This is a genomic window from Pantoea sp. CFCC18177, assembly GCF_059412425.1.
Map to the genome: position 1 here is coordinate 1 of NZ_JBNBPL010000025.1, position 57,671 is coordinate 57,671.

A 57,671-nucleotide genomic window follows, 5' to 3' on the forward strand; every position below is an offset into this window, starting at 1 on the left:
GTCTCAGTCCAGGGCATAGTGAGTCTCCTCTGCTATACCAATTTATAACTGTTACCCATGTGCCCGGTCTAAAGTGTTACCTATGTGCCCGGTTTGCACCTCAATGCGCACCCTACGATAAATTAAGCGTATTTCACCGTGATGGACGCGCTTGCCAGTGCATGGAAGTGCACATTAAAGCCCACCATGGCACCACTCGCGCCGGCATCTACGTCAATCTTATCGGTATCCATCGCGTGTACGGTAAAGATATAGCGATGTGACTCACCCTGCGGAGGCGCTGCGCCGCCGTAACCGGTTTGACCAAAATCGGTGCGCGTCTGAATCGCGCTTGCTGGCAAGGTGGCGACCCCTGAACCGGCACCTTGCGGCAGTTCCGTCACATCAGCTGGCAGGTTCGCAACCACCCAGTGCCACCAACCTGAACCCGTAGGTGCATCAGGATCGTAACAGGTCACCACAAAACTCTTAGTCCCCTCAGGGGCATCTTCCCAAGCCAGATGAGGTGACAGATTATCCCCTGTGTATCCCATCCCGTTGAAAACGTGTCGCTCTGGCATCTTATCGCCATCATTAAAATCCTGGCTAAATACGCGCATGACCTCTCCTTTTTTCCATTGTGCAGTGCCGTCCATCATGGTGGAAAATCTGCTGCACTTCCAGTCTCCTCACCCTTGGAAATGCGCCTCAACATCCAGCGCCGCACGTACTGCCTGGGTTAGTTGTGAGAGTTCAGCGGCAGAAATCAGATAAGGTGGCATCAGGTAGATCAACTTGCCAAACGGCCGGATCCACACGCCACGTTCAACAAAGAACTGCTGCAGTGCCGCCATATTCACCGGCGCGTGGGTTTCAATGACGCCAATCGCACCCAGCACGCGGGCATCGGCCACGGCGTGATGCTGGCTGAGTGGCAGCAGTTCGCGCTGCAACTGCTGTTCAATTGCCGCTACTTGCGCAGGCCAGTGCCCCTCATTGATCATCGTCAGGCTCTCTACCGCCACCGCACACGCCAGTGGATTGCCCATAAAGGTGGGGCCATGCATAAAGCAGCCTGCGGCACTGTGGCTGATGGTGTCGGCCACTTCGCGGGTAGTGAGTGTGGCGGAAAGCGTCATGGTGCCGCCGGTCAATGCCTTACCCAGGCAGAGAATATCGGGTGCGATCCCGGCATGCTCGCAGGCAAACAGTTTACCGCTGCGACCAAATCCGGTGGCGATCTCATCGGCAATCAGCAGGATGCCGTAGCGATCGCACAGCTCGCGCACCTGCTGCAAATAGCGCGGATGGTAGAAGCGCATCCCGCCAGCACCCTGCACGATGGGTTCAAGGATCACCGCCGCAATCTCGCGATGATGCTTCTCCGCTAACTGAGCGAAATCGGCAAAGTCAGAGGCATCCCACTCCGCATCGAAGCCGCACTGCGGCGCAGCGGCGAACAGGTGTTCCGGCAGATAACCCCGCCACAAGCTGTGCATGGAGTTTTCTGGATCGCACACCGACATCGCGGCAAAAGTGTCGCCGTGATAGCCACGCTTCAACGTGAGGAATTTTTGCCGTGTTTCACCGCGTCCCAGCCAGTACTGCAACGCCATTTTCATCGAGACTTCGACGGCGATCGACCCGGAATCGGCGAGGAACACGCACTCCAGCGCTTCAGGTGTCATGGCGATCAGCTGGCGGCTCAGTTCCACGGCGGCCGGATGGGTAATACCGCCAAACATCACATGCGACATCTGCGCCATCTGCTGCTGTAAAGCCTGATTGAGGCGCGGATGGTTATAGCCATGAATCGCTGCCCACCAGGACGACATCCCGTCGACCAGTTCTCGTCCATTAGCCAGCTGTAGCTGGCAACCGTGCGCGGCGACTACCGGGTAACAGGGCAGCGGATCGCGCATCGAGGTGTACGGATGCCAGATATGCTGGCGGTCAAACTTGAGGTCGTCCTGAGTGAACATCTGTCTTGTAAACCATTTTGAAAAGATTTAGTTTACGAGTATAACCACGTTAATCGTCGGGATGAACCCCTTTTTTCTGGAGTAAGCAATGGCAAACCGCTGGACACTGACACAAGCTCAGGCACTGTTCGATAAACCTTTCCTTGAGCTGATGTTCGAAGCGCAGCAAGTTCACCGTCAGCATTTTGATCCGCGCCAGGTGCAGGTCAGTACACTGCTGTCGATCAAAACCGGTGCCTGTCCGGAAGACTGTAAATACTGCCCGCAGAGTGCACGCTATAAAACCGGGCTGGAGTCCGAGCGTCTGATGGAAGTGGAAGCGGTGCTGGAATCGGCGCGTAAAGCCAAAGCGGCGGGATCAAGCCGTTTCTGTATGGGCGCTGCATGGAAAAACCCTCACGAGCGCGACATGCCGTACCTGGAGCAGATGGTGCAGGGCGTAAAAGCTATGGGTATGGAAACCTGCATGACACTGGGCACGCTGGACAACACCCAGGCTGAGCGCCTGGCCAGTGCGGGTCTCGATTTCTACAACCACAACCTCGACACTTCGCCAGAGTTTTACGGCAGCATCATCACCACGCGCAGCTATCAGGAGCGTCTGGATACGCTGGATAAAGTGCGCGGCGCAGGCATTAAAGTGTGCTCGGGCGGCATTGTCGGCCTGGGTGAAACGGTGAAAGACCGTGCGGGCTTGCTGGTGCAGTTGGCGAATCTACCGACGCCACCAGAGAGTGTGCCGATCAACATGCTGGTCAAGGTCAAAGGCACGCCGCTGGCGGATAACGATGACGTTGAACCTTTTGATTTTATCCGCACCATTGCGGTGGCACGTATCATGATGCCATCGTCGCACGTCCGTCTTTCCGCCGGCCGTGAGCAGATGAGCGAGCAAACTCAGGCGATGTGCTTTATGGCCGGTGCAAACTCCATCTTCTACGGTTGCAAATTGCTGACTACGCCGAACCCGGAAGAAGATAAAGATCTGATCCTGTTCCGCAAACTCGGCCTCAATCCCGAACACACCGCCACCACCGCAGGTGACAATGAGCAGCAATATCAACTGAGTGAACAGTTGGTGCACGCGGATACCGAACAGTTCTACAACGCGGCAGTGTAATGAGCTGGTCAGATCGCATTGAACAGGCGTTGACCGCACGACGTGAAACCGATGGCTGGCGCGTGCGGCGGCGTGTTCAACACAACAGTGTCCGTGAGATCACGCTCGAGGGGCAGCGCTATTGCCACTTCTCCAGCAACGATTATCTGGGCCTGAGCCAGCATCCAGCGGTGATTGCGGCCTGGCAGAAGGGTGCGGCGCAAGCGGGGGCTGGCGCGGGCGCTTCCGGCCACGTCACGGGCTATAGCCAATACCATGCGCAGCTGGAAGAGCAGCTGGCGGAGTGGTTGGGTTACAAACGTGCCTTGCTGTTTATCTCCGGCTTTGCCGCCAATCAGGCGGTGATCCATCTGCTGGCAGAAAAGCAAGATCGCATTCTCGCCGATAAGCTGGCACACGCATCGCTGCTGGATGCGGCCAGCCACAGCCCGGCTACCCTCAGACGTTTTGCCCATAATCAGCCTGAGAGCCTGGCTAAACTGCTGGCAACGCCGTCGGACGGCGGCACGCTGGTGGTGACCGAAGGCATTTTCAGCATGGATGGCGATAGCGCACCGCTAGCCGCTATCGCGCAGGAGACGCAGCGTGGCAACGGCTGGTTGCTGGTGGATGATGCACACGGTATTGGGCTGTGCGGTGAGCAGGGGCGAGGAAGTTGCTGGCAGCAGGGCGTAAAACCCGAGCTGTTAATTGTCACCTTTGGCAAAGGCTTTGGCGTCAGCGGAGCCGCACTGTTATGCGATGAAGCCACGGCGGATTACGTCGAGCAGTTTTCACGCCATTTGATCTACTCCACCGCGATGCCACCGGCACAATGTTGTGCGCTGTTGGCCGCGTTGCAGCAGATCCAACAGGGCGATGCCCTCCGTGAACAGCTAAACAGCCATATTGCTCGCTTCCGTCGCGGTGCGGCCGATCTTCCGTGGCAGCTGATGCCGTCAAACAGTGCGATTCAGCCACTGATTGTGGGCGAAAACAGTGCGGCGTTGGCGTTGTCACAGCGTTTGGCTGCTGCCGGATGCTGGGTGAGCGCGATTCGACCGCCCACGGTGCCGCCGGGCACGGCGCGTTTACGCATCACCCTCACGGCGGCACACCACACTGAAGACATCGATCGTCTACTGGAGGCACTGTATGACGCTGCAGGTTAACAAGCAGGCGGTGGCGCAGGCCTTTGGACGCGCGGCACAGCATTATGAACAACATGCCGAGTTGCAGCGGCAGAGTGGGGATGCCCTGTTGGCGCTGGCACCGGCGGGTTTTGGCCCGCATTTGCTGGACGCGGGGTGTGGCACTGGTTGGTACAGTCGCTACTGGCGCGATCGTGGGCGCACACTCACCGCGCTCGATCTCTCTGCCAGTATGCTGGATGCTGCGCGCACCCAGCACTCTGCACAGCATTATGTGCAAGGGGATATCGATGAATTGCCGCTACCGGATAACAGCGTTGATGGGGTGTGGAGCAATCTGGCGGTGCAGTGGAGCAGCGATCTGCGCCTTGCGCTACAGCAATTCCTGCGCGTCACACGTCCCGGCGGCGCGGTGCTGTTTTCGACCCTGCTTGATGGCTCGCTGCATGAAGTGCATCAGGCGTGGGCACAACTTGATGGCCGTATCCACGCCAATCGCTTTCTCAGCGAAGCGCAATTAACCTCAGCCTGCGCAGGTTTGCCGCTGCACGCTCAGCAGCAGATGATCACGCTGCACTTCCCCACAGCGCTGAGCGCGATGCGCTCGTTGAAAGGTATTGGTGCCACCCATTTGCATGAAGGGCGCGGCACAGGTGTGCTCACGCGTAAGCAGCTGACACAGCTTGAGCAGTGCTGGCCGCAAGATGAGCGCGGCTATCGCCTCAGTTATCACTTGATGTATGGAGTTTTAAGTAAATGACACGCTGGTTTATTACCGGAACGGACACTGAAGTCGGCAAAACGGTGGCCAGTGGCGCACTGTTGCAGGCGGCGAGTGCTGCGGGTTTACGTACCGCAGGCTACAAGCCAGTGGCATCAGGGTGTGACATCACGCCAGCGGGGATCCGCAACAGTGATGCCCTGGCGCTCCAGCGCTACAGCAGCCTGGCACTCAGCTACGAGCAGGTGAACCCGATGGCATTTGTGGAACCGACTTCACCGCACATTGTCAGTGCGGAAGAGGGCAGGCCGATTGAGTTTGCTGCGTTGTCCGCAGGGCTGCGTGCGCTGGAGCAGCAGGCTGAATGGGTGCTGGTGGAGGGGGCCGGCGGTTGGTTTACACCGTTATCGGCAACGCAAACCTATGCCGATTGGGTTGAGGCGGAGCAACTCCCGGTCATCCTGGTGGTGGGGGTGAAACTGGGCTGTATTAACCATGCGATGCTGACAGCAGAAGCGATTAAGGCACGCGGGCTGCGTCTGGCGGGATGGATTGCCAACGATATTCAGCCGCCGGGTAAACGTCATGCGGAGTACATCGCCACACTGCGTCAGCGTATTGATGCGCCGTTCCTGGGCGAGATTCCGTATCTGGACAACGAAACGCAGCAGGCCGAGTGCGGGCAGTATTTGACCCTGCCACTGTAAAAATATCCTTTCCAGGTGCGCATAAATGCGCACCCTACAACGATTTATCATTCACCCGTAGGGTCGCGATTAATGGCGACCACACCAATCGGCGGCCGCTACGTCGACGTTAACCACTTGCTAACAGTGATATCGTCCAGTTGTGCCACGCGGCCCTGTGCCACATTACGACCTCGATGCAGCAGCAGGAAATAGTCCGCTACCCGGCGAATAAACGACACGTGCTGCTCCAGCAGTAATACCGTTAAACCGTATTCGCGATTGAGGCGGCGGATCAGGTTGCCCATCTCCTCTTCCAGCCAAGGCGACATACCTTCAGTGGGTTCATCCAGAATCAGCAGCTTTGGCTGCAACACAAGTGCACGTGCCAGCGCAAGGTGCTGCTGCTGGTCCATCGGTAATTCGCCGCTGCGCTGATGGCGTAATGAATAGAGTGCAGGAAACAGATCGAACACCATTTCTGGAATAGCACGGCTGCGGTCGTCCTGCGCGGCCATCAACGCAATCATCAGGTTATCTTCCACACTCATCTGCGAGAAAATATGGCGCCCCTGCGGCACATAGCCAATGCCCATTCGCGCGCGCTGTTCCGCAGGTTGCAGCAGCAAGTCCTCTGGCGGCGAACCATCTTCCTGCCAGGTCATCGAGCCGCTATTAATCGGTAAGCGCCCCATGATGCAGTTCACTAGCGTGGTTTTGCCCATTCCGGGACTGCCCAGCACACCGGTACAGGTGCCGGGGGGCAGATCGAGATCGACATCCCACAGAATATGGTTGTGACCGTAAAACTGATTCACCGAACGTAAACTCAGCATCTGACATACTCCTTCCAGATTATTTGCCTGAATGCTCCCGCTCTGTGTCGTCTGGCATACAGTCGTGCACGATTGATAGTGGACACTGCTGTTACAGGCCTGCGCAGCAGACCTTATGGACTCGTCACTCCATAGTCAGGTACCTGCAATTCCCAGGCCAGATTAGTGCGACGGGGGCATCTTCATCAGAATCGAGGCAAAACAGCCCTTAAAAGATGAGAGATGCTTAATAATTCCACTCAGTAATAACCTGGCTGCACTTTGAGAGTGCTGAACGCTTAACGTTTCTGGTGCATCTGTTCGTTCATAAGGCAATGACTGAAGAAATAAATGGTCTTAACGCACGGTTTTTACGACAAGAAGGCTTGCTTAAGCTGCAAAAAGAATAGTTAAAGCGGTCTGAGGTGGGGGGAAAATAATCGCAAAAAAAAATATTTCGCACGCCTGGACAAGCCTGGGGAAAATTATACACAGCCGATGGGTTCAGGGCTGGATTCAGTTATCCACCATTCCTGTGGATAACCTTGTGCATTAGCGACTGAAAACCGGGCGCAAGCGAGGAAATACGCGGCCTGCATACATTATGCTGCGAAACTGGACTTTGAGGTCATTGTGAATAAAATCAGCAGGTTATTTAAAAGCAAGCCTGAGATTTTTCTGCCTTGTCATCCGACTGCAATTTAATGGCGCTCTCTTGACAAATGTTAAAAGCGTTACGGCTCTGGGGATAACCTTGCGCAACAATATTTTGCTTTCTGCCGCTTTAATTGCACTGAAGCGAAACAACCCGTTTCCCCGTTATCGTGCAAGATATCTGTAAATATATCCAGTATTTTTTTCTGGCAAATTCGCCATAGCAGAGTAGAATTAGCAGCCTGCCCGCCGACTTCTTCCGCAGGAACCGCAAAACCATGAGTAAAGCCTTTAAACTCAACTCTGCTTTCAAACCTTCAGGTGATCAGCCTGAGGCGATTCGTCGTCTTGAGGAGGGGCTGGAAGATGGGCTCGCGCATCAAACGCTGCTGGGTGTTACGGGGTCGGGTAAAACCTTTACCATTGCCAATGTCATCGCCGATCTCAATCGCCCCACGATGGTGATGGCGCCCAACAAGACACTGGCTGCCCAGTTGTACGGTGAGATGAAAGAGTTCTTCCCGGATAACGCGGTGGAGTTTTTTGTCTCTTACTACGACTACTACCAACCTGAAGCCTATGTGCCAAGCTCCGACACCTTCATTGAGAAGGATGCGGCGGTCAATGAACACATAGAGCAGATGCGTCTTTCCGCCACCAAAGCCATGCTGGAGCGTCGTGACGTGATCGTGGTGGCGTCGGTATCGGCCATCTACGGCTTGGGCGATCCCGATCTCTACCTGAAGATGATGCTGCACTTAACGCGCGGAATGATCATCGATCAGCGCAGCATTTTGCGTCGTCTGGCAGAGCTGCAATATACCCGTAACGATCAGGTCTTCCAGCGCGGTACGTTCCGGGTGCGTGGGGAAGTCATCGACATCTTCCCGGCGGAATCCGACGACATTGGTTTGCGTGTGGAACTGTTTGATGAAGAGGTTGAGCGCTTATCGTTGTTCGATCCGCTCACGGGGCAAGTGGACTCGGTGATCCCGCGCTTTACTATCTACCCTAAAACGCACTACGTCACGCCGCGCGAGCGTATCCTGCAAGCGATGGAAGAGATCAAAGACGAGCTGGTGGTGCGGCGTAAAGTGCTGCTGGAAAACAATAAGCTGCTGGAAGAGCAACGCATTAGCCAGCGCACCCAGTTCGATCTGGAGATGATGAACGAACTGGGGTACTGCTCTGGCATTGAGAACTACTCGCGCTACCTCTCGGGTCGTGGCCCCGGCGAACCGCCTCCGACCTTGTTTGATTATCTTCCGGCCGATGGTTTGCTGGTGGTCGATGAATCGCACGTCACCATCCCGCAGATTGGCGGCATGTATCGTGGCGACCGTGCACGTAAAGAGACGCTGGTGGAGTATGGTTTCCGTCTGCCGTCAGCGCTGGATAACCGTCCCTTACGCTTTGAAGAGTTTGAAGCGCTGGCGCCGCAAACCATCTATGTTTCGGCGACGCCAGGCAACTATGAACTGGAAAAATCGGGCAGTGAAGTGATCGATCAGGTAGTTCGCCCTACCGGGTTGTTGGATCCGATTCTGGAAGTGCGTCCTGTCGCGACCCAAGTGGATGATTTGCTGTCAGAGATCCGCCAGCGCGTGGCGATTAACGAGCGTGTGCTGGTGACGACCCTGACCAAACGCATGGCGGAAGACCTCACGGAATACCTGGTGGAGCACGGTGAGAAGGTGCGCTACCTGCACTCCGATATCGACACCGTAGAGCGTATGGAGATCATTCGTGATTTGCGCTTGGGTGAGTTTGATGTGCTGGTCGGCATCAACTTACTGCGTGAGGGGTTGGATATGCCGGAGGTGTCGCTGGTGGCGATCCTCGATGCGGATAAAGAGGGCTTCCTGCGTTCTGAGCGCTCACTGATTCAGACCATTGGTCGTGCGGCACGTAACATTAACGGTAAGGCGATTCTTTACGCCGATAAGATTACGCCATCGATGGAGCGTGCGATGGGGGAAACCGAACGCCGTCGCGAGAAGCAGCAGCGCTACAACGAAGAGCATGGCATTGTGCCGCAAGGTCTCAACAAGAAAATCACCGATATTCTTGAGTTGGGCAAAAACGTGGTGAAAACGCGTGGCAAAGGTAAGACGGCTTCACGCGTGGCTGCAGAAGAAGAGGCGAACTATCTGGCACTGACACCGCAGGCGATGCAGAAGAAAATTCACGAGCTGGAGGTGCAGATGCAACAGCATGCGCAGAATCTGGAATTCGAAGAGGCTGCCAGCGTGCGCGACCAGTTACACCAGTTACGCGAATTGTTTATCGCGGCGTCCTGATTTCAGCAAGAATCGTTGCGGTCGCCATTAATGGCGACCCTACGCGAAACGCCGTAGTGTGCGCATTCATGCGCACCGAAATCGCCTGAATCGCCTGATTCAGCGCAATGCGCAGTAACTGGCGATTCATGTGCACCTAAAACGCCTGAATCGCCTGCTCCAGCGCAATGCGCAGTAACTGGCGGTCGTGACGGTACTTGATGTCAGCGGCCTCCAGCGGTTCGCGCACAATCAGACGATCCTCTACACCACGAATGTCGGCGGCCGGACTGACCACTACCGCATCAATCACGCGCTTTCCAATCGCCTTCTCCATGATGGCCAGCTTATCGGCCACGGTCAGGCTGGCGGCTGCAGGGCTTAATTCGCGGCCAAGATTGCCAATAAACACCATGGTGGCAGGGGTACGGCGTAATGCGCGAGTCATCTCTTCCATCAACAGAATCGGCATCAGGCTGGTGTAAAAGCTGCCGGGGCCAATCAAAATTAAATCGGCTTCAGCAATCGCATCCAGCGCCTCTTTAGTGGGGATCACGTTCGGGTGCAGCATCAGCTCTTGCGGCGGTTGCTTCATCTCATCGATGGCGGTCTCACCGTACACCATGTTGCCTTCGCAATCCTGCGCCACCAGATCAACCGGCTGCTCCGACATCGGGATCAAGAAGGCATCCACCTTGAGCAGATTACGAATGATGTTGATGGCTTCCAGCGGACGTACGCTGAGGTGATCGAGTGCTTTGAGTATCAGATTGCCAAGATTATGGCCCGCCAACTCGCCATTGCCTGCGAAGCGATACTCGAACATCGCCGATGCCACACTAGGCTCGGTGATCAGTTGATTGATGCAATTACGCATATCACCCCAGGCAATGCCGCCTTCCGAACGACGAATGCGTCCGGTGGATCCGCCATTATCGGTGGTCGTCACGATACCGGTCAGGCGCGAGCCAAGCGGTGCCAGTGCGGACATCACACGGCCAAGGCCATGTCCGCCGCCAAGCGCCACTACGCGATCTAAATCTGCCAGGGTACGATTCATGCTATTCCTTAAAAGCTTGCAACTGCCTGGTGAGGCGCAGTTGAAGTGATGTGTATCAATATCTACCGCGCATTTTAACGTATCCTGCTGCGAAAATGCGGTGAAAAATCGTTATGTATCAATATATATAGCGAAATTCACTCATGGATGCGAGAGGCAAATCGCGCTACCATCCGTATTAACCGTGTTGTCGATAACGACAGCAGACTCCCAAGCCTTGCATGCCTAAGTCGAAAGATAGGGCTGCCTGGCCGTAGCGTAAGCTGCCAGGGTGCAGAAAGAAATGACTGCATCTCCCGTATTTGGAAAGGTGTTCAGGTGCCACAATTTACAGATGCCTATGCGCGCAGCTTTTACTATCTGCGCCTGTCGGTCACGGATGTGTGTAACTTCCGTTGTACCTACTGCTTACCCGACGGCTACAAGCCGAACGGTACGCACAACAAAAGCTTTCTCTCGCTGGACGAGATCCGTCGCGTGACGCGTGCCTTTGCGGCTGCGGGCACCGAAAAAGTGCGCCTGACCGGTGGCGAACCCTCTATGCGTCGCGACTTCACCGATATCATCGCTGCGGTGCGGGAAAATCAGGCGATCCGTCAGATTGCTGTGACCACTAACGGTTATCGCCTCGCGCGGGATGTGCAGGCGTGGCGTAATGCGGGACTCACCCACATTAACGTCAGCGTCGATAGCCTTGATGCGCGCCAGTTCCACGCGATTACCGGCCAGGACAAGTTCGCTGAAGTGATGGCCGGTATCGATGCTGCCTTTGCGGCGGGATTCGAGAAGGTCAAAGTTAACAGCGTGCTGATGCGTGACCTGAACAGCCACAGCCTGGAGACTTTCCTGCACTGGATCCGCACGCGCCCGATCCAACTGCGCTTTATCGAGTTGATGGAGACCGGCGAGGGCGGCGATCTGTTTCGCCGTCACCACATCTCCGGTGAAGTGATCCGCGATCAACTCATCATGCAAGGTTGGCAACGCCAGACGCGCGGGCGCAGTGATGGCCCGGCACAGGTGTTCCGCCATCCTGACTATCAGGGTGAAGTCGGCCTGATCATGCCCTACGAAAAAGATTTCTGTGCCAGCTGTAACCGCTTGCGCGTCTCGGCCATCGGCAACCTGCATTTATGCTTGTTTGGCGATAGCGGCGTGCCCCTGCGTGATCTGCTGGCCTCCGATGCCCAACAAGATGAACTGCAGGCGCGTATCGCGCATAGCCTTGGGCAGAAAAAGCAGACGCACTTCCTGCATCAGGGCAACACGGGCATCACGCAAAATCTCTCCTTCATTGGTGGCTAAACACAGGAGTTACAGCCATGGGTAAACCGACCGGCGAATTTGTCGCCTTGAATGTGGCGCTGATGACCGTCTCAGATAGCCGTGACGCCAGCAACGACACCTCGGGTGATTACCTGCGTGAGGCGTTGACGGAAGCTGGACATCAGGTGGTGGATCGCGCCATCGTGCCGGATAACCGCTATCGCATTCGTGCAACGGTATCGCGCTGGATTGCCAGTGAAGATGTGCAGGTGGTGATCGTCAATGGCGGCACCGGCTTTAACAGCAAAAACAGCACACCAGAAGCACTGTTGCCGCTGTTTGATCGTGAAATCGATGGATTTGGCGAGCTGTTCCGCATGTTCTCCTACGAAGACATTGGCAGTTCCACGCTGCAATCGCGCGCGGTGGCTGGCCTCGCGAACCAGACATTGATTTTCGCCGTACCGGGTTCCACCAACGCGTGTCGCTGCGCATGGGAACGCATCATTGAAGAGCAGTTGGATGCGCGTACGCGTCCCTGTAATTTTGTCTCTCATTTGAAGAAGTTGTAAGCATGTCATTAACGCATATCAATGCCGCAGGCGAAGCCCACATGGTGGATGTCTCAGGCAAAACCGAAACGGTTCGTGAAGCCCAGGCTGAAGCGCTGGTGCTGATGCGTGCCGAAACGCTGCAAATGATCATCGACGGCAGCCACCACAAGGGCGACGTGTTCGCCACGGCGCGTATCGCCGGGATTCAGGCGGCGAAACGCACCTGGGAGCTGATTCCGCTTTGCCATCCGCTGATGTTGAGCAAGGTGGAAGTGACCCTGGTGGCGGAACCCGAACACAGCCGCGTACGTGTGACCTCACGCTGCCGCCTGACCGGGAAAACCGGCGTCGAGATGGAGGCGCTGACGGCCGCCTCGGTTGCCGCCTTGACCATTTACGATATGTGCAAAGCCGTGCAGAAAGATATCGTCATCGACCAACTGCGCTTACTGAGTAAAAGCGGCGGCAAATCCGGCGATTTTCAGGCGGTGGCGCATGATTAAAGTGCTGTTTTTCGCGCAGGTGCGCGAGCTGACCGGAACCAGTACGTTAGAACTGGCACCGGAGTATCAGGACGTGGCTTCGCTGCGTGCGGCGCTGGCCGGAAAAAGCGACCGCTGGGCGCTGGCGCTGGAGTCCGGCAAGTTGCTGGCGGCGGTGAATCAAACTCTGGTGCCGATGAGCCATCCGCTGCGTGCCGGAGATGAAGTGGCCTTCTTCCCGCCGGTGACGGGGGGATGAGCATGGAAACCCGCATTCGCGTTGGCGTCGAACCTTTTGATGTCGGGCAGGAGTATGCACAACTCGCCGCCCATGACAGCGATGGTGCCGTGGTGACCTTCACCGGCAAAGTGCGTAATCACAATCTCGGTGACAGCGTGGCGGCATTAACGCTGGAACACTATCCCGGCATGACAGAAAAAGCGCTGGCGGAAATTGTCGAAGAGGCACGCCAACGCTGGGCATTGCAGCAGGTGACGGTGATCCATCGCGTGGGGGAACTGTTTCCCGGTGATGAAATCGTGTTTGTTGGTGTCAGTAGCGCGCATCGCAGTAGCGCCTTCGCGGCGACAGAATTCATCATGGATTACCTGAAAACCCGCGCCCCCTTCTGGAAGCGGGAAGCCACGCAACAGGGCGAACGCTGGGTCGATGCGCGCGACAGTGACCATCAAGCCGCCGAACGCTGGAAGTAGGGCGTAAAATCCGCCTGCGCCGATAGCCGCAGCCCACTGAAAACGTTAAGGTACGGTTTTTGTTGGCTATCAGGGAACAGGATGAACACCACTAAAATGCTGAAAGGCGCAGCGCTGCTTACCGCGCTGGTGTTGGCGGGATGTAGTAGCAAAAAAGAGCCGCAGGCACCAGCACGTCAGCCTGCCGACGTTAAAAGCCAAATCCAACAGTTGCTGCCCAGTGACGTGAAGCAAAAAAGCGCCTGGGCGGATGACATTTACACTGCCTTTCGTGTGCAGCAGATCGATCCCAGCGTCAGCAATGTCTGTGCGGTGATCGCCGTCGCCGATCAGGAATCCAATTTTAATGCCGATGCGCCAGTGCCGGGTTTGCCGAAAATCGCCTGGGGTGAGATCGATCGCCGTGCCGCGAAAGTGCATGTTCCCGCCTTTTTAGTGCGTACCGCCTTACTGATCAAATCCCCCACCGGCGAAAGCTACGCAGCACGCCTGGACAAAGTGCGCAGTGAGAAAGAGCTGAGTGCCATTTTTGATGATTTCATCGATATGGTGCCGATGGGACAGAAGCTGTTCGGCAATCTGAATCCGATTCATACCGGTGGGCCGATGCAGGTCAGCATTGAATTTGCCGAAGCGCACGCCAAGGGCTATCCGTATCCGATTGACGGCTCCATCCGTCGTGAAGTGTTTACCCGCCGTGGCGGTATCTATTTTGGCACCTTACATCTGCTGGGGTATCCGGCAGATTACAGCCAGCCGCTGTATCGCTTTGCCGATTTCAATGCCGGATGGTATGCCAGCCGCAATGCCGCCTTCCAGGCCGCCGTGGCGCGTGCCAGTGGGATAAAGCTGGCGCTGGATGGCGATTTGATTATGTATGGCAGCGAGCAAGCCGGTTCGACCGAATTAGCGGTGCGCACGCTGAGTAAACAGCTGGATATGAGCAACCGCGAAATCCGCCGCGATCTGGAGAAGGGCGACACCGAAAGCTTCAGCAGCAGCACTTTGTGGAAGCAGACGTTTATTCTGGCTGACAAAATGGCGGGCAAACGTCTGCCGCGCGAGATGCTGCCGGGCATAAAACTGGAGAGCCCAAAAATTACCCGCAACCTGACCACCGCGTGGTTTGCACAGCGCGTCGATGGCCGATATCAACAGTGCTTGACGCGCCGTTGACGCAATGCGGTGTAGACTCCACACTTAGAGCGTTTGTCCAACTTAATGAGGTGCATCATGGACCGATATCCACGTAATGATTCAATCGTGCAGCAGGCATCAACCGGGCTGCAAACCTATATGGCGCAGGTCTATGGCTGGATGACCTGCGGCTTACTGCTGACGGCCTTTGTGTCATGGTTTGCTGCGCGTACGCCTGCCGTTATGGAGCTGGTGTTTGCTAACCGTATCACCTTCTTTGGGCTGATTATTGTGCAGTTGGCAGTGGTGTTTGTGCTGTCAGGCATGGTGCATCGCCTGAGCAGTACGCTCGCGACCGGGCTGTTTATGCTCTATTCCGCGCTGACCGGATTGACGCTGGCGAGTATCTTCCTCGTCTATACCTATTCTTCCATTGCCAGCACTTTCTTTGTGACGGCAGGGATGTTCGGCGCAATGAGCTTCTACGGTTACACCACCAAGCGTGACCTGAGCCGTTTCGGCAGCTTGCTGTTTATGGCGCTGATCGGGATTGTGCTGGCGTCACTGGTGAACTTCTGGCTGAAAAGTCCGGCGCTGATGTGGGCGATTACCTATATCGGTGTGGTGGTGTTTGTCGGTCTGACCGCGTATGACACGCAGAAGCTGAAATCGATTGGCGAGAGCATTAACGTCAATGATAAAGAGAACCTGCGCCGCTACTCGATTATGGGTGCGCTGACGCTGTATCTCGACTTCATCAACCTGTTCCTGATGCTGCTGCGCATTTTCGGTAACCGTCGGTAAATCATTCTCGGTAATTGTCGGTAAATCATCTTCGTAGCGGCGCGATTCATCGCGCGTCTCAGCAGCGATACCCCTGCTAAATGACGCGCAATAAATTGCGCCGCTACAGTTTAATGAAGTTGTTAACATCTCACCTCAATGAGTCCAGTCTCGTAGCAGCCCGACAAGGTCCTTAACCCATTATCGTGAAGCCATTTTGCGCTCATTCTTCTGCCGCAATTGCTTCGCTCGGCTCTCCAGCAGCAAATACAACACCAACGCCAGCAACAGAGGCAAAATAAAGTACAGCACGCGATAAGCCAGTAGCGCGGCGATAATCGTGCCGTGCGAAACCTGTTCCCCTGCCAGCAGCGCAAGAAACACCGCTTCCAGCACGCCAATCCCAGCGGGAATATGAATGATCACCCCAGCGATACTACTGATCAGCAACACGCCCAGCACTTGCGGATAATCCACCTGACGTGCCAGCAAGAGCCAGATGATCGCCCCCATCACCAGCCAGTTGGCGCTGGAGACCGCAAACTGCAACAACGCCATGCGCAGTGACGGCAGTTGCAGATGCTGACCTTTCACCGTCCACTGGCGCTTTTTCGCAAAGGTACAGGCCCATAAATAAATAGCGACCAGCACTAACAGCGCTGCACCAATAATGCGCAGCGTGTTTTCGCCGATAAACCAACGCGGCGGAATCGGCACCATCCCCGCCACAAACACCACCCCAGCCAGTAAGATATAGCCCAGCCAGTTAGTCGCAATGCTCATGGAAAAGATGCGGGTGATGGTGCCGCCGGGCAGCCCCAGGCGCGAATAAAGCCGATAGCGCATCGCCACGCCACCCACCCAGGTGCTCAGCGTCAGGTTAAAGGCGTAACAGATAAACGACACCAGCATCACCTGACGCTTGGCCAGTTTGTGCCCGCAGTAGGCGCGCCCAATCAAATCATAGACGCCATAGGTGAGATAGCTGATCACCACCAGCGCGGCAGCACCCGCTACTACGTAGCGGTTATAACCCACAATCACCTGATAGACGTCTTGCCAGTTCACTTTGCGCGCGTAAATCACCAGCAGCACAATCACGGCGATAAAAAACAGCCAGGTGAGGATTTTCTTGGCCCATTGCCAGCGCGAATGTTTCTTGCTCATCAGGGTTTCGCTCCTTGATTGTCGGTTTCGACCCGATCCTGGGTTTCCATTTCCGGCTGAACCGGCGGTTCCACCTGGCTCAGCAGCGGAGTATGCGCGGGCAACCAACCCGCGATGGCCGGGAAATGGCGTAGGAAGTGAAACACGATGACGCTTTTGGTCAGATGCCACCAGGTGCGTGGCGGCAGCTTGTCATCCTGTACGCGCTCGCAATCCTGCTGTAACAGTGCTTCCAGATTTTCGCGCAGTGTCTGGTTGAACGCGCGATCGTGCACCATCAGATTGGCTTCGAGGTTTAGTGACAGACTGAGCGGGTCGAGATTGCTGGACCCCACCGTGGACCAGTGTTGATCCTGCACCGCAATCTTGCCGTGCAGCGGCCGGCGGCAATACTCGTAAACCTCCACACCGGCATCCACCAGATAGTTGTACAGCATCTCAGCACCGACTTTGACAATCGGCATATCGGGCTCACCCTGGACGATCAGCCTGACGCGCACGCCACGCTGTGCGGCACTGCGCATCTCGCGCAGCAGCCGATAGCCAGGGAAAAAGTAGGCGTTGGCGATAATCACGTCGCGCTTTGCCTTGCGCAGCATATCGAGATAGTGCTGCTCAATGTCATCGCGATGCTTGTCATTATCGCGATAGACAAACAGCACCTGAGCGTCACCCGGCATGGCATTCACCGCCAGCCGTGGCGATCGGCCTCCCCACCAGCGCCGCGTCACCTGTTCGCTACCCATGGCTTGCTGCACGTAATGCGCAATATCCAACACCACCGGTCCGGTGACCTCCACTGCATAGTCCTGCTTGGCTTGCGGGCCGAAGTCGGTGTTGTGCTCGTCAGAAAAGTTGATACCGCCGACGAAGGCCAGCGTCTCATCCACCACTACGATTTTCCGATGCAGGCGGCGGAACACATTGGTGCGCATGCCCAGCACAAGCGGGCGCGGATCATAATAGAGAAAGCGCACGCCGGCTTCGGTGAGGCTGTTGACGAAGTGATCGGATAAATCAGGCGAACCGTAGCCATCCACCATCACTTCAACATGGACGCCACGCCGGGCTGCCGTCAATAAATCGCTATGGAGAGACTGGCCAACTGTGTCCTCGAACAGAATAAAGGTTTCCAGCAGCAGCGAACGCTGCGCGCCTTGGATGGCTTCAGAAACGCGCGGGAAAAACTGATCGCCATTTTCCAGCAGCCGAAGTTGGTTGCCATCACGCCAACTAAAGTTCATAGCAAGATCTCCACTGCCAGCGGGGCGTGATCGGAAAGATGTGACCAGGGTTTGACCGGCAGCGCCCAAGGATGGCTGACCGTGGCGTTGCGGATGTAAATGCGATCAAGGCGCAACAGGGGAAAACGGGCCGGAAAGGTGCGCGCCGGGTGGCCGTTTTTCATGCTGAATACTTCCTCAAGGCCGGCGCTGCGTTTCAGAAAACGATTGGCACGAACTTGCCAGTCGTTAAAATCACCGGCCACCACCAGCGGCGCATCATGCGGCAGCGCGGCGATGTGCTCACTCATCATTTTCATCTGCGTCTGGCGATGGTGTTCCTTTAAGCCCAGATGAACGCAAATGACATGCAGTGGCTGCGGACGGTCAGGCAAGCGAATCTGGCAGTGCAACATGCCGCGTTTTTCACTTCCTGCCACAGAAATATCGAGGTTTTCATATTCAATAATCGGAAAACGTGACAATATCGCGTTCCCGTGGTGTCCTTCAGGATAAACCGCATTACGGCCATAGGCAAAATCATGCCACATGGTGTCAGCCAGATACTCGTAATGAGAGTGTTCTGGCCAGTTTTCGATGTGCAGCGAATGGATGGCGTGGGTGCCCATCACCTCTTGCAGGAAGACGATATCCGCTGAGGTTTCGCGGACGGCGTCACGCAATTCCGGCAGGATAAAGCGGCGATTAAAGCTGGTGAACCCTTTGTGGGTATTGATCGTCAGGACTTTAAATGAAAATCCTTGCGTGATTTGTGGCATACTGCGACGCGCTCCTTTTCATCATCAACAGCACAAAGTGTAGTCTTTGTCACAAATGGGTGGTGAGTGGAGCATAAAATTAGGGCGTAATCCGAAATTTGCTTTACATTGAGGAAATCCGTCTGGCCACAGCCAGATACACTTGGGCGACCTGTTGGGTCTGCCAGGAGAAATGAATGAAATGGTCTAATCGTGTTCAGATTGTTACCGGTCAAACCTGCTTGCATATTGCTATGCACCTGTTGGTGATTGCAGCGCTGGTGTGGGGCTGGAAGCATAAGGCGCTGGTAGAAGTGAGCAGTACCCTGGTAGCCGCTTATGCGTTGGTGTTTATCGCCATGCTGGCTCTGCAGCGTAGTGCCCGTTTACGCCGATTTGGCGATTCTCTGGAAGAAGTAACGACAACCTATTACTTCGGTGCAGCGATGCTGACGCTGTTCCTGATTTCCCGCTTCATCCACAACAACCTGCTGATCGGTTGTTTAGGCGTGGTGATGTTGGTGGGACCGGCACTGGTGTCACTGCTGGCGAAAGAACCCGCGCATCGCGTGGAGAAAAAACGCAGTTAATGTTTGGCGCGGCCATTCGGCCTGCTGTGAAAGAAGGAGCCATTTATGGCTCCTTTTTTTATGGGTAATCAGGTCGCCATCACTGACGACCTGACAATACAGAAAGGCACACATAATGAGTACATCGGTAAAACCTTAGGGGGTGCATTTATGCGTCCCAAGAAAAGACCCTCGCGGTAATGGCTGTCGCAGTCCCAGCCGAAACCTGCTAAACTCTCGCCCTTACGCATGGTAGTTTGTGCCCTTTTCACACGTGAGCCTCAGGCTTGCGTCATATCCCCCCTGAAAACTACATCGCTGACGGCGATCAGGGCGGTTCGGAGTAATACACCTGCATGTCTTTTGACTCTCTCGGCTTAAGTGCCGATATTTTGCGTGCGGTAGCGGAACAAGGCTACCAAGAACCGACGCCAATCCAGCGTCAGGCAATTCCTGTGGTACTGGCTGGCCGCGACCTGCTGGCGAGTGCTCAGACCGGTACGGGTAAAACCGCCGGCTTCACGCTGCCACTGCTGCAGCGCCTCAGTGCAAATCCTTCCACTGCGCGCGGTCGTCGCCCGGTGCGTGCACTGATCCTCACCCCAACCCGTGAACTGGCGGCGCAGGTGGGCGAAAACGTCCGTGAATACAGTCAGTACCTCAACATCCGTTCGCTGGTAGTTTTCGGCGGCGTAAGCATTAACCCGCAGATGATGAAACTGCGCGGTGGCGTCGATGTGCTGGTGGCGACGCCGGGCCGTCTGCTGGATCTGGCGCATCAAAACGCCGTCGATCTGTCTCAGGTTGAAATTCTGGTACTGGATGAAGCGGACCGCATGCTCGATATGGGCTTCATCCACGATATCCGCCGTGTACTGGCGCGTCTGCCAGCCAAACGTCAGAACCTGCTGTTCTCTGCGACTTTCTCTGATGAAATTAAAACCCTGGCAGAAAAACTGCTGACCAACCCAGAACAGGTTGAAGTGGCGCGTCGCAACACCGCTTCTGAGCAGGTTTCACAACAGGTGCATTTCGTTGATAAAAAGCGCAAGCGGGAACTGCTGTCACTGATGATTGGTCGTGATAACTGGCAGCAAGTGCTGGTGTTCACCCGTACCAAGCATGGCGCGAACCATCTGGCCGAACAACTGAACAAAGATGGCATTACCGCAGCGGCTATCCACGGTAACAAAAGCCAGGGCGCGCGTACCCGTGCGTTAGCGGACTTTAAATCTGGTGGTATTCGTGTGCTGGTGGCGACCGATATCGCCGCGCGTGGCCTGGATATTGAAGAGCTGCCACACGTGGTGAACTACGAGCTGCCAAATGTGGCTGAAGACTATGTACACCGTATCGGCCGTACCGGTCGTGCGGCGGCGACTGGTGCGGCGTTGTCGCTGGTGTGTGTCGATGAACACAAACTGCTGCGTGACATCGAACGTTTGCTGAAGCGTGAAATTCCGCGCATCGAGTTGCCTGGCTTTGAAGTCGATCCAAGCATCAAAGCGGAGCCGATCCAAAACGGACGTCAGCAGCAAGGTCGCGGTCAGGGCCGTGGTCAAGGCCAGGGGCGCGGACAGGGCGGTAACGTTTCTCGTCCTCACAGCGGTCATGCGCCACGTCCGCAAGGCGAAGCACGTCCAGCGCGTCGTCAGGGCGGCAATGCGGGCCAGGCTGCGCCAGCAGCTAACAGCGGTCGCCGTCGTCCAGCCCCTAAGAAGAGCGGGAATATCTAACCCATGAGGGTTTTACTGGCGCCGATGGAGGGCGTGCTGGATTCGCTGGTGCGTGAGCTGCTCTCCGGGGTGAATGATTATGATCTGTGCGTCACCGAGTTTTTGCGTGTGGTCGATCAACTGTTGCCGGTAAAATCCTTTTGGCGTTTGTGTCCTGAGCTGCACAACAGCAGCCGCACCCCTTCCGGCACGCGTGTGCGTATGCAGCTTCTCGGGCAGTATCCCGAGTGGCTGGCAGAAAACGCTGCGCGTGCGGTGGAACTCGGTTCCTGGGGCGTGGATCTCAACTGTGGTTGCCCGTCAAAGCTGGTTAACGGCAGCGGCGGTGGGGCGACGCTGCTGAAAGATCCTGAGCTGATCTATCGCGGTGCCAAAGCGATGCGTGAAGCGGTGCCTGCCCATCTACCGGTAACGGTTAAAGTACGCTTGGGCTGGGATTCCGGTGAGCGCCGCTTCGAGATTGCCGATGCGGTACAGCAAGCTGGGGCCAGTGAACTGGTGGTGCATGGCCGTACCAAAGAAGAAGGCTACCGCGCTGAAAGCATCAACTGGCAGGCGATTGGTGAGATTCGCCAGCGCCTGTCGATTCCGGTGATCGCCAACGGCGAGATCTGGAGCTGGCAGGATGCGCAGGATTGTCTGCGCATCACCGGTTGTGATGCGGTGATGTTAGGGCGCGGTGCGCTCAACATCCCCAACCTCGGCCGTGTGGTGAAGTACAATGAAGCGCCCATGCCATGGTTCGAGGTGGTTGAACTGCTGCTGAAATACACCCAGTTAGAGAAGCAGGGTGATACCGGCATGTACCACGTGGCGCGCATCAAACAGTGGCTGGGCTACCTGCGTAAAGCCTACGACGAGGCCGATGGGCTGTTCAGTGAAATCCGTACCTTACGTGTTTCCGCTGAGATCGCCACAGCGATTGAACGCCATGCGCAGCAACTGACCGCACACGCATAGCGCCCCCTCATTATTTAAACGCTGCTGTATAGTGTGTCTGCTTACTGGATGCGTAAAAGCGGACCATCTGCTCACTGAATTTCACCGGGTCATGGTGTTCCGCAATTCTTTGCAGTGATTGCGCGGAGTACTGGGTAATGAGCCCCGGATTACGCAGAATATCCACGATATGACCTTTCAACTGCTGCACGATCTGGTGGCGAATATCCTTTTTGCGCTCTTCTGAGTCAATCACATACTCATGCTCATCATTTAATGGCTGTTGAATAAGCCAGCCTGCACCTGCTGGATTGATCTCGGGTAAGGCACGAACATTGGTGGTGATCACCGGGCAGCCGCTGGCCTGCATTTCCAGCACCGAGAAGCCATAAGTATCCTGCCAGGTGGGGAGTAACCCCACGTGTGTACGTTGCAATAGCGCCAACACCTGATGATTGGGTAATGCGCTAAAGTGCTGAATATGTGGCGATGTGTTGATTAGGTGTTCAATGCGAGTATAGAACGCCTCATCATCCTGAAATTGGCGATGGGCAATATTATGTCGCTGCGAAAGATCGCCAATCAGGGTGACCTGAATCTGACTGCGAGTGAAAACATCCTCTTCAGTCAGTTGCGAAATCGCCAACACCACTTCGGCCCCTCCCTTGCGATAGAACTCACTGCCAACAAACGTGAAATGAATTTTTCCCGGTGAAATTAAACGCGGTTTTACACACAGCAACGGCTGAGGAGGATGGAGAATACGCAGTTTATGGGCCGCTGCCGCCTTGATGGCAGGGAAAGCCTCCAGCAACTTCAGTTGGATGTTAAAGGTCGCTTGTGAGATGGCAATCAGGTACAAACATTCATCTCTGGCGATTAATGCCAGTTGCGAGTGCAAGTCGGGATTAGCGGTTTTTTCCATGCCGGGCACGGGCAACACGCGGGGGATTTCAGTCTCAAAGGTGGCGATCCAGTTACGTTTGGTATGAGCAACTTCGTTAAAGAGATGAATGACATCCGCACTGTGCGGCAGCAAGCCGGGCAGCGGATAAAAGATGAATTGCTTATTTTTATGTAGCAGCCTGGATCTGACGGCGTTCAAATAAAAGTAAATGTTCTTTTTTCGGCAATCAATATACTGGTGGTGAGGGTTAGTGATGATATTTCTTTTTTCAGGATATCCGCTTCCACTGATGATTATCTTCATAATCTCTCCCGGCAGGTAGGGTACAGAGTGAAATAAAAATATGTCGAACAATGAGAAGTTACGCGCGCTGAAGAGGTATGTTACTCACTGAAAGTAACCACCTGGATTTGATTTTATAATCTGTAACCTAAGGCTTGATGGCGACAGAATCTATGTTTAATGCGGACGTTCAAATATCACTCGCGTTAATGATTAAAATTCAATCCGCTTACTCTCTGGTTTTGCTATAAATTTTTTCTGATAAATGCTAAATGTGCCTGCCAATAGGGGGATTTTTCAGATTTGTCATGTCTATGGTTTAAAAAAACTAAATTAAATTCGCTTATTAAAGTTAATTAATAATAAGTATCTGGCATTTGATATTATTTAGTGCCTGAGATTGTTGTTTGCATACGGAATTACGCTATTACACAGTTCCAGCTAAAGTCAGGTTCAAGATGAGCGCTGTTCGCGCTATAGTAGAGGCCTACATTCATCTGTAATGCCATCACTTATGTCAGACGCCGCTGTACTGAGCCATGCTCAGTTAAATAAACGCATCATTTCCGTCATCATCTTCACCTTTTTCTGCTATCTCTCGGTGGGGTTGCCATTGGCGGTACTCCCCGGATTTGTGCACAACCAACTGGGCTTCAGCTCGTTTATTGCTGGCTTGATCATCAGCCTGCAATACTTCGCGACCCTGCTTAGCCGACCTCATTCCGGGCGCCTGGCCGATCGTTATGGCCCCAAACGTGTGGTGATGATGGGGTTAGTGTGCTGCGGGATGAGCGGCGTGCTCTCCATCATCGCGGCGCTGTTTAGTGATGTGCCGATGCTGAGCCTGGCGCTGCTGGCCGCAGGCAGACTGTTCTTGGGCGTGGGCGAAAGCTTTAGCAGCACGGGATCAACGCTCTGGGGCATGAATATTGTTGGGCCATTACAAACCGCACGCGTCATTTCGTGGAATGGTGTTGCCACTTATTTTGCCATGGCAATCGGTGCGCCATTGGGTGTGTTGCTCAATCAGTGGTTTGGCATCAGCGGCTTTGCTGGCCTGGTCGCGGTAATGGGTGTGGTGGGTTTCTGGATGGCGAGTCGCAAAGCGCCTGTTAAGGTCACTGCCGGCGTGCGCATTCCGTTCCACCGGGTGGTGAGCCGCGTCTGGCTGTTTGGTCTGGCGCTAGGGTTTGGCACCATCGGTTTTGGCGTGATTTCCACCTTCATTACGCTCTATTTCGCCAGCCGCGACTGGAGTGGCGCGGCCTTTGCTCTGACGCTATTTAGCCTCGGGTTTGTGCTGGTGCGCCTTGCGGGCGGCCGTTACATCACGCGGTTTGGTGGCATTAAGGTATCGCTGGTGTCCTTTGTACTGGAGTGTGCAGGTTTGCTGCTGATTTGGCAGGCAGACAGCAGCTGGCTGGTTGATATTGGCGCCTTCCTGACCGGCGGCGGATTCTCATTGGTGTTCCCGGCTCTCGGCGTAGAAGCGGTGAAACGCGTGCAGCAGCAGGATCAGGGATCGGCGTTGGGCACCTATTCGGCCTTTCTTGATTTAGGGCTAGGACTAACCGGACCGGTGGCGGGTTTACTGATTGGTCATTGGGGCATGCAGTCGGTTTATCTGGCTGCGGCACTGATGGTTTTAGGCGCATTCCTGATTACTTTGCGCTTGCAACAGCAGCACGGCCGCCAGGCGACCGTGCCCACGGTGAATTAGTACTTTTCTGGCACCACCATGTTTTCCGGGACCGGTGCGCGGCGATAATCTTCATGACGTTCGCGCATCGGTAACATAATCGTTTTCGATTCACTCTCTTCGTACGGCACTTGCTGCAACAGATGGCTAATGCAGTTCAGTCGCGCACGTTTTTTATCAACGCCTTGCACCACCCACCATGGCGCTTCAGGGATGTGAGTGCGTTCCAGCATCTCTTCTTTCGCTTCGGTGTAGTCTTCCCAACGACGACGGCTTTCGAGATCCATCGGGCTGAGTTTCCACTGTTTCAACGGATCGTGAATACGGCTGAGGAAGCGGAGTTCCTGCTCTTCGTCAGTGATCGAGAACCAGTACTTGATGATCTGAATGCCGCTGCGTGTCAGCATTTTTTCGAATTCTGGTACGCTGCGGTAGAACTCTTCTACTTCGGCTTCATTACAGAAGCCCATCACGCGTTCAACGCCTGCGCGGTTATACCAGCTACGGTCAAACATCACGATCTCACCGGCGGCCGGCAGATGTGCGATATAACGCTGAAAATACCACTGAGTTTTCTCACGATCGTTAGGCGCGGGCAGGGCAGCCACACGACAGGTACGTGGGTTCAAACGCTGTGTGATACGTTTGATCACGCCGCCTTTACCTGCGGCATCACGGCCTTCAAACAGAATGACCACACGATGCCCGGTACGCATCACCCAATCCTGCAACTTCACCAGTTCGCCTTGCAGATGCAACAGCTCACGGAAGTAGCGGCGACGGAAGGCTTTATCATCTTCTTCCTGCGGTTCGCCGTTATCCTTGAAGCGCAGATCATCCAGCTCCATCTCCAGCTCTTCGTCGTAGCTGTCATAAAATTCTTGCAGCAAACGCGCATTAAACGTCTCACTGCGGAAGTTATTGTCGTGTGTCGCCATGACTTTTCCCCGTTACAGATGAATAAACAGAGCGTAAAGCAGCCCTGAAAGTAAGACTGAGACCGGCAGCGTCAATACCCACGCCAGCGCGAGGTTACGGATGGTGGAGAGCTGCAGGCCAGATTTGTTGGCCGCCATAGAACCGGCTACGCCCGAGGAGAGCACGTGTGTGGTGGAGACCGGCAAGCCGAAGACGTCAGCCGCACCGATGGTGGCCATGGCCACTAATTCAGCACTGGCACCCTGGGCATAAGTCAGATGGGTTTTGCCGATACGTTCACCCACGGTGACCACAATGCGGCGCCAACCTACCATGGTGCCGAGGCCGAGGGCGATCGCCACCACCACTTTTACCCACATCGGGATAAAGCGTGTGGCCGCATCCAGTTCTTTCTTCACCGCGGTGAGGTTACTGGCGATCTCTTCTGGCACCGGCACTTTGGCGGATTGCAGATGTTTGATGGTTTCCGAGGCGAGGTACATATCGTTACGGGTGTTGGTCACCGCCTGGGCCGGAATGTTCTCTACCGAACCGTACTGACGAATTTGCTCGCCGATATCACCCAACATCATGCCCAGCGCAGGCAGAACCTGTGGGCGGTTCTGGCTGGTGCGCACGAATTCCGTCAGGACTTCGCGTGGAGCAGGCATCGCGGCCGGAGGCGGCTGCAGCGCCAGTAACTGCTGTTCGGTGACCTGGGTTAACGCGGCAACACGCGGGATTTGGTCTGGCGGCAGTGAGCGGTTCAGGGCATAGGCAATCGGCATGGTGCCGACCAGAATCAGCATAATCAGCCCCATCCCTTTCTGCCCATCATTCGAGCCGTGGGCAAAAGAGACGCCGGTGCAGGTCAGGATCAGCAGGCCACGGATCCACGGCGGCGGTGGCTGGTTGTCTTTTGGCGCTTCATACAGCTGGCGATTGCGGATAAAGGCTTTCATCGCCAACAGCAGCAGGGCGGCGCAGATAAAGCCGACTACCGGTGACAGCAGCAGGGCGTAGCCCACTTTGATGGCCTGATCCCAGTCTACGCCGCTGGTACCACTGCGGCCGTGCAGCAGGGCATTGGCTACGCCCACACCGATGATCGATCCAATCAGCGTATGTGAGGAAGACGCAGGCAAGCCGAAATACCAGGTGCCGAGGTTCCAGATGATCGCGGAGAACAGCAGGGCATACACCATGGCAAAGCCGTTGCCGCTACCCGCTTGCAGGATCAGCTCGACAGGCAGCAGCGAAATGATGCCAAACGCCACCACGCCGCTGGAGAGTAATACGCCAAGGAAGTTACAGAAACCAGACCACACCACGGCCACACCCGGTGACAGAGAGTGGGTGTATATCACCGTTGCGACGGCATTGGCGGTGTCATGGAAGCCGTTCACAAACTCAAAGCCGAGGGCAATCAATAGTGCGACCCCCAGCAGCAGGAACGGCGTGTAGCTGGTGACCGGCGCACCGGTCTCTTCTACGTCATTAAACAGATTGATGGCAGTAAAGAGCAGTCCGGCGCACAGGAGTACCAGGAAAATGATACGTGAGACACGACCGCTGCCTTGGTTAAGATTCGGACGTCCGCTGGGAGACGATGATGTCGATGCAGGTAAACTGTTTTCAGCCATAACACACCCCGGTGTGGATTGACGATGCTCGAACGGCATCCGTTACTGGCAGTGTGATACGTGGTTTGTATGACAGAATGATGATGGCGATCACAGTGTGTCATCTTGCTGTAACACGGCTGTCGCAGTCTGTGGATCTGACCGCTCCGGGATCCTCACGCTGCCATGTTCCAGCCTGTCTTGCCGCTTGCCTCACTGCCGGATTTCAATAATGAAGTCGCTGGCCTTATTCATGGTTACTTATTCACACCGGAAGCGCCGCCACAAAGGCTTAACGCGCGTGAGGCCTCACAGCTTGCACAACAAGAACTGCCCGAATCTTACTTTCTGTGGCTTCACATCAACCTTAACCACGCGCGCGCTGAGCGCTGGGTTCAGGACCACTTTAGTGTTGATAATGATTTTTTCGACGAGATACATTCCGCCTCGCCGCGCACCCGTTTAGCCCATCAAAACGATGCGCTGCTGGCGGTACTTAATGATGTGACTTTCAGTAAAGAAGAGCGCAGCACGCAGAACGCCACGCTGTGGATTTGGTGCTGTGCACACGTCATCGTCACTGCACGCTATCGGCCGGTGGGGATGATTGAACGCATGCACCAGCAAATTGACCGGCTGGAATTTAGCGAACCCGATGCGATGCTGTTGTGGCTGCTGGGCGAGCAGGAAGCACAGTTGGAGCAGGTGGTGCGCCGTTCCAGCCAGGCGGTGGATGCGATTGAAGAGCGGCTGCTCAGTGCGGCGATTAAAACCAACCGCAGCGAACTGGGGCACCTGCGGCGTATGTTGCTGCGTGTGCAACGTTTGCTGGCCCCTGAACCCGCGGCGCTGTTCCGTTTACTGAATCGTCCACCTAAATGGCTCAAGCGCGAACCGCTGTCAGAACTGCGCATTTTCACTGAAGAGTTCAGCGTCGCGCTCAGTGATTTGGCGGGGCTGATGGAGCGCATACGTTTGTTGCAGGAAGAGATTGCTGCCAGCCTGATGGAACAAAGCAACCGCACACTGTTCTTGCTGACGGTGATTACGGTGTTGGCGCTGCCGATTAATATCGTGGCGGGTTTTTTTGGCATGAACGTCGGCGGCATTCCGCTGGCGAACAATCCGCACGGATTTCTGCTGTTAGTGATTGTGGTGCTGGTGTTCACGCTGGTGGCAGGGTGGCTGGCGTTAAAGCGAAGAATGTAGTTTACGGACGGTCTCAGACCGCCCACAAAAAAGCCAGCCTCACCGGGCTGGCTTTTTACTGTAAGGCTTAGGCGAGATTACAGGCTGTTGCCGGTCGCAGGTTGAGCAGCAGGGGCTGCATCAGTTTGCGGTGCAACGGCGCTGGCGCCTTGCGGGGTCATTGGCTCTTCTTTCGGCTGTGCGTCAGAAGACTCCTGAACCGGCACTGGAGCAGGCATCACTTCGCCCTGTGGACCGTTGATCTTGGTTGGCATACCGTTACGCGCCTGGATAGCGTTGTTCACGGCATCCTGGTTGGTGCTGGCATCGGCAATCACTTTGGTCACGGCAGCGGTCAGCGTGATTGGCACCACTTCACGTGAGTTAAATTGCTCTTCGGTAGTAGAGAGTGGGTTGTGCACCTCAACATAACGAGAACCGTCTGGCTCAACGGTGGCTTTCACCGGCTGATCGATAAACTGCACGCGCGTACCCACTGGCACATTGTCGAACAGCCATTTGATATCATCAGCACGCAGACGCACACAGCCGTGGCTCACGCGCAGGCCGATGCCGAAGTTGGCGTTAGTGCCGTGTACGGCATAAAGACGGCCGATGTACAGCGCATACAGACCCATCGGGTTATCTGGACCCGCCGGGAACACGGCTGGAATGCTTTCGCCACGCGATGCGTATTCTGCATGCATCGCTTTGGTCGGCGTCCAGGTTGGGCCGGCTTTTTTGCGCTGAACGGTGGTTGTCCAGTTGACTGGAGTGTCTTTACCCAGTTCGCCGATACCGATAGGCAGCACAACAACGGTTTTGGTGCCTTTCGGGTAGTAATAAAGACGCATTTCCGCGCTGTTGATCACGATACCTTCACGCGGCGCGTCAGGCAGAATCAGCTGCTGTGGGATCACCATTTTGGTGCCAGCTTTAGGCAGATAAACATCCACGCCCGGATTGGCTTCCAGCATATTGCTGAGGCCCATCTGATACTGTGCAGCAAAGGCTTCCAGCGGAAGTCGGCTGTCATCAGGCACGGTGATTTCAAGGTTTTCGCCGATCAAACGGCTGTTAGCCGCTGGCAGCGGATAGACTACTGCAAATGCCGACTGGCTGAACGCCGCCAGTACCAGGGCGAGTGAAGCGAACGCGCGAATGCTCTTTTTCATGTTTTTCAAGTCGTTATGGCCGTGTTTCAGGCTTGTCAGTGTGTCGAATCCATCTCGGTCTTAATGACCCGGTGCGCATTATATGTGCATAGGCGCAAAGATGGGAATCATGATTTTCGTTGGCTGAAGATACTTTACCCAAATAGTGGGATTTACCAGACTATTCTCTTTGCTGTGTCGCCCAAAATGTGAATTTCTTAAGGCTGCCACAGCGTCACTTCATTGCTCAATTTACGATTGAGGAAAAAAGCGGCACTGATCAATGCCAAATGTGACAATGCCTGCGGCATATTACCCAGTGCTTCCCCGTGCGTGGTGAATTCCTCCGCATAGAGCCCCAACGGATTGGCATAACTCAGCAGCTTTTCGAACTCAAAATGCGCCTCATGTACCCGCCCGGCACGCGCCAGACACTCGACATACCAGAACGAACAGGCAGCAAAAGAGCCTTCGCCCCCGGTTAAAGCATCGGCAGGCGTTTCACTAATGTTATAGCGTCGCACTAAACCGTCGCTCACCAAATGCGTTTTAATGGCATCCAGCGTGGCGATCCAGTCGGGATCGGTGGAGCTGACAAAACGCACCAGTGGCATCAACAGCATTGACGCATCAAGGAATTTACCCCCACGGGTGGCGGTGAAGTGTCCGAGTTCTGGGTTCCAGAAATTTTGCCAGATATCGTCGCGGATCTCGCTGCGCACCCGATCCCAACGCTCATACGGCATCGGCAGTGAACGCTTCAGCCCAAGGCGCAGTGCGCGGTCCAGTGCGACCCAACACATCAAACGCGAATGCAGGAAGTGTTCCGGCTCGCCGCGCATCTCCCAAATACCAGCATCGGGCTGATTCCAGTTCGCGCAGACATAATCGATCATGTCGGAGACATGCCGCCAGCCGCGTTGTGAAATCGCCTCACCGTATTTGTTCGCCAGATATACCGCGTCCATCAGTTCGCCGTAAATATCGAGTTGGGTTTGTCGCCACGCATCATTACCGATGCGTACCGGACGCGAATTGGCGTATCCAGAGAGATTGAGCAGTTCGGTTTCGTGCAGTTCCGTCCCGCTGTCCAGGCGATACATCACTTGTAAATGAGGTGTATCGTCATGGCTGTGCTCCACACAGCGTCCGACCCAATGGGTAAAGTCTCGCGCTTCTTCCACATAACCCAACCGCATCAGCGCGTACATGCTGAAGGAGGCATCGCGGATCCACGAGGCGCGATAATCCCAGTTGCGCTCGCCGCCCAACTCCTCCGGCAAACCAAAGGTGGCGGCAGCGGCGATAGAACCGTGCTGTTTTGAGGTCAGGAGTTTTAACGCGAGAGCAGAGCGTGTCACCCTTTCCTGCCAGCGACCGCGATAGGTGCTGTGGCTGCTCCAGTGACGCCAGTAGTTCAGGGTCTCACTGAAGCATTGTTCGGTGGCGATTTCCGCAACGAACGGATCTTCATCACTGCCAAACACGAACTCGGCAGACTCTCCCGCTTTCAGGGTAAAGGTCGCCACTGCACTGTGATTTTCTCGCGTCATCACTACCGTCGCGCTAAGACGCAAGGCGGGCTGACCTTCCGCGAGAAACGCGATGCCGCCGGGGCGTAATTCGGTGTGGGTGTCGGCACGGGCATAATCATGGCGCGGTGCGCACAGCAGATGAAAGTTGGCCGATCCGCGCACCATTTTTACCCGACGAACCAGACGTGGCACTTTATTGGGTTGATCGCAGATGGGCATGTAATCGGTGATTTCCGCCACGCCTGCATCGCCCAGCCACCGGGTTTGCAGGATGTTAGTGTCCGGCAGGTAAAGCTGCTGCTGGCGGGCATTTTTCCAGTCAGGTGCCAGCGAGAACAATCCCGCTTCGTCGCCATCGAGCAGGGCGGCAAACACTGAAGGGCTATCGAGCTCGGGCCAACAGAGATAATCGATGGTGCCGTCATTGGCGATGAGTGCACAGGTGCGTAAGTCGCCGATGACACCGTGGTCATCAATTTTGCGTTTAATGGTGCTCATGTGGCCTCCCTTGGCGGTATCTGATTGTTAACTATAGACGAAAAGCTTTTTTCAGCTGAGGCGGGGCACGGAAGGATAACTTCTATACTGTGTAGACACCCTTCACGCAGGAGAATGTTATGGCATTAGGCAAACAGAAAGTGGCGGTGGTCACCGGTGCGGATTCAGGAATTGGCCGCAGCTGCGCTGTGATGCTGGCTGAAGCGGGTTATACCCTCGGCATTACCTGGCGCTCAGATGAAGAGGGCGCGCAGGAAACGGCACGGCTGGTCGAGAGCAAAGGGCAGGTGGCGCAGGTAAGGCAACTGGATCTCTCCGATCCCCAAGAAGGCGGCAAGCAACTGACGCAGTTGATCAATTCATTGGGCCGTATTGATGTGCTGGTCAATAACGCGGGCGTGATGCTTAAAGCGGATTTCCTCGACGTCACCTTTGAAGACTGGCGTAAAACCTTCAATGTTGATGTCGATGGCTCTTTTATCTGTGGGCAAATTGCAGCGCGACATATGGTTGATCAAGGGGATGGCGGGCGCATCATCAACATCACCTCGGTGCATGAACACACCCCGCTGCCCGATGCGACAGCCTACACCGCAGCGAAACATGCGTTGGGCGGATTGACCAAATCGATGGCGCTCAGCTTGTTGCCGCACCACATTCTGGTGAATGCCGTGGCGCCAGGCGCGATTGCAACGGCGATGAACAACCTGACTGACGATCAGGCTCGCAGCACGCGCATGCCGGAAATCCCGATTGGACGTCCCGGCGATACGCGTGAAGTGGCGAGTTTAGTGGCGTGGCTTTGTTCCGAGTGGGCCACCTACACTACCGGTCAATCCTTTATCGTTGACGGCGGATTTATGCTGGCCAATCCGCAGTTTAAGGGCTATCACCATTAGCCCGCCCGGCGGTGATTCCATCGGCGAATGACATAACGCAGCACGATGCCGAACACAATCGCCGCCACCAACCACAGTAAGTGTTTAAAGTGCTGGTCAAGCTTGTGCAGCCACGGCGTGATGATCTCCCCCGCAAAGTAGCCAAGAGTCACGAAGATCAGCGACCAGATGGCCGCACCGATGACGTTGAGCACAAAAAAGCGCAATGGTTTCAGACGGCTGGTGCCGATGATGATCGGGCCGATAATGCGAAAACCGTACATAAAGCGCACGCCGATGACAAACAGGCTAGGGCGCTTTTGAATCAGGTGATTGGCCTTGCGAATGGTGTCCTGATGTTTACGAAAACGGCGCAGGATGCGCGTGCCATAACGGCGACCCAACCAGAACAACAGTTGATCGCCAATAATCCCGCCGGCCATGGCGGCCAGTACCACGCCAGTGAAGTGCAGCAAGCCTTCATGCGCTGCCACGCCGCCCAGCAGAGTAAAGGTTTCCCCTTCTGCGATACAGCCAATCAGCAGTGCCAGATAGCCATATTGCGTAATTAATCCATTGATATCGAGATGCAAATTATCCTCCCTGTCGTGAATGAATCAGGTAACAGTTTATACGCCAGTGGCTTTTTTTGTGCCGCTGTCCGCAAAAACAGCAGCGCCGATTATACTTGAAGGGAAGCTGCCTGAGTTGGACAGTCTGATAGCTGGAGGGGCAGCCCATCGCATCAGAGGAGTGATTTTATGAATCATGTCTGGGGTCTTCTGGCGCATCCTAACCAGGAAATGCGCGATATCAAGCAAGAAAACGAGAGCGTTTCGCACCACTACACCCACCATGTTTTGATGATGGCCGCGATCCCGGTGATTTGCGCCTTTATCGGTACCACACAACTGGGCTGGAATCTGGGCGAAGGGCAATTTGTTCAACTCAATCTATTGACCGGCATCGGTCTGGGCATTCTGTTTTATCTGATTATTTTAGGTGGCGTGGCGGTAATGGGCCGCGTCATTCACTGGATGGCACGTAACTATCCGCAGCGTCCGAGCATACCGCGCTGTACCGTGTTTGCAGGCTATGTCGCAACACCGCTGTTTATCAGCGGTCTGGTCGCGCTCTATCCGCTGGTGTGGCTGTGCGTATTGGCGGGAGCCGTCGCGTTGCTCTACACCGGCTATCTGCTGTATGTCGGCATTCCGGTATTCCTCAATATCGACCGGGAGGAGAGTCTGCGTTTCTCCGGTTCAACGCTGGCCATCGGTGTGCTGGTGTTTGAAGTGCTGCTGGCGTTGACGGTGGTGCTGTGGGGTTATGGACCGCGATTGTTCTGATGGGCGGTTGCCATAAATGGCAACCCTGCAGATAAATCATGGAATATAAGGTCGTCATTTATGACGACCTTTTTTTAACGCCCGGAAACAATCTACCTAAGAAATTTCGTAGGGAAGTGGGTATGATGCTGCTGCCAGCCCGCATCCCGTCTGGTTTGATGCGTGCGGCCTGTGTCTCAAACACAGCGCAAAACTCCTTATCGGATTTTCCTGACACGATGTCTGTAAAAATGCGTATTTCCTTGCTGTCGCTGGCGCTGTTTGTCGCCGCGCCCGCAGCTGTAACACCTGCACTGGCCGCGCCTGCTGCGCTATCTAATCTGGCGCCGATTGCGCAACCGCAAATCGCCTCCGGCAGTGCGATGATTGTCGATCTTGAAACCAACAAGGTGCTGTTCTCCAGCCACCCCGATCGTGTGCGTCCGATTGCATCGCTCACCAAGCTGATGACCGCGATGGTGGTGTTGGATGCTAAGCTGCCGATGGATGAAATGCTTTCCGTCGATATCAGCCATACGCCCGAGATGCGCGGTGTGTTTTCACGCGTCAAACTGAACAGTGAAATCAGCCGTCGCAATATGCTGCTGCTGGCGTTGATGTCGTCTGAAAACCGGGCTGCCGCTAGCCTGGCGCATCATTATCCAGGTGGTTATGATGCCTTTATCCGCGCCATGAATGCCAAAGCGCGCGCGCTGGGTATGACGCACACGCATTATGTTGAACCGACCGGTTTGTCGATTCACAACGTCTCGAACGCGGAAGATCTGATCAAGCTGGCCAAAGCCACGCGTCAATATCCGTTGATTGGTGAATTGAGCACCACCAAAGAAGACACCGCCGTATTTAAGCATCCGAACTATGCCCTGCCGTTCCGCAACACCAACCATCTGGTGTACAAAAATGACTGGCGTATTGCGTTGACCAAAACCGGTTACACCGATGAAGCGGGTCACTGTCTGGTGATGCGCACGGTGATTAATAATCGTCCAGTCGCGCTGGTGGTACTGGATGCCTTTGGTAAGTACACCCACTTTGCTGATGCCAACCGTCTGCGTGACTGGCTGGAAACCGGCAAAGCGGCACCGGTGCCGGCTGCTGCCTTGGCGTACAAGAAACAGAAATCGTCGCAAACGGCCAGCACTGCTGACGTGGAGTAAAGCGTCTGGTTTGGTCGCCTTCAATGGCGACCCTTCAGGCTATGCACGTTGTTATGTAGGGTCGCCATTAATGGCGACCTTTTAAAAATGAAAATCCCTTATCGTCAGCACCAATGTTTTACCGCTTCATTCCTATAGTTTCCGTTTCGGCTACGCTCTACACTGGCCGCCATTCATTATTAACTGGTATTTATCGGCTGTTATTGCGCTGGAATCTCACTCATATGTTTAAGCTTCGTTCGCTCTTTACCCCAATTTTACTGCTGCTGGTGCTGTTGAGCCCGGCAATCGGCTATGCGGATGACAACACGGCCGCAGCGGCGCAACAAGAGGACGCCGCGCCGAAGGTGAATCCTTCCGTTGAACTGCCGAAAATGCAGAAAATCCTCGATAAAATTAAAGGCCAGGTGTCCGGTGATACTAACGAAAACCAGCTCAACCAGCTCAATGAGATGGCGCTGGAGCTTTCGGGTAATGCAGACACCCTCGGTCAGGCTTTGATCCCGCAACGTCAGCAGCTGGATGCACAGTTGGCGGTACTGGGGCCCGCCCCGAAAGCGGACAGCGGCGTGAAAGAGACGCCCGAAGTGACGCGCAAACGCTCCTCGCTGGAAAGCCAGAAAAGCAAACTGGACGATCAGATCAAACAGGCCGAAGGGATTAAGAACGGTGCGCTGGTGCTCTCATCGCAGATCGTTAACCTGCGTCGCGATCAGTTGAAAAGCCAGTTAGCCTTAAATTCCGGCAGTATTCTGGGGCCGAAATTCTGGTCACCGCTGGTGAGCCGTCAGGATCTCGACGGCGAGAAGATCAGTGATTTTATCGCGGAACTGCAAGACACCGCAGCGCTCTCCTGGGAGCCAGGCTGGCGTTTTGGCACCATTGGCTGGCTGATTGCGGCGATGCTGGTGATGACACTGGGCCGTCGCTACAGCGAAGAGTTTCTGGCGTGGGTCAGCATCCATAAAATGCCGGAAGGGCGCTTGCGTCGCAGTTTCCTGGCGGCAGCCATTGCGCTCACCACCCTGGCGGCCGTGGTGCTGACCTTTAACTTTATTGCGCTGGCATTTACCCGCCGCGATGAAGTCTCTACCGATGTGCAGGATTTTGTTGAGCGTCTGGTCCAGCTTAGCGTCTATTGCGGACTGATTGCCGGTTTAGGCCGTGCGTTCCTGTCAACGCGCCGTCCAAGCTGGCGTTTGCCGAGCATCTCCAATGAAGTAGCGCAGGCGTTAAAGCCGTTCCCACCGATTACCGCTGCGCTGGTGTTTGTCTTCCAGACCGCTGAATCTTTCAACTACAGCGTTGGCACCAGCCTGAATACCACTATTTTCGCCAACGGACTGACTGCACTATTGATCGGTAGTACGGGACTGGCGATCAGCATGCGTACCAACCGCGTGCGTCGTCGCATGGTGCAAGAGGGCAATGCCCCCGAGGCTCGCCCGACCATTGTGGGTTTAGTGCAGCTGGCGCTGACCATTACGGCACTGGCGATTCTGATTTCACTGATCATCGGTTACGTAACGCTGGCTCGCTTCCTGAGTTATGAAGTGATTTGGTGTGGCATTTTGTTCGGCTCATTCTACTTCCTCAGCCACTTGGTGAATGATGGGTGCGAGAGTCTGTTTTCCACCAATAATGCCACGGGCAAACGTCTGCAGGGCTCGTTGAATATCGACGAGCGACACTTGCAGCAGGCCGCTACGCTGCTGGCGGCAGTCGGCAAAACGGTGCTGATTGGCTTTGTCGCGCTGGCGTTGCTCAATGGCACCTTTGCTTCTTCCACCCCGATTGAGCTTATCCAGAAGGTGATTGAATTCTGGGGAGGCAAAGGGCTGGAGTCGCTGAACATTGTGCCGGCGCACATGGTCAATGCGATCCTCTGCCTGGTGGTGGGCATCTACGTGCTGCGCTCAGTACGCCGTTGGCTGGATAAAGATTTCCTGCCAAAAACCACCATGGATGTGGGCATGCGCGTGTCGCTGGTGACGCTGTTCAGCAATATCGGGTATGTGCTGATCATCTTGCTGACGCTGTCGATCATGGGCCTGCAGTGGAACAAGCTGGCGTGGATCGTCAGTGCCTTGTCAGTCGGTATCGGTTTCGGCTTGCAGGAGATCGTGAAGAACTTTATCTCCGGTCTGATTTTGCTGACCGAACGCCCAGTTAAAGTGGGCGATTTGGTGACAATCAGCGGCATCGAAGGGGATATCCGTCGTATTAATGTGCGTGCCACCGAGATTCAGCTCAGCGATAAATCCACGGTGATTGTGCCGAACTCGCAATTTATCTCACAGAACGTGCGCAACGCCACCATGGGGAACGCCCAGGGCGTGGTGACCATTTTGCTGACGTTCCCGTTGGATATCGATCCGGTGCGGGTGCGTGAAATCCTGCTTGAGGTTTATCAGGAGAATGAGCGTATTCTGGAGACGCCTGAGCCGTCAGTCTCGTTTAAAGACCTGACCTCCGCCGGAATTGTATTGAGCGTGACCGGGAATGTGGCAGGACAGCGCCAGATTTCCAGCGCCAAAAGTGATTTGCTGTTCGATATTCTGACGCGTCTGCGCAAAGAGGGTATTGTGCTCTCTACACCGCAAACGATGATTATCGAACGCCGTGCGCTGCCTGCTTCGGTGCAGGATGACGGTGAGCAACTGCCTTAACAGCATAGACAGCCTGAAGGCCGCCCCACGACGATGGGTGTAGGATGCGGCCCTTGGGCCGGCAGAATATTTTGTAAGGTGCGCATTGATGCGCACCTGGATTTATCAGACCTTCACCGCCCATCCTTTCTGCTTACTGGTTTTGCCAATCCCCGGATTAAAGGAATTGGTCGGGTCTAATTGACGGTAAAACGCCTGCAGCTGCGGTTTAGCCTGATACAGATGACCGACATTATGCTCGGCCGGATACTCCGCACCGCGTTCGCTGAGGATTGCCAGCATCTTCTCTTTTAATGCGTGGGCATCAACGCCTTTCTTCACGATGTAATCCTGATGGAACACATGGCAGAAGAAGTGGCCGTAATAGAGGCGATGACTGAGGTCATGATCAAACTCTGGCGGTAAACGCTCAAACCAGTCGTTGTCATTGCGGCGTAGCGCGATATCCAGCGCCAGAATATCTTCCACTTCATTGGCATGTACGGCGTGATAACGCACGGCGGCACCGGCTGCGGCAAAACGATGCAGGAAGGCATGTGCACCCTCTTTGGCATCGCAGGCAAAAAACTCGCCACCGCCTTCGCGGAAGTATTCGTGCAGATACTCTTGTGCTTCGGCCACCCCTTCACCGGACATTTTCAGCATCAGATGATGCTCAAACTTATCACGATACTGTTTCATGCGTTTTGGCAGGTGCGCAGGCAACCAGCCGCTAATGCGTTGAAGCAGGCGATCGGTGAGATGGGGTTTGACGAAGCTCAGTTTAGCCAGCCAGGCGTCGACACGGCCTTTTAAGGTGAAGAACAGCGGCATTTTATCGGTGCCGAGTTTGTCGATCATCACGAAAGTATCTTTGCCGTACACCTCGGCGATATCAAAAATATCGCGGTGCATATATTCGCCCGCGACCGGTAAATTGTTAAATTCTGCCAAAATATGACGGCGCAGATCGCCCAGCACTGCCGGATCGTTAGTGCCAATGTAAAACACCTGCTGCTTGGGTTCGGTGGGGAAGGTGTCGAGACGCACGGCGAACACCGCCAGTTTGCCCGCGCAGCCAGACGCTTCAAACAGGCGGCGTTCGTCGGCGTTAAAACGGGCTGGCGTATCCGCATGGATATCGCGCACTCGCTTTGCATACTCATGGTCCGAAGCATGACGTTCATCCCAGCGCACATCGCTCTGCTGCCAACGGTCGTCATCAAGACGGCCGAGTATCTCTTCCGGCGAGTGGCCGAGGTCCATCCCCAGATGGTTCACCAACTTCAGTTTGCCGTCGGCGTCAATCTGCGCGTAGAGCGCCATTTCACTGTAAGCCGGACCGCGTTTGATCAGCGACCCGCCAGAGTTATTACAAATTCCGCCCATCACCGATGCGCCGATACAGGATGATCCGATCACCGAGTGTGGCTCGCGTCCCAGCGGTTTTAACGCTTTTTCCAGTTGATACAGCGTACTGCCGGGGAAGGCGAGGATCTGGTTGCCGCCATCAATCAGCTGCAATTTGTCGAGACGCAGCGTGCTGATGATTACCACCGGACGATCGTAATCGTTGCCGTTGGGGGTGGAACCTTCCGTCAAACCGGTGTTGGCCGCCTGCATCAGGATCACCGCATCGGCCTGCACCAGCGCCTGCAGCACACGCCACAGTTCCAGCAGTGTATCTGGAAACACCACCGCCAGCGCATCGCCCTCGCCTGAACGAAAGCCTTTACGGTAGCGCGCGGTCTGTTCCGCTTCGGTTAACAGGTGCGAAGGTCCGACCAGGCGGCGCAGCTCAGCAAGCAGTGTAGGGTGTGAGGTGTTGTTATTCATGAACCTGTCCTTGTCGTTAACGTTGCGTTTCTACTGTAGCATGCGCCAACCGCATGGTCGCGGTGTGACATCGGTTGCTACCTGCTATCCTCATCTTGTGGCACACTGCCCCGGTTATTTCGATATTGCGCAGTTACTTAAGAGAACCCGACCTGATGAAATGGATTTACTCTGTTAGCCTCGCTGTTTCCCTTGCCATGCAACCTGCCTTCGCAGATGAGCTGTTTGGCCCCCATCCAATGACTGAACAAGCGCGTGACACCTTTGTGAATCAGCTGCTCAGCAAAATGACCCTTGATGAAAAAATTGGGCAAATGCGCCTGATCAGTGTGGGACCGGATACGCCCAAAGAAGCGGTTCGCGACATGATTCAGCACGGCCAGGTCGGTGCCATTTTTAATACCGTCACGCGGCCCGATATCCGTGTGATGCAGGACCAGGTGATGCAACTCAGCCGCCTGAAAATTCCCCTGTTCTTCGCCTACGATGTGGTGCACGGTCAACGCACTATTTTCCCTATTCCACTCGGCCTGGCGGCCAGCTGGGATCTGGATGCGATTGGCGAAGTCGGCCGTATCTCAGCCTATGAGGCCGCCGACGATGGCCTGAACATGACGTGGGCACCGATGGTGGATGTGTCGCGCGAGCCACGCTGGGGCCGTGTGTCCGAAGGTTTTGGCGAAGACACCTTCCTGAGCGCGCAGATGGGCAGCGCCATGGTGAAAGCGATGCAGGGTAAAAGCGCCGCCGACCGTTATTCGATCATGACCAGCGTCAAGCACTTTGCGGCCTATGGTGCGGTAGAGGGCGGTCGTGATTACAACACCGTGGACATGAGCCCACAGCGCTTATTCCAGGACTATCTGCCACCGTACAAAGCGTCACTGGATGCCGGTAGCGGCGGGGTAATGGTGGCGCTCAACTCACTGAACGGGACACCTGCAACGGCGGATAGCTGGTTGCTGAAAGACCTGCTGCGCGGGGAATGGAAGTTCAAGGGCATCACCATTAGTGACCACGGCGCCATCAAAGAACTGCTGAAACACGGTGTGGCCAGCGACCCACAGGACGCGGTGCGTATTGCGCTGAAATCTGGCATCGATATGAGCATGAGCGACGAGTACTACAGCAAATATCTGCCTGGCCTGGTGAAAAGCGGTGCCGTGAGTATGGCGGAGATTGATGATGCCGCGCGTCACGTGCTGAACGTCAAATATGACATGGGACTGTTTAACGATCCTTACAGTCATTTAGGCCCGAAAGGCAGCGACCCGCAGGACACCAACGCCGAGAGCCGACTGCATCGTGCTGAAGCGCGTGACGTGGCGCGTAAAAGTATCGTGCTGCTGAAAAACTGGCATGAAACGCTGCCACTGAAGAAAGGCGCAACCGTGGCGCTGGTCGGCCCGTTAGCGGATAGCCAGCGCGACATTATGGGCAGCTGGTCAGCGGCGGGTGTGGCCAAACAGTCCATCCCTCTGTTGCAAGGCATGAAGAATGCGATGGCAGGCAAAGGCACCTTACTGTATGCCAAGGGTGCCAACATCACCGACAACAAAGGCATTCAGGACTTCCTCAACCTGTATGAGCAGGCGGTCAGCGTCGACAAACGTTCGCCACAGGAATTGATTGATGAAGCCGTTGCTCAGGCGAAGAAAGCCGATGTGGTGGTGGCCGCCGTTGGTGAAGCGCAGGGTATGGCCCATGAAGCCTCCAGCCGCAGCGATTTGGTCATCCCGCCAAGCCAGCAAAAGCTGCTGGCGGCGCTGAAAGCCACCGGCAAGCCGTTGGTGATTGTGCTGATGAATGGCCGTCCATTGACGGTGGTGAATGAAGATCGTATCGCGGATGCGATGGTCGAAACCTGGTTTAGCGGTACCGAAGGCGGCAATGCCATTGCTGACGTGCTGTTTGGCGACTATAACCCATCGGGCAAGCTGCCGATGTCCTTCCCGCGTTCAGTGGGCCAGTTGCCGATTTACTACAACCACTTGCCAACCGGTCGCCCGTATAATTTCGCCAAGCCTAACAAGTACACGTCGCACTATTACGACGCGGTGAACGGTCCGCTTTATCCGTTCGGTTACGGTTTGAGCTACACCACCTTTACGGTGTCGCCTGTGAAGATGTCCGCCAAAACCATGCCGCGTAACGGCACGGTGGAAGCCAGCGTCACGGTGACCAACACCGGCAAGCGTGATGGCGCGACGGTGGTGCAGATGTATCTTAACGATCCGGTTGCCAGCATTAGTCGTCCGGTGCAGGAGCTGCGTGGCTTCAAGCGCATTATGCTGAAAGCGGGCGAATCGCAGACCGTGAGCTTTAAGATTGATGTGGATGCATTGAAATTCTGGAACCAGAAAATGCAGCACGTCGCCGAACCGGGCAAATTCAACGTGATGATTGGCCTGGATTCCGTGCGGACTGAAGATGGGCAATTTGATTATTTATAATCATTAACAGTTTGCACCTCCTGTAGCGGCGCGATTTATCGCGCGATGAATCGCGCCGCTACATATCGCAGTATATGATATACCTCAGCCATTCCTGCCAACGGGCACAACCACCAATCACCATGAACCTGCGCAAACGCATCGAACAGCAAGTCTTTCGCCTTAACGGTCTGTCACTTAACGAATTTGATATCTCGCAACCGCCTGGCGATCCTGGCTTGTTTGGGCCGGATCATGTTATCTGGCTTGTACACGGCGACTTTCCCTCGATGTTGTGTGGCGGGATCAGCGCGTTGATGCTGCAAATGCTGCATCCGGCCGCGCTGGCAGGGGTGTGGGATCACTCTAACTTCCGCCAGGACATGCTGGGACGCCTGCGTCGCACCAGCCAGTTTATTGCCGTGACCACCTTCGGCAATACGGTGGATGCCAACATTCTGATTGAACGCGTCAAACGTATTCATCTGCGGGTTACCGGCATTGATAATGCGGGCCAACCCTATGCCGCCAGCGATCCGCATCTGCTCACTTGGGTACACGTGGCGGAAACCAGCCGCTTCCTCGCGGCGCATCTGCGCTACAAAAATCCGCATCTCAGCCACGCCGATCAGGATCGTTACTACCATGAAGCCGCGCTGATTGCGGAGGCGCTCGGGGCGCAACAGGTGCCAAAAAGTGTTAAGGCGGTGGAGGATTATCTGCAGGCGATGCGTCCAGAACTGATCTGTGATGAACGCACGCGAGAAGTGATGCAACTGCTGATCAACGCTCCTGCACCTTCGTGGCAGGCGAAACCGGCCATGGAAGTGATGTTAAAAGCGGGTATGGGGCTATTACCGGACTGGGCGCAACAGCAGATTCAGCATCCGATTGGCCGCTTCACCCAGTGGCGGGTAGATAAAGAGATTGCCGTGATTGCCGGACTGCTGCGTTGGTCAATTCAGCGCGGTGCTTACGCCCGTGCGATGCAACGCATGGGGCGCTGAGGGTTACAGGTGAAGCTCATCCTGCTTTTTGGTGTAGGTACGCGGGGTGCGGGCTTCGCGTTTTAAGGTGAGTTGGCGCTGCTGATAATGATGCAACAACATGCCCAGTCCCAATCCTATCAGTGCCAGCGGCAGCAAACTGTAATAGATATCAATCGGTAACAACACCAGCAGTGCGACGCCACCCAGCAAAATGGTCAACGCCGACATCACCCACGTGTAGCGAATAAACAACCACACCAAAATCGCGAATATGACGACGTCACGCAGATTCAAATCGAGATTTTGCAGTACCATATCGGCCATTCCACAAGGGTTAATGCGCTGACAATAGCATGCGAGACGGCAAAAGAATCACGAATTAATGTGATGTCTAAAAGTGTAATCTGTTGCTATTCATTAGCATCTCTCAAGATTTCTGTAAGCACTTTGAGAGTTTTACCCTTGTGTCACGTGGTGCGAGTGTCGATCCTGCTCTATTCTCAGGGAAAATGGATCCCTCAAGGCTTTGTCGAGGCGTTATGACACACCAACCTCTGATTGCTGAGGTGCCTAATCAGCAAAATACACTTACCGCCATCGTCGAACAGGATGCGCGTACCGCCTATTTCTACATCTGGCCGAACGATTTGTTTCGCAGTCAGTATGCCGTGCGCGGTTGCTGGCTGCGCAACCTGTTGCCCGCCCCGGCGCGCGAAGATCGTGAAGCGATGGAGCAGGGCATTGCACCGCTGCTCAGTGCGGAATATTGCCGTACGCTGGAAGCGGAGCCAATGCTCGATCCGGCTGGTTTACAAATCCTGTGGGAACCGAGCGATGACGGTGCCGCGCTCTGGTATTACGGTCAGTTGCTGGCAGTGATCCCCGGCTGGAGCCTCTATCAGGACAAGCAGGTCAGCTTCTCTGCTGGCTGCATCAAAGAGAATCGCCTTACCGCACCCCTCGGCTCTGCTTCCACCAATGATTACTATGCGCGCGCCGAGCAACAGCGCCATTTCTGGCGCGACTGGCATGATGGCCAGCTGTGGGACAGCGTGCAGCGCGATGTGATGCAGTGCTATCAGGCGCAGTTTGGCGAGTCGGTGAAGTATTACGCCATCGACCAGGGCAACTGGCCGCCGATGGCGATTTCTCAGCACTGGCACAATGGCGTTTGGTATTTTCTCACCCTCGGCATGGCGATCCGTCCGATGCCGCAAGTGGATTATCTGTTTGATGAGCTGGCACCGCAGTATCGCCGCGTGGAATTAGCGATGGCAGTGGATGGCGAAGTGATGACGGAAGCCAACGCGGTACAGATGGCGAGTGCGCTGGCAGAGTTCGCTCACCTACCATGGGCGCGCCTGACGTGGATTGGCGAAGGGCACACGCTGGCATCCGAAGTGGCGCCAGTGGGCTTTGAGAGTTTCCTGCTGGCGAATGACCTGGCACCGGAAGCGGCACAGTTCCGTTTGCCAAAGCGCGATGGCGATCGCCCCAATTTGTTGTGGGCCACGCCGATCACTGAAGCAGAACGCCAGTTTGCCCAGTCTGATGAACGCGGCGGCCAGCAGTTGCTGCAGCGTTTACAGGCTGAGGGCAATAACCACGTGTTCCGACCGCGTCAGGAAGTGGTGGATCCGTTGCAGTGAGGTTATCTGAGGGGTGAGGGCATCAGCGCGCTCTCCCCCAATTAAGCGCAGCGTTAGTCACCACCCTAATGATCACCTAAATCAACTATTTGCATTTTTGTGATCTGCCTCACCTCAAGTTCCGCTTTAACACGCCGTTAACCTCGATCAGGCAACTCGCCAACCAGGGTAAGGGCACATCAATGTTAAAAACTACACAATCTCGTTTTACCGCGACGTTGGTCGCATTTTTCGTGGTCCTGATGCTGGTTACCGTGGTGGTGATCAATCAGTTTATTGCTCCGCAACTGAGTCAAAACGAAAGCCGTTTGGTCCGCTATGAAGTTGATGGTCTGGCCGGGCGCATCGTTGAACAGATGAACCGTGTGCAGGCACAACAGCGCGCGATCACGGAGGCGGCAGGCGTGATGGACAGCGCCGCCATCGACACCTTACTGCCTGCGTTGGTGAACCAATACCAGGACAGCAACGTTTTTGGTGGCGGTATCTGGCCACTGCCCAATCGTCGCGATCCCGCGAAAGAGAAGGACAGTTCATTCTTTGCGCGCAATGCCAGCAATCAGTTGCAGGTCAACACCTACTGGAACTCTGATGCGGCGGATAAATACTGGGAACAACCCTGGTACAAAGACGGTATGGCGGCAGCAAAAGGGCAGTGTGCCTGGGCGAAAGCCTACCAGGATGCTGCCAGCCCGCAGCCACGCACCAACTGCGCCATGGCGATTTATCGTGATGGCACGGTGTGGGGAGTGGCGACTATCGACGTCACACTCGGCTTCTTTAACCAGCTGGCAAAACAGATGGGTGATGCGATTAAGGGACGTGTGCTGATCGTGGAAGCCGATGGCAAAGTGGTGGGTAACGCCGCGCTGCTGGACGGCACGCCGAAGCTGGAAAACCTGTCCGATACCCAGTTGCCAATGGCGTCTGCGTTGAAAGGTTTACTGGCGCAGGCGGGAACACAGCCAACCCAAACGACTTTCAAAGGTGAAGATGGTGAACACACCTTGTTCCTGCAGGCGATTGCGGGCAGTCCGTGGTATCTCGCCAGCGATGTGCCTTCCAGCCTGCTGGACGCGCAAACACACAGCATGCTGACGCGGCTTGGCCTGGTGCAGATCCCACTGGCAGTTATTCTGCTGCTGGTGCTGCTCGGTTTCGTGCGCGCGATGATGAAACGCCTGAGTCTGTTGCATCGCAACATTGAAGCGCTTTCAACGGGCGGTGCCGATCTCACCCAGCGCTTACCTGCCAGCAATAGCCCGGAATTCAATGCGGTGGCGGAGAGTTTTAACCAGTTCATTGCGTATCTGCAGGGATTGATGCGTCAGGTTGGCGACAGTGCTTTAGCCATCACCGCTGCCTCGCGTGAAATCGCCAGCGGTAATGCGGATTTGTCTGCACGCACCGAATCGCAGGCCAGCTCGATAGTGCAAACGGCAGCTTCGATGGAGGAGTTGACCGGGACCGTGCGTCAGAACGCCGATAACGCCACGCATGCTAATCAGCTGGCAGACGGTGCCTCGCAGGTGGCCGCGCGTGGTACCGACGTGGTGCGCCAGGTGGTCAGCACCATGGGCGCGATCAACCACTCATCACGAAAGGTGGTGGATATTATCAGTGTGATTGACAGCATTGCCTTCCAGACCAATATCCTCGCACTGAATGCTGCAGTTGAAGCGGCGCGCGCGGGTGAGCAGGGGCGTGGCTTTGCTGTGGTGGCATCGGAAGTGCGTAATCTGGCCCAGCGTTCGGCTAACTCCGCGCGCGAAATTAAGAAGCTGATTGAGGAGTCGGTGGCCAACATCGATACCGGTAGTCAGCTGGTTGAGCAGGCCGGACAGACCATGGATGAGCTGATGCAAGGCGTTAGCAGTGTGACAACGCTGATGAGCGAAATCATGTCTGCCAGCCGCGAACAGAGCATGGGGATCGAGCAGGTTAACGTGGCGATCACGCAACTGGATGGCAGCACGCAGCAGAACGCCGCGCTGGTGGAGCAGGTCTCCGCTGCGGCCCATGCGATGGAAGAGCAGAGCGTGCAGCTGGAGTTGGTGGTGCAGAGCTTTAAGCTGTAAGGGGGGCGGGGCGATGTTAATCATCGCCCCGTGCCAATATCACGTAAACGCGTTCCGAATCTCTTCGCGCGCCGCATGGCGTGTGGCATTGGCGACGGTGCCGCGATCCACCAATTTCCCCTGCAACAGCAAATTGTAGATTGATGACTGCGGGCGATTGAGGCGGTTCTGAATCAACTGTATCGCTTCATAACCCAATTCGCGGCAGGGCACGGCGAATCCCGTAATCGGCATTTCAGGTGATCCCTCCAGGCGGCTCGCCAGATCGGTGGTCATCAACGACATATCCTCGGGAACACGTAAACCGCGTGACAGCAATGCCTTTTGTACGCCAGTAATGATCCCCTTGCCGCCGGGCAGAATCACATCTGGCCACTGTTCACGGGGATGCGCATCCAGCCAGCGATGCAACGCCGCTTCGGTATCCTGTGATGAGTAAGCTTCAATCACGATCAAATCATGCTGCGAATTAAACGGCATATGAAAGTGGCGATAGGCGTCTTTGATTCCTTCCAGCCGCAGAAACAGTGTCTCACGGCGCAGACAGGTCACGGTCAATACGCGACGATGGCCCTGTTCAAACAGATGCTGCATAGCGCTAAAACCAATCGCACGATGATCGGGAGAGACCGCATCCAGCCTCATATCTTTATCCCGCGAGTTGATCAATACACAGGGCTTATCCAGCGATGCCGCGAGGCTGAAAATGGCTTGATCGTCGGTGCCGATAATGATGATGGCGCTGATATTTTTTGCGCCGGCTTTCTCCAGAAACAGCTTCACATCGGCGCGTTGCTCCTCCAGCGGACAGTAGCTGATATGCACATCGTGTGATGCACAGGCCTCGGCGATGCCGCGTGTCACTTCGAGATAGAAGTGGTCCCCGCGCGGGGTAAAGGTGCGGGCGGGCGCAAACACCACAATGCCATTGATCAGCAGCCGGCCACTCATCATTTCGTGTAAGACGCCGAGCCGACGTGCGCAATTTACGATGGCATCACGTGCCTTATCGCTGGTGTAGGATTTCCCGCTCAATACGCGCGAAACGGTGCTAACCGAGTAGCCGGTTATTGCTGAAATTTCGTCCATTTTGAGCTTGCCAGCCATAATGTGATCCCCATCCCAATCAATTTTTGCAAATTTTTGCAGACGCAGTGGACTGATATTAAGACTGTTTTACATTTGGTTCACAAACATCCGCACCGCTCTGCGAGTATTCTCACAAAAACAGTTTGTCCCCTCCGCCGTGCTTTTTTATGTTCCTCGCAGACACCTCAATAGCGGTCACAGGCGGAGAATCACGATGTTAAAAATTGCGATAGTGGGCATGGGCAATATTGCCAATTCACATATCCAGGCATTTTTGCAGTTTCCTGAGCGCGGCAAAATTGTCGCGGTAGCGGATGTGTATCCGGAAAAAGCGCGCGAGAAATTGCAGCGTTACGGCCTGCACGATGTGCGTGTTTATCGCGATCATCAGGAGATGTTGGCTGAAGGGGCTGACATTGACGTGGTGGATGTCTGCACGCCGCCCTACGTCCATGCGGAGAACACGATTGCGGCGCTGCAGGCCGGGAAACATGTGCTGTGTGAAAAACCGATGGCGGCCTCGCTGGAGGAGTGCGATGCAATGATCGCCGCGCAAAAAGCCAGCGGGAAAATATTGTCGGTGGTCGCACAGAACCGCTTCACTGACGCTTTCTGGCGGCTGAAGGCGGCCGTGGATTCCGGGCTGGCGGGCAAAATTTGTCATGCACAAGTGGACTCCTTTTGGTGGCGCGGTCACGCCTACTATGACTTGTGGTGGCGCGGTACCTGGGAAAAAGAGGGCGGCGGCTGCACCCTCAACCATGCGGTACACCATATCGATGCTATGCAGTGGATGCTCGGCGCGCCGAGTGAAGTGGTCGCCATGATCGGCAACGTGGCGCACGACAATGCCGAAGTTGAGGATCTCAGCGCGGCTATTTTCCGTTATCCCAACGGCACCCTGGCACAACTCACCGCTTCGGTTGTGCATCACGGTGAAGATCAGAAAATCGTGCTGCAGGGTGAAAAAGCGCGACTCTCTGCTCCGTGGAAAGCGGTGGCTATGCAGGCGGCTGAGAACGGTTTCCCTGAGAAAGAGAACAACCAGGCGCTGGAGAGTGAGCTGGAACGTTTCCATGCGGATACGCCACCGCTGAAATGGACGTTACATGCAGGACAGGTGGATGACTTCTTCTCCGCCATCGAACAACAACGGGCACCGCTGATTGATGGCGTGCAGGGTAAGCGATCGCTGGAGCTGATCACCGCCATTTATAAATCGGCTATCACCAAAAGCACTGTCTCCTTGCCGATCCCTAAGGATGACGCCTTCTATCGCACCGGCGGGCTGATCGCCCATGCGCCGCACTTCTATGAAAAACAGGCTTCGGTGGACAATTTTGCCGACGTCGATGATATCCCACTGGGCAAAAACTTTGCGTGAGGACACAACCATGAATAAGCAGGATGGCATGAACTACGCGCCGCAAGGCAAACCGCAGCCGGTGGTGCAGCCGGGGGAATTCGTGATCGCAGCGGCAGGGCTCGATCACGGCCACATTTACGGCATGTGCAATGGCTTAACCGAAGCCGGCGCCACGCTGAAATGGGTGTTTGATCCCGATCCCGCCAAAGTGGATAAGTTTGTGCAGCAATATCCGCAGGTGCAGGTGGCGGACTCACTGGACACGCTGCTGGCGGACCCGCAGGTTCAACTGGTGGCCGGGGCGGCGATCCCGTCACAACGCTGTGCACTGGGCCTGAAGGTGATGGCAGCGGGCAAAGATTACTTTACCGACAAAGCGCCGCTCACCAGTCTTGAACAGCTGGAAGATGCGAAAGCGATGTGCGCCAAAACCGGGCGGAAGTATGCGGTCTACTACAGCGAACGTTTACACGTTGAGAGCGCGGTGTTTGCCGGACAGCTGGTGGAAAGCGGGGCTATCGGTCAGGTGGTACAAACACTGGGCACCGGCCCACACCGTGAAGGCACTGGACGGCCAGACTGGTTCTATCAACGTCGTTATTTCGGCGGCATTCTGTGCGATATCGGAAGTCATCAGATTGAACAATTCCTCTATTACACTGGCAACAGTGATGCCACCGTCGTGGCCAGCCAGGTGCGCAATTTCCGCCATCCGCAACATCCGCAATTTGAAGACTTTGGTGATGCCATGCTGGCCGGAGAGAACGGCGCGACCGGCTATTTCCGCTGCGACTGGTTCACGCCAGACGGCTTATCCACCTGGGGCGATGGTCGTATGACGCTGCTCGGCACCGACGGTTATATCGAGATTCGTAAATATACCGACCTGACACGTGGCGAGCAGGATGTGGTGTACCTGGTGAATAAAGAGGGGGAATTCCGCTATGCCGTGTCAGGCGAAGTGGGTTTTCCCTTCTTCGGGCAACTGATTAAAGACTGCATTCATCGCACCGAACACGCCATGACCCAGCAGCATGCGTTTAAAGCCGCGGAGTTGTGCGTTAAGGCGCAGATGTTAGCCAACGCGGGATAACGCCTCCCTTTTTACGTTGATTTCCAATTCTGTTGATAACAACAGCGGCAGGGCATTGCACCTTGCCGTTATTACACCCCTACCAGAACAGGAATCGGATCGATGGTTAAACCTACAGAACGTCGCGTCGGTTATGGTGTAGCAATAGGCTACGGATTAACTGACTTATTTGGCGGCGGTGCCTTTGCGGTGATTGGTACCTGGCTGCTGTTTTTCTATACCACCTACTGCGGATTATCGGTATTTGAAGCCGGTTCGATATTTGCTATTGCCCGCGTGATCGACGCGATATTAAGTCCGATTATGGGTTATATCACCGATAATTTCGGCAATACCTGGCTGGGGCGTAAATTTGGTCGCCGCCGCTTCTTTATTTTGATCTCCTCACCGTTAATGCTGCTGTATGGCGCACTCTGGGTGACGGATATGGGCTACTGGTATTATCTGGGCACCTATCTTACGATTGAATTGCTCTCAGCGATGATACTGGTGCCGTGGGAAACCCTGTCATCCGAGATGACCAATCGCTTCAGTGAGCGTACCCGTCTTTCCGGTGTTCGCCTGATGTTCTCCGCGCTTGGCAGTTTCCTCGCGGTTTCTGTGCCGGGGGTGATCATGTCCTACACCGGTAAAGACAATGCCATCACCTTTACCCTGACCGGGGTGATTTTCTCGGTAATTTATTGCATCGCCGTGTTTATTACCTGGCTGACCACCTGGGAGGCAAAGGATATTCAACCGGAGGAGGATGTCGCGCAACGATCCGCACGAAGTGGCAGTTTGGGTTCGCACCTTAAATTTCTGTTTGTGGATTTGGCGTCGTCATTCAAAATCAAAGCGTTTCGCCAGCATTTGCTGATCTATATCTGCTCATTTACCGCGATGGACGCCTTTTTGGCGGTCTTTACCTATTTCGTGATTTACGGTCTCAAGCAGGATGCTTCATTAGCCTCACTGCTACTGAGTAATATGATGTTTATGTCTATCCCCGGCACCTTTATTTTTATGATGTTGCTAGGGCGATATAACATGACGCCTTCTAATGCGCTGAGGATCTGCTATCTCAGTATCACCGCCATCTTCGTTCTGCTGTTTGCTGTCTATTTGTGGCAGTGGCAGATACCGACGCTGCTGTTCAGCACGCTATTTCTCTTCCTCGGGATTGTGCGTGCAGGGCTGTTTTACATCCCGTGGAATATTTACAGCTTTATACCGGATATCGATGAGATGGTGACCTGCAAACGACGCGAAGGCATTTTCGCGGGCGTGATGGTGCTGACGCGTAAAAGCTCGGTTGCCATCGCCATCTTTATGATCGGCATCGTGCTGCAAGAGAGCGGATTCGTGAAGGGCAATGGCGCACAACCTGAGAGTGCCATTCATGCGATTGTCGGGCTAATGGTGTTCGTCACCAGCGCATTGCTGGCGGTGAGTTTCTGGCTGACCTTTAAGTTCAAGTTGACCCAGCGTAGCCACAAGTTGTTGATCAAAGAAGTGGCGCGCCGCAAGTTGGGCGGCGCCCCCGCGCACTGCGATGCAGAAACCCGCGTGGTGATTAAAGACCTCACCGGATATTCCTATGACGAGGTGTGGGGGGCGGGGCATAAGAAAACAACCAGTGAGCCGGTGATCATTCAGAGCGTTAAATTAAAAGAGTAGGGACATAAAGCAGGGCATCATGCTGCTTAATCAAGCGCTTTTGGGTCGCCATAAATGGCGTAGTGCTTGTCAGTTAAGCGACAGACGATAACGCCGTCTGGGGTCGCACCGGGGCAGGCGGTCCTCACGCCGCTACGCGGTACCTTCACTTCATTCGTCTGCCTTACGGACCGGTGCCGATGGAACATCCATGTTCCAGCGCCACCTTTCGCCCGCGTCCTGCGGGCTCTCCTGGCATACTCACGCCGTTCAGCGCTGCGGATGCCTGCCCCGGTGCGACCCCAGCCGGCTCATTAGCTTCAGTGCGACTTGTTAAAAAGGGCACATTGTCTGAGGCTATGACGCCTCTGCTGCCCCCTCTGGGCTATCCGCAGCGCTGAGACTTTTACGTTGTGCCAGGAGCCCCACGCGGGGAGGCGTGGGGCAGTTCGCGGCCGACCATGGATGGTCATCCGCGAACGGTCCGTCCGGCACGACGTGGAAGTCGAAGGTACCGCTTTAGCGGCGCGAGGACGGCCCAGAGGGGGCAGTAGTGGCGGCAGAGCCCGCACTGAAAAGAAAGGCCACTTATCAATAAGCAGCCTGAGTTCTTAACTGACGAGCATTAAGCCATAAATGGTGACCCTACAACGATCCTGTGCGCACACCTGGCGCATCGTTGCAAATTTTCCGCTATTTGCCTTATGGCTGCTAAGCTTATCTTCATCGCGCCAGCGCACGGAATGTGCGCGATTTCCTCAGATTCAGGCTCAGAGGTTGTGTACAATAGCTGAGAATTTTCCGAAGGAGTTGTCATGCCCGCCATTGAAGTTATTCTCGTCGACCACCTCGATCGTCCCACCGGCAAGATGGAAAAGCTGGAAGTACATGAGAAAGGATTACTGCATCGTGCGGTGACGGTCTACGTGTTCAATTCGCGCCATGAACTGCTGCTGCAGCGCCGTGCAAACGGCAAATATCACTGTGGTGGCTTGTGGAGCAACACCTGTTGTGGTCATCCTTACCCACAGGAGTCGACGCGCGATGCCGCAGAACGTCGCTTGCGTGAAGAGATGGGTATGCAGTTAGCGCTGACCCCTGTATTCGAATTGAGCTACAACCTGCCGCTCAGCAATGGTTTGACCGAGCACGAATACGGTCATGTGTTCTTCGCCATCAGCGATGTTGAGCCGCAACTCAATCCGGAAGAAGCGGATGCCTGGTGCTATCGCTCGATTGCGCAGATTCAGCAGGAAATGCAGGATGATCCTGAGCAGTTTACGCCCTGGTTCCTGCACACCTTCCCACGCATCCCCAATACCCTTGGCGACTTCCGCCTGACTGCATAAAAAAAACGCCCCATGCATGGGGCGTCGTCATTCTAGCTAAAGTCTTCCGCATCGACATCGTAGCCTGAGGGTTCCCAGCGAATCGCCAGCAGAGCCAGCAATCCGATCAACGGAGCAAGGAAGATCACCCAAAATACCCCAGTACCAAACGCGGCGACCAGTAGCGGGAAAACAAACAGCGACACGGTCGAACTGCCGCGCATCAGCGTCTGGTTAAAGCCAACGCCGACGCCACGCAGTGAAGCCGGATAGCTCAGTGAAGCGAACGTCATGGTGTGCGAGCCCGGCCCAAATCCCTGACCAAACAGGAACAGCGCCAGCATGGCGATGGCAACGGCGGCCTGTTCACCGCCTTCAGGACGGCCAATCAAAGCCAGTCCGAGCAGTGCAATACACTGGCAGCTATATCCCGCCACTGACATCTTCCAGGCACCGAGACGCGGCACCAGACGCACGGCCAGCAATCCGCCGACAAACGCAAACAGCAGGTTGAGCGCCAGCGACACCAGAATGGTGGTCAGCATCGATTGGGCGAAGAAACTCGAAATGATCACCGGCAGGCCAAACGCCACCGCGTTATAGGCGAACGATGAAGCAATAGAGGTCACCGTGGCTAAAATCGTCCGGCGTCGATAGACACCCTGAAGCAGCGCGCCATAGTTGCGCCAGCTGGCCTTGCGTACCGGTTTGGCCTGGGTTAAATCGGCATCATCCGCCACCTGCGCGTTGATGTTGTAGGAGCGTTGCAGGATCTGTGCTGCCCCCTGCAGGTTGCCCTGATTCGCCGCCCAGACCGGAGATTCACTCATATAACGGCTGCGAATCGCGATGATCAACAACGCGGGAACCGCGCCAAAACCAAGAATCAGACGCCACAGCCAGTCGGTGTGACTCTCCGGCAGCACCGCATACAGCAGTAACACCAGCAGATAGGAAATACTGATTGCCGCATACCAGGTGGGGCACCACATCGCCACACTGGCCGCCTTATTGCCCTGTCCGCGCAGTTTGGAAAACTCCGCCAGAAACGCCATCGCCACCGGCAAATCAATGCCGACCCCCAACCCCATCACGAAGCGCGCACCGCCTAACACATATTCGTTCGGCGCAAAGGCGCAGGCCAGCGCAGCGACCACGAAGAAGAACATATCCGCCATAAAGACGCGGTAGCGGCCGATTTTATCCGTGAGATAACCGCCGATCAGGGCGCCGACAATCGCGCCGAAAGTGATGGCCGAGGCCACCATACCGGTGCCGGTGGGGGTGAGATTAAATTCGCGCGTGACGTCTTTGATGCCAAAGGCCAGTGCGCCGAGGTCGTACGCATCAAGAAACACGCCGCCCAGCGCGATAGCGACCACAATGCGCGCGTTACTGCGCGATTCATTGCTGTTATTGACAAGATTCGACACGTCAGCCGCGCTGCGAATCCATTTTGTTTCGCCTGATGGCGTATTCCCTGCCAGCGCGACGTGCGCCGGAGAAGCTAAGTCGGACATGATGTTATGTATTTTATTGTAAAGAGTGGGCCTATGAGAATAATCCCCAGTCAACGCTTTAAAAATTCCATTTGGTTATAAGTCCTTCGTTACGGTTATAAACAATGCGCAATTCATAGCAGAAAAAGCTCGAACTGCGCGGCTTGACCGCCCCCATCTGGTTTCGCCAGGCTACGCTTGATAGTCACACAGCGAAACATAAGCAGAGGAAAGCGGCATGATTAAGCAGGGTTTATTGGGGATGATCGCGTTAGCGATGAGTGTGGGCGCGGCTAACGCTGCTGATCCGGTCAAGGTGGGATCGAAAATCGATACCGAAGGTTCGCTGCTGGGGAACATTATCCTGCAGGTTCTGGACAAACACGGAGTGAAAACCGTCAACAAAATCCAGCTCGGCACTACCCAAGTGGTGCGCGGCGCGATTACGGCGGGTGAACTGGATATCTATCCGGAATACACCGGTAACGGCGCATTTTTCTTCAACGATGAGAAAGACGCCGCCTGGAAGAATGCACAACAGGGCTACGAGAAAGTGAAAAAGCTCGATGCCGATAAAAACCATCTGGTCTGGCTGACACCCGCCCCAGCCAACAACACCTGGACGATTGCGGTGCGTGGCGATGTGGCGCAGAAAAACAATCTTCACTCCCTCGACGACCTCAGTGCTTACCTGAAAAAAGGCGGCACTTTCAAGCTGGCCGCGTCCGCGGAATTTATCGAACGCAGTGACGCACTGCCCGCCTTTGAAAAAGCCTATAACTTCAAGCTGGATCAATCGCAGCTATTGTCGCTGGCGGGCGGGGATACCGCGGTGACCATCAAAGCGGCGGCGCAGCAAACGTCGGGCGTCAATGCGGCGATGGCGTATGGCACCGATGGTCCGGTGGCGGCGCTGGGTCTGCAAACCCTGAACGATCCTAAAGGTGTGCAACCGATCTATGCACCGACGCCGGTGATTCGCGCCAGCGTGCTACAACAGTATCCAGATATCGCCAACTGGCTGCAGCCGGTGTTTAGCAAGCTGGATGAGAAGACCTTGCAACAATTAAACGCGCAGATTGCGGTTGAAGGTCAGGATGCCGGCCAGGTCGCGCAGCAGTGGTTGCAGCAGAATAAGTTGCTGTAAGCAGTGCCGCCTCTGTTGCTTAGACCGCGCCAGCAGCCGGTGCTGCTGGTGCTTACACTGCTGATCACGCTCGCCCTGTTTGCATTGCCGTTGCTGAGCTTTGCGGCGAATCGTCTGGTCTCGGGGCAGCCGCTGATGCTGTGGCAGGTAGCGCAATCCTGGTGGTTGCTGCTGCCGTTGCTGGTGCTATGGCTGGGATTGTGGTGCCAGCCGCATCGTTACCCTCTGCTTGTGGCCATGCTGGCAGCTGAAGTCATGCTGGCGTTGTTGGTGGGTATCGCCGGGCATGCCGCGAGCGCCCTGGCGAATGGCGGCAGTCCGCTGGCGCGTACCTCGTTGGGCAGTGGTTTATGGTGTGCCGCCGCGCTGGCGTTACTCCTGGCGGCTGAGGTCATCCGCCAACTGGCTGCCAGCACGCCCTGGCGCATTCTGCTGAATCTGCAAATCTGGCTGGTGCCGCTGGTATTGTTGCTCAGCGGGCACCTCGATCACTTATCTCTGTTAAAAGAGTACGCCAACCGTAAGTCGGTGTTTGATGCGGCCTTTAGCCAGCATCTGCTGCTGTTGGGTGGCACGCTACTGCCGACATTAATGCTTGGTGTACCGCTAGGGTTGGTGATTGCCCGACGGCCACACTGGCAAAGTGCCGCCTTCAGCGTGTTAAACCTGATTCAAACCATTCCTTCTGTTGCACTTTTTGGTCTGCTGATTGCGCCGTTAGCCGGTTTGGCTTCTGCCTTCCCGGTGCTGGCGAGCTGGGGTATCAGCGGAATTGGCACCGCCCCGGCGCTGATCGCTTTGGTGCTCTATGCGCTATTGCCGTTGGTGCGCAGCGTGGTGGCCGGATTACAGCAAGTGCCACAAGAGGTGCGTGAAACCGCGCGCGGTATGGGGATGAGTGCGCTGCAACAATTCTGGCATGCAGAACTGCCGCTGGCGCTGCCGGTGTGGCTATCGGGTTTGCGCGTGGTGGTGGTGCAAACCGTGGGGCTGGCGGTGGTGGCAGCGCTGATTGGTGCCGGAGGATTTGGCGCGATTCTGTTTCAGGGATTACTGAGTAGCGCACTGGATTTGGTCTTGCTGGGTGTGATTCCGGTGGTGGCGCTGGCGGTGATGTTTGATGCCGCGTTGCGTTTACTGTCGGCACTGTTGGAGAGGTCACATGATTGAGTTTCACCAGGTCAGCAAAGTGTTTGCTGGCAAAACGGCGGTGCGAGATCTGACGCTGCATATTGAGAAAGGCAGTTTTACCGTATTAATTGGCACGTCCGGCTCGGGCAAATCCACCACCCTGAAGATGATTAACCGGCTGGTGGAACATGACAGCGGTGAGATCCTGTTCAACGGAGAAGCCATTGAGCGTATGGATGCGCGCGCCTTACGCCGCCGTATCGGTTATGCCATCCAGTCTATTGGGCTGTTCCCTCACTGGAATGTGGCGAAAAATATCGCCACCGTGCCCGCTTTACTGGGCTGGCCGCAGGCGAAAATTAATCAGCGCGTGGAGGAGTTGCTGGCATTGTTGAATCTGGACGCGCATCTGGCATCACGGTTTCCGCATCAACTCTCTGGCGGACAGCAACAGCGAGTCGGTGTAGCGCGTGCGCTGGCTGCCGATCCGGAACTGTTATTGATGGATGAACCCTTTGGTGCACTCGACCCGGTGAATCGTCAGGCACTGCAGCAGGAGATGCTGCGTATTCAGAAGCTCTCGGGGCGAACCGTGGTGCTGGTGACGCATGACATCGATGAAGCTCTCACGCTGGCCGATCGGTTGGTGCTGATGGACGGTGGAGAGATTATTCAGCAGGGCAAACCCATCGAACTGTTGACGCAGCCGGCCAATGATTTCGCGCGTGCCTTCTTTGGCCGCAGTGAGTTGGGCGTGCGATTGCTCGCGTTGGGACGCGCAGGCAGTGCGGCTCGGCGAGGAGAGTG

50 protein-coding genes and 1 riboswitch (1 of these 51 running past the window's edge) are annotated in these 57,671 nt (G+C 55.4%); of the genes, 32 read left to right on the forward strand and 18 right to left on the reverse strand.

Features of this window, described 5'->3' with window-relative positions; all coding sequences use genetic code 11:
• Positions 1–122 precede the first annotated feature (122 nt).
• Positions 123–599, reverse strand: a complete 477-nt coding sequence (locus ACPUC8_RS20625) for a kinase inhibitor (protein ID WP_494927220.1) — start codon at positions 597–599, stop codon at positions 123–125.
• Positions 600–668: 69 nt separating this feature from the next.
• A complete protein-coding gene (gene bioA / locus ACPUC8_RS20630; protein WP_494927221.1) occupies positions 669–1,961 on the reverse strand; it encodes an adenosylmethionine--8-amino-7-oxononanoate transaminase in 1,293 nt (430 codons plus the stop codon).
• Between the two features lie 88 nt (positions 1,962–2,049).
• Between bioA and bioB the strand changes: the two genes are divergently transcribed.
• The 4 genes from bioB to bioD are packed head-to-tail and all read left to right on the forward strand — an operon-like array spanning position 2,050 to position 5,639.
• Positions 2,050–3,081, forward strand: a complete 1,032-nt coding sequence (gene bioB / locus ACPUC8_RS20635; RefSeq protein ID WP_034821141.1) for a biotin synthase BioB — start codon at positions 2,050–2,052, stop codon at positions 3,079–3,081.
• Positions 3,081–4,232 carry an 8-amino-7-oxononanoate synthase gene (gene bioF, locus ACPUC8_RS20640; RefSeq protein WP_494927222.1) on the forward strand — a complete coding sequence of 384 codons (1,152 nt, stop codon included), beginning with the start codon at positions 3,081–3,083 and terminating at the stop codon, positions 4,230–4,232. The genes bioB and bioF overlap by 1 nt, the downstream gene beginning before the upstream one ends.
• The gene (gene bioC / locus ACPUC8_RS20645) at positions 4,216–4,971 is read left to right on the forward strand and encodes a malonyl-ACP O-methyltransferase BioC (RefSeq protein WP_494927223.1); all 756 of its coding nucleotides are present in this window, start codon (positions 4,216–4,218) and stop codon (positions 4,969–4,971) included. Before bioF ends, bioC begins: the two co-directional genes overlap by 17 nt.
• Positions 4,968–5,639, forward strand: coding sequence for a dethiobiotin synthase (gene bioD, locus ACPUC8_RS20650; RefSeq protein WP_494927224.1), 672 nt, complete (start codon positions 4,968–4,970; stop codon positions 5,637–5,639). The genes bioC and bioD overlap by 4 nt, the downstream gene beginning before the upstream one ends.
• Positions 5,640–5,737: 98 nt before the next feature.
• Here bioD and ACPUC8_RS20655 read toward each other — a convergent pair whose 3' ends face one another.
• Positions 5,738–6,454: an ABC transporter ATP-binding protein gene (locus ACPUC8_RS20655; protein ID WP_283227045.1), complete on the reverse strand. Its 717-nt coding sequence runs from the start codon at positions 6,452–6,454 to the stop codon at positions 5,738–5,740.
• Between the two features lie 911 nt (positions 6,455–7,365).
• Here ACPUC8_RS20655 and uvrB point away from each other — a divergent pair.
• A complete protein-coding gene (uvrB, locus tag ACPUC8_RS20660; protein WP_039336610.1) occupies positions 7,366–9,387 on the forward strand; it encodes an excinuclease ABC subunit UvrB in 2,022 nt (673 codons plus the stop codon).
• On the opposite strand, the gene ACPUC8_RS20665 is transcribed toward uvrB, so the two are convergent.
• Positions 9,371–9,517 carry a hypothetical protein gene (locus ACPUC8_RS20665; protein ID WP_156138104.1) on the reverse strand — a complete coding sequence of 49 codons (147 nt, stop codon included), beginning with the start codon at positions 9,515–9,517 and terminating at the stop codon, positions 9,371–9,373. The genes uvrB and ACPUC8_RS20665 overlap by 17 nt on opposite strands.
• Before the next feature lie 6 nt (positions 9,518–9,523).
• Positions 9,524–10,426, reverse strand: a complete 903-nt coding sequence (locus tag ACPUC8_RS20670; protein ID WP_039336608.1) for a gluconeogenesis factor YvcK family protein — start codon at positions 10,424–10,426, stop codon at positions 9,524–9,526.
• 195 nt (positions 10,427–10,621) lie between these two features.
• Positions 10,622–10,755, forward strand: a riboswitch (molybdenum cofactor riboswitch).
• Here ACPUC8_RS20670 and moaA point away from each other — a divergent pair.
• From moaA to ACPUC8_RS20705, 7 genes are all read left to right on the forward strand, one after another.
• Positions 10,745–11,731: a GTP 3',8-cyclase MoaA gene (gene moaA / locus ACPUC8_RS20675; RefSeq protein WP_494927225.1), complete on the forward strand. Its 987-nt coding sequence runs from the start codon at positions 10,745–10,747 to the stop codon at positions 11,729–11,731. (Overlaps the previous riboswitch by 11 nt.)
• Before the next feature lie 17 nt (positions 11,732–11,748).
• The gene (gene moaB, locus ACPUC8_RS20680; protein WP_494927226.1) at positions 11,749–12,264 is read left to right on the forward strand and encodes a molybdenum cofactor biosynthesis protein B; all 516 of its coding nucleotides are present in this window, start codon (positions 11,749–11,751) and stop codon (positions 12,262–12,264) included.
• A 2-nt stretch (positions 12,265–12,266) separates the two neighbouring features.
• Positions 12,267–12,749 (forward strand): cyclic pyranopterin monophosphate synthase MoaC, encoded by a 483-nt coding sequence (gene moaC, locus ACPUC8_RS20685; RefSeq protein WP_039336601.1) that lies wholly within the window; start codon positions 12,267–12,269, stop codon positions 12,747–12,749.
• Entirely contained in the window at positions 12,742–12,987 is a 246-nt protein-coding gene (moaD, locus tag ACPUC8_RS20690) for a molybdopterin synthase sulfur carrier subunit (protein WP_039336599.1), read from the forward strand. Before moaC ends, moaD begins: the two co-directional genes overlap by 8 nt.
• A 2-nt stretch (positions 12,988–12,989) precedes the next feature.
• Positions 12,990–13,442 (forward strand): molybdopterin synthase catalytic subunit MoaE, encoded by a 453-nt coding sequence (gene moaE / locus ACPUC8_RS20695; RefSeq protein ID WP_494927227.1) that lies wholly within the window; start codon positions 12,990–12,992, stop codon positions 13,440–13,442.
• Positions 13,443–13,523: 81 nt separating this feature from the next.
• Entirely contained in the window at positions 13,524–14,618 is a 1,095-nt protein-coding gene (locus ACPUC8_RS20700) for a DUF1615 domain-containing protein (protein WP_058969831.1), read from the forward strand.
• A gap of 57 nt (positions 14,619–14,675) precedes the next feature.
• Positions 14,676–15,383 (forward strand): Bax inhibitor-1/YccA family protein, encoded by a 708-nt coding sequence (locus tag ACPUC8_RS20705; protein ID WP_039336595.1) that lies wholly within the window; start codon positions 14,676–14,678, stop codon positions 15,381–15,383.
• A gap of 180 nt (positions 15,384–15,563) precedes the next feature.
• Here the strand turns inward: ACPUC8_RS20705 and ACPUC8_RS20710 are convergent, their stop codons facing one another.
• Genes ACPUC8_RS20710 through ACPUC8_RS20720 form a run of 3 tightly spaced genes read right to left on the reverse strand, consistent with a single transcriptional unit; the run spans position 15,564 to position 18,531 of the window.
• Positions 15,564–16,529, reverse strand: coding sequence for a lysylphosphatidylglycerol synthase domain-containing protein (locus ACPUC8_RS20710; protein ID WP_494927228.1), 966 nt, complete (start codon positions 16,527–16,529; stop codon positions 15,564–15,566).
• Positions 16,529–17,773 (reverse strand): cardiolipin synthase ClsB, encoded by a 1,245-nt coding sequence (clsB, locus tag ACPUC8_RS20715; protein ID WP_494927229.1) that lies wholly within the window; start codon positions 17,771–17,773, stop codon positions 16,529–16,531. Before clsB ends, ACPUC8_RS20710 begins: the two co-directional genes overlap by 1 nt.
• The gene (locus ACPUC8_RS20720) at positions 17,770–18,531 is read right to left on the reverse strand and encodes an endonuclease/exonuclease/phosphatase family protein (protein WP_039336590.1); all 762 of its coding nucleotides are present in this window, start codon (positions 18,529–18,531) and stop codon (positions 17,770–17,772) included. Before ACPUC8_RS20720 ends, clsB begins: the two co-directional genes overlap by 4 nt.
• 176 nt (positions 18,532–18,707) lie before the next feature.
• On the opposite strand from ACPUC8_RS20720, the gene ACPUC8_RS20725 reads away from it, so the two are divergent.
• The 3 genes from ACPUC8_RS20725 (at position 18,708) to dusC (ending at position 21,775) form a co-directional block, all read left to right on the forward strand.
• Positions 18,708–19,100, forward strand: coding sequence for a YbhQ family protein (locus tag ACPUC8_RS20725; protein WP_039336588.1), 393 nt, complete (start codon positions 18,708–18,710; stop codon positions 19,098–19,100).
• 335 nt (positions 19,101–19,435) lie between these two features.
• On the forward strand, positions 19,436–20,815 hold the full coding sequence (gene rhlE, locus ACPUC8_RS20730) for an ATP-dependent RNA helicase RhlE (protein WP_039336584.1): 1,380 nt from the start codon (positions 19,436–19,438) through the stop codon (positions 20,813–20,815).
• Between the two features lie 3 nt (positions 20,816–20,818).
• On the forward strand, positions 20,819–21,775 hold the full coding sequence (gene dusC / locus ACPUC8_RS20735) for a tRNA dihydrouridine(16) synthase DusC (RefSeq protein WP_039336582.1): 957 nt from the start codon (positions 20,819–20,821) through the stop codon (positions 21,773–21,775).
• A 10-nt stretch (positions 21,776–21,785) separates the two neighbouring features.
• Here the strand turns inward: dusC and ACPUC8_RS20740 are convergent, their stop codons facing one another.
• Positions 21,786–22,859, reverse strand: coding sequence for a glycosyltransferase family 4 protein (locus ACPUC8_RS20740; RefSeq protein ID WP_494927230.1), 1,074 nt, complete (start codon positions 22,857–22,859; stop codon positions 21,786–21,788).
• Positions 22,860–23,457: 598 nt separating this feature from the next.
• On the opposite strand from ACPUC8_RS20740, the gene ACPUC8_RS20745 reads away from it, so the two are divergent.
• Complete coding sequence (locus tag ACPUC8_RS20745; RefSeq protein ID WP_072214948.1) at positions 23,458–24,663, forward strand: MFS transporter; 1,206 nt, start codon at positions 23,458–23,460, stop codon at positions 24,661–24,663.
• Here the strand turns inward: ACPUC8_RS20745 and ppk2 are convergent.
• Both ppk2 and ACPUC8_RS20755 read right to left on the reverse strand, forming a co-directional pair.
• The gene (gene ppk2, locus ACPUC8_RS20750) at positions 24,660–25,580 is read right to left on the reverse strand and encodes a polyphosphate kinase 2 (protein WP_494927231.1); all 921 of its coding nucleotides are present in this window, start codon (positions 25,578–25,580) and stop codon (positions 24,660–24,662) included. The genes ACPUC8_RS20745 and ppk2 overlap by 4 nt on opposite strands.
• A 12-nt stretch (positions 25,581–25,592) precedes the next feature.
• Positions 25,593–27,203, reverse strand: a complete 1,611-nt coding sequence (locus tag ACPUC8_RS20755) for an inorganic phosphate transporter (protein WP_494927232.1) — start codon at positions 27,201–27,203, stop codon at positions 25,593–25,595.
• 165 nt (positions 27,204–27,368) lie between these two features.
• Here ACPUC8_RS20755 and ACPUC8_RS20760 point away from each other — a divergent pair, with 165 nt between their 5' ends.
• Positions 27,369–28,391 carry a transporter gene (locus ACPUC8_RS20760; RefSeq protein ID WP_058969818.1) on the forward strand — a complete coding sequence of 341 codons (1,023 nt, stop codon included), beginning with the start codon at positions 27,369–27,371 and terminating at the stop codon, positions 28,389–28,391.
• A gap of 77 nt (positions 28,392–28,468) precedes the next feature.
• Here ACPUC8_RS20760 and ACPUC8_RS20765 read toward each other — a convergent pair whose 3' ends face one another.
• Together ACPUC8_RS20765 and ACPUC8_RS20770 are read right to left on the reverse strand one after the other, a co-directional pair.
• Positions 28,469–29,545, reverse strand: coding sequence for a L,D-transpeptidase family protein (locus ACPUC8_RS20765; RefSeq protein ID WP_494927233.1), 1,077 nt, complete (start codon positions 29,543–29,545; stop codon positions 28,469–28,471).
• Between the two features lie 197 nt (positions 29,546–29,742).
• Positions 29,743–31,557: a glycoside hydrolase family 15 protein gene (locus ACPUC8_RS20770; RefSeq protein WP_039336567.1), complete on the reverse strand. Its 1,815-nt coding sequence runs from the start codon at positions 31,555–31,557 to the stop codon at positions 29,743–29,745.
• 119 nt (positions 31,558–31,676) lie between these two features.
• On the opposite strand from ACPUC8_RS20770, the gene ACPUC8_RS20775 reads away from it, so the two are divergent.
• On the forward strand, positions 31,677–32,456 hold the full coding sequence (locus ACPUC8_RS20775) for an SDR family oxidoreductase (RefSeq protein ID WP_058969813.1): 780 nt from the start codon (positions 31,677–31,679) through the stop codon (positions 32,454–32,456).
• Here the strand turns inward: ACPUC8_RS20775 and ACPUC8_RS20780 are convergent.
• Positions 32,453–33,028 carry a DedA family protein gene (locus ACPUC8_RS20780; RefSeq protein WP_039335591.1) on the reverse strand — a complete coding sequence of 192 codons (576 nt, stop codon included), beginning with the start codon at positions 33,026–33,028 and terminating at the stop codon, positions 32,453–32,455. The genes ACPUC8_RS20775 and ACPUC8_RS20780 overlap by 4 nt on opposite strands.
• Before the next feature lie 168 nt (positions 33,029–33,196).
• Between ACPUC8_RS20780 and ACPUC8_RS20785 the strand changes: the two genes are divergently transcribed.
• The 3 genes from ACPUC8_RS20785 to ACPUC8_RS20795 all read left to right on the forward strand — a co-directional run bounded on the left by ACPUC8_RS20785 (position 33,197) and on the right by ACPUC8_RS20795 (position 37,610).
• Positions 33,197–33,784, forward strand: a complete 588-nt coding sequence (locus ACPUC8_RS20785) for a Yip1 family protein (protein WP_039335593.1) — start codon at positions 33,197–33,199, stop codon at positions 33,782–33,784.
• Between the two features lie 218 nt (positions 33,785–34,002).
• Positions 34,003–34,941: a D-alanyl-D-alanine endopeptidase gene (pbpG, locus tag ACPUC8_RS20790; RefSeq protein WP_283227110.1), complete on the forward strand. Its 939-nt coding sequence runs from the start codon at positions 34,003–34,005 to the stop codon at positions 34,939–34,941.
• A gap of 224 nt (positions 34,942–35,165) precedes the next feature.
• Entirely contained in the window at positions 35,166–37,610 is a 2,445-nt protein-coding gene (locus ACPUC8_RS20795) for a DUF3772 domain-containing protein (RefSeq protein ID WP_494927234.1), read from the forward strand.
• Positions 37,611–37,715: 105 nt separating this feature from the next.
• Here the strand turns inward: ACPUC8_RS20795 and dld are convergent, their stop codons facing one another.
• Positions 37,716–39,425 carry a D-lactate dehydrogenase gene (dld, locus tag ACPUC8_RS20800; RefSeq protein ID WP_494927235.1) on the reverse strand — a complete coding sequence of 570 codons (1,710 nt, stop codon included), beginning with the start codon at positions 39,423–39,425 and terminating at the stop codon, positions 37,716–37,718.
• Positions 39,426–39,580: 155 nt separating this feature from the next.
• Between dld and bglX the strand changes: the two genes are divergently transcribed.
• On the forward strand, positions 39,581–41,878 hold the full coding sequence (gene bglX / locus ACPUC8_RS20805; protein ID WP_039331053.1) for a beta-glucosidase BglX: 2,298 nt from the start codon (positions 39,581–39,583) through the stop codon (positions 41,876–41,878).
• Positions 41,879–42,000: 122 nt separating this feature from the next.
• Positions 42,001–42,864 carry an oxygenase MpaB family protein gene (locus tag ACPUC8_RS20810; protein ID WP_494927236.1) on the forward strand — a complete coding sequence of 288 codons (864 nt, stop codon included), beginning with the start codon at positions 42,001–42,003 and terminating at the stop codon, positions 42,862–42,864.
• Positions 42,865–42,867: 3 nt separating this feature from the next.
• On the opposite strand, the gene ACPUC8_RS20815 is transcribed toward ACPUC8_RS20810, so the two are convergent.
• A complete protein-coding gene (locus ACPUC8_RS20815) occupies positions 42,868–43,161 on the reverse strand; it encodes a hypothetical protein (RefSeq protein ID WP_039331049.1) in 294 nt (97 codons plus the stop codon).
• A 224-nt stretch (positions 43,162–43,385) separates the two neighbouring features.
• Here ACPUC8_RS20815 and ACPUC8_RS20820 point away from each other — a divergent pair, with 224 nt between their 5' ends.
• Together ACPUC8_RS20820 and ACPUC8_RS20825 are read left to right on the forward strand one after the other, a co-directional pair.
• Complete coding sequence (locus tag ACPUC8_RS20820; RefSeq protein ID WP_494927237.1) at positions 43,386–44,495, forward strand: suppressor of fused domain protein; 1,110 nt, start codon at positions 43,386–43,388, stop codon at positions 44,493–44,495.
• 182 nt (positions 44,496–44,677) lie between these two features.
• Complete coding sequence (locus ACPUC8_RS20825; protein ID WP_039331045.1) at positions 44,678–46,573, forward strand: methyl-accepting chemotaxis protein; 1,896 nt, start codon at positions 44,678–44,680, stop codon at positions 46,571–46,573.
• 39 nt (positions 46,574–46,612) lie between these two features.
• Here ACPUC8_RS20825 and ACPUC8_RS20830 read toward each other — a convergent pair whose 3' ends face one another.
• Positions 46,613–47,680 (reverse strand): LacI family DNA-binding transcriptional regulator, encoded by a 1,068-nt coding sequence (locus tag ACPUC8_RS20830; protein ID WP_039331043.1) that lies wholly within the window; start codon positions 47,678–47,680, stop codon positions 46,613–46,615.
• Between the two features lie 196 nt (positions 47,681–47,876).
• Here ACPUC8_RS20830 and ACPUC8_RS20835 point away from each other — a divergent pair, with 196 nt between their 5' ends.
• The 4 genes from ACPUC8_RS20835 to idi all read left to right on the forward strand — a co-directional run bounded on the left by ACPUC8_RS20835 (position 47,877) and on the right by idi (position 53,108).
• Complete coding sequence (locus tag ACPUC8_RS20835) at positions 47,877–49,046, forward strand: Gfo/Idh/MocA family protein (RefSeq protein WP_494927238.1); 1,170 nt, start codon at positions 47,877–47,879, stop codon at positions 49,044–49,046.
• Between the two features lie 10 nt (positions 49,047–49,056).
• Positions 49,057–50,121 (forward strand): Gfo/Idh/MocA family protein, encoded by a 1,065-nt coding sequence (locus ACPUC8_RS20840; RefSeq protein ID WP_494927239.1) that lies wholly within the window; start codon positions 49,057–49,059, stop codon positions 50,119–50,121.
• Between the two features lie 102 nt (positions 50,122–50,223).
• On the forward strand, positions 50,224–51,780 hold the full coding sequence (locus ACPUC8_RS20845) for an MFS transporter (RefSeq protein WP_058969798.1): 1,557 nt from the start codon (positions 50,224–50,226) through the stop codon (positions 51,778–51,780).
• 794 nt (positions 51,781–52,574) lie between these two features.
• Positions 52,575–53,108, forward strand: a complete 534-nt coding sequence (idi, locus tag ACPUC8_RS20850) for an isopentenyl-diphosphate Delta-isomerase (RefSeq protein WP_039329650.1) — start codon at positions 52,575–52,577, stop codon at positions 53,106–53,108.
• 32 nt (positions 53,109–53,140) lie between these two features.
• Here the strand turns inward: idi and ACPUC8_RS20855 are convergent, their stop codons facing one another.
• Entirely contained in the window at positions 53,141–54,607 is a 1,467-nt protein-coding gene (locus ACPUC8_RS20855) for an MFS transporter (protein ID WP_058969796.1), read from the reverse strand.
• Positions 54,608–54,824: 217 nt separating this feature from the next.
• On the opposite strand from ACPUC8_RS20855, the gene osmF reads away from it, so the two are divergent.
• The 3 genes in view from osmF to ACPUC8_RS20870 are tightly spaced (at most 3 nt apart) and all read left to right on the forward strand, a layout consistent with a single transcriptional unit that may run on beyond the window.
• Positions 54,825–55,733, forward strand: coding sequence for a glycine betaine ABC transporter substrate-binding protein OsmF (osmF, locus tag ACPUC8_RS20860; RefSeq protein ID WP_039329646.1), 909 nt, complete (start codon positions 54,825–54,827; stop codon positions 55,731–55,733).
• Between the two features lie 3 nt (positions 55,734–55,736).
• Positions 55,737–56,903: an ABC transporter permease gene (locus ACPUC8_RS20865; RefSeq protein WP_039329644.1), complete on the forward strand. Its 1,167-nt coding sequence runs from the start codon at positions 55,737–55,739 to the stop codon at positions 56,901–56,903.
• Positions 56,896–57,671 carry the 5' portion of an ABC transporter ATP-binding protein gene (locus ACPUC8_RS20870; protein WP_494927240.1) on the forward strand. 160 nt of this gene lie beyond the right edge of the window, so only the first 776 of its 936 coding nucleotides appear in the window; the start codon lies at positions 56,896–56,898; its stop codon lies off the right edge, out of view. The genes ACPUC8_RS20865 and ACPUC8_RS20870 overlap by 8 nt, the downstream gene beginning before the upstream one ends.

Coding starts and splice junctions, on each gene's coding strand:
- ACPUC8_RS20625 (WP_494927220.1), bottom strand. CDS start 599: ATGCGCGTATTTAGCCAGGATTTTAATGATGGCGATAAGATGCCAGAG.
- bioA (WP_494927221.1), bottom strand. CDS start 1,961: ATGTTCACTCAGGACGACCTCAAGTTTGACCGCCAGCATATCTGGCAT.
- bioB (WP_034821141.1), top strand. CDS start 2,050: ATGGCAAACCGCTGGACACTGACACAAGCTCAGGCACTGTTCGATAAA.
- bioF (WP_494927222.1), top strand. CDS start 3,081: ATGAGCTGGTCAGATCGCATTGAACAGGCGTTGACCGCACGACGTGAA.
- bioC (WP_494927223.1), top strand. CDS start 4,216: ATGACGCTGCAGGTTAACAAGCAGGCGGTGGCGCAGGCCTTTGGACGC.
- bioD (WP_494927224.1), top strand. CDS start 4,968: ATGACACGCTGGTTTATTACCGGAACGGACACTGAAGTCGGCAAAACG.
- ACPUC8_RS20655 (WP_283227045.1), bottom strand. CDS start 6,454: ATGCTGAGTTTACGTTCGGTGAATCAGTTTTACGGTCACAACCATATT.
- uvrB (WP_039336610.1), top strand. CDS start 7,366: ATGAGTAAAGCCTTTAAACTCAACTCTGCTTTCAAACCTTCAGGTGAT.
- ACPUC8_RS20665 (WP_156138104.1), bottom strand. CDS start 9,517: ATGAATCGCCAGTTACTGCGCATTGCGCTGAATCAGGCGATTCAGGCG.
- ACPUC8_RS20670 (WP_039336608.1), bottom strand. CDS start 10,426: ATGAATCGTACCCTGGCAGATTTAGATCGCGTAGTGGCGCTTGGCGGC.
- moaB (WP_494927226.1), top strand. CDS start 11,749: ATGGGTAAACCGACCGGCGAATTTGTCGCCTTGAATGTGGCGCTGATG.
- moaC (WP_039336601.1), top strand. CDS start 12,267: ATGTCATTAACGCATATCAATGCCGCAGGCGAAGCCCACATGGTGGAT.
- moaD (WP_039336599.1), top strand. CDS start 12,742: ATGATTAAAGTGCTGTTTTTCGCGCAGGTGCGCGAGCTGACCGGAACC.
- moaE (WP_494927227.1), top strand. CDS start 12,990: ATGGAAACCCGCATTCGCGTTGGCGTCGAACCTTTTGATGTCGGGCAG.
- ACPUC8_RS20700 (WP_058969831.1), top strand. CDS start 13,524: ATGAACACCACTAAAATGCTGAAAGGCGCAGCGCTGCTTACCGCGCTG.
- ACPUC8_RS20705 (WP_039336595.1), top strand. CDS start 14,676: ATGGACCGATATCCACGTAATGATTCAATCGTGCAGCAGGCATCAACC.
- ACPUC8_RS20710 (WP_494927228.1), bottom strand. CDS start 16,529: ATGAGCAAGAAACATTCGCGCTGGCAATGGGCCAAGAAAATCCTCACC.
- clsB (WP_494927229.1), bottom strand. CDS start 17,773: ATGAACTTTAGTTGGCGTGATGGCAACCAACTTCGGCTGCTGGAAAAT.
- ACPUC8_RS20720 (WP_039336590.1), bottom strand. CDS start 18,531: ATGCCACAAATCACGCAAGGATTTTCATTTAAAGTCCTGACGATCAAT.
- ACPUC8_RS20725 (WP_039336588.1), top strand. CDS start 18,708: ATGAAATGGTCTAATCGTGTTCAGATTGTTACCGGTCAAACCTGCTTG.
- rhlE (WP_039336584.1), top strand. CDS start 19,436: ATGTCTTTTGACTCTCTCGGCTTAAGTGCCGATATTTTGCGTGCGGTA.
- dusC (WP_039336582.1), top strand. CDS start 20,819: ATGAGGGTTTTACTGGCGCCGATGGAGGGCGTGCTGGATTCGCTGGTG.
- ACPUC8_RS20745 (WP_072214948.1), top strand. CDS start 23,458: ATGTCAGACGCCGCTGTACTGAGCCATGCTCAGTTAAATAAACGCATC.
- ppk2 (WP_494927231.1), bottom strand. CDS start 25,580: ATGGCGACACACGACAATAACTTCCGCAGTGAGACGTTTAATGCGCGT.
- ACPUC8_RS20755 (WP_494927232.1), bottom strand. CDS start 27,203: ATGGCTGAAAACAGTTTACCTGCATCGACATCATCGTCTCCCAGCGGA.
- ACPUC8_RS20760 (WP_058969818.1), top strand. CDS start 27,369: ATGTTCCAGCCTGTCTTGCCGCTTGCCTCACTGCCGGATTTCAATAAT.
- ACPUC8_RS20765 (WP_494927233.1), bottom strand. CDS start 29,545: ATGAAAAAGAGCATTCGCGCGTTCGCTTCACTCGCCCTGGTACTGGCG.
- ACPUC8_RS20770 (WP_039336567.1), bottom strand. CDS start 31,557: ATGAGCACCATTAAACGCAAAATTGATGACCACGGTGTCATCGGCGAC.
- ACPUC8_RS20775 (WP_058969813.1), top strand. CDS start 31,677: ATGGCATTAGGCAAACAGAAAGTGGCGGTGGTCACCGGTGCGGATTCA.
- ACPUC8_RS20785 (WP_039335593.1), top strand. CDS start 33,197: ATGAATCATGTCTGGGGTCTTCTGGCGCATCCTAACCAGGAAATGCGC.
- pbpG (WP_283227110.1), top strand. CDS start 34,003: ATGTCTGTAAAAATGCGTATTTCCTTGCTGTCGCTGGCGCTGTTTGTC.
- ACPUC8_RS20795 (WP_494927234.1), top strand. CDS start 35,166: ATGTTTAAGCTTCGTTCGCTCTTTACCCCAATTTTACTGCTGCTGGTG.
- dld (WP_494927235.1), bottom strand. CDS start 39,425: ATGAATAACAACACCTCACACCCTACACTGCTTGCTGAGCTGCGCCGC.
- bglX (WP_039331053.1), top strand. CDS start 39,581: ATGAAATGGATTTACTCTGTTAGCCTCGCTGTTTCCCTTGCCATGCAA.
- ACPUC8_RS20810 (WP_494927236.1), top strand. CDS start 42,001: ATGAACCTGCGCAAACGCATCGAACAGCAAGTCTTTCGCCTTAACGGT.
- ACPUC8_RS20815 (WP_039331049.1), bottom strand. CDS start 43,161: ATGGTACTGCAAAATCTCGATTTGAATCTGCGTGACGTCGTCATATTC.
- ACPUC8_RS20820 (WP_494927237.1), top strand. CDS start 43,386: ATGACACACCAACCTCTGATTGCTGAGGTGCCTAATCAGCAAAATACA.
- ACPUC8_RS20825 (WP_039331045.1), top strand. CDS start 44,678: ATGTTAAAAACTACACAATCTCGTTTTACCGCGACGTTGGTCGCATTT.
- ACPUC8_RS20830 (WP_039331043.1), bottom strand. CDS start 47,680: ATGGCTGGCAAGCTCAAAATGGACGAAATTTCAGCAATAACCGGCTAC.
- ACPUC8_RS20835 (WP_494927238.1), top strand. CDS start 47,877: ATGTTAAAAATTGCGATAGTGGGCATGGGCAATATTGCCAATTCACAT.
- ACPUC8_RS20840 (WP_494927239.1), top strand. CDS start 49,057: ATGAATAAGCAGGATGGCATGAACTACGCGCCGCAAGGCAAACCGCAG.
- ACPUC8_RS20845 (WP_058969798.1), top strand. CDS start 50,224: ATGGTTAAACCTACAGAACGTCGCGTCGGTTATGGTGTAGCAATAGGC.
- idi (WP_039329650.1), top strand. CDS start 52,575: ATGCCCGCCATTGAAGTTATTCTCGTCGACCACCTCGATCGTCCCACC.
- ACPUC8_RS20855 (WP_058969796.1), bottom strand. CDS start 54,607: ATGTCCGACTTAGCTTCTCCGGCGCACGTCGCGCTGGCAGGGAATACG.
- osmF (WP_039329646.1), top strand. CDS start 54,825: ATGATTAAGCAGGGTTTATTGGGGATGATCGCGTTAGCGATGAGTGTG.